This window comes from Plantactinospora sp. B5E13 (assembly GCF_039871775.1).
In the GTDB taxonomy this organism is placed as follows: domain Bacteria; phylum Actinomycetota; class Actinomycetes; order Mycobacteriales; family Micromonosporaceae; genus Plantactinospora.
In genome coordinates, this window is the sequence record NZ_JBDPLT010000051.1 from 1 (window position 1) to 56,295 (window position 56,295).

The following is a 56,295-nucleotide window of genomic DNA, read 5'->3' on the forward strand; positions in this document are numbered from 1 at the left end:
CAAACAACACCGCGCCGTGGCCACCCGCTACGACAAACTCGCCGTGCGCTACGAAGCCACCGCCACCATCAGCATGATCGACACCTGGCTTCGGAGACTCGAACGGCACTTATGACACACGGCCTAGGGTCGGTCGACTGTGGTCGGACGATCAAGGCGAGCGCGTGGGGTGGCGTGGCGTACCACTCGTGGCGATGGGACGTACCGCTCGTGGCGGTCCGGTCGCGGGCGGCGAGGGCCGGCACGTGCACGGTCGGCGGCGTCGGCCCACCAGTTCCGATCATGGTCAATAATGTGAGCCGGATCACAACGACGGCAGGCTGGTCCAGGTAAGGTCTGGACATTCGTAAACCCCTTTCGAAGGGTGCCGCCAGATGTTCAGATTCCCCCCACAAGGGCCGCGGCGACTCCGGATCGTCGGGCTCGGCGCGCTCGCTCTCCTGGTGGCGAGCACGGCCGTAGCCCCGGCAAGCAGCGCCAGTCCGGAATCGTCCACAACGGAGCAGGCCGGTACGGCCACGGCCGGTCCGCCCGGTGTGGACGAGATCTCCAGCAGCTCGAACCTGCGGCAGATCGCCAACGTCCCCAAGCCGGGTCCGTTCAACACCCAGGCCGCGCTCAACTCCGACCTGGCCTTCCAGGACCGGTACGTCTTCGCGGGCAACTACGACGGTTTTGTCATCTACGACGTCAAGAACCCGGCACGACCGTCCATTGTGTCCCAGGTGCTCTGCCCCGGGTCGCAGAACGACATCACCGTCTACGGTGACCTGCTGTTCCTCTCCACCGACTCGCCGCGCAGCGACGACTCGTGCAGCAGCACGAGCGTGCCGAGCAGCCAGACGGTGTGGGAGGGCATCAAGATCTTCGACATCAAGAACAAGAAGGCGCCCCGGTACATCAAGTCGGTCCAGACCGCGTGCGGCTCGCACACCCACACCCTGGTGCCCGGTAAGGACCGGAAGGCGGTCTACCTCTACGTCTCGTCGTACGGGCCGTCCAGCACCTACGCCGGGTGCCCGACGCCGCACGACTCGATCTCGATCATCAAGGTGCCGGTGAAGAAGCCGACCCAGGCCGCCGTGGTGGCCGTGCCGGACCTCTTCGCCGCCGACAACGGTGGTAACCCGGGTGGCAACGGCAGCTCGACCACGAGCGGCTGCCACGACATCACCGTCTTCGCGAGCAAGGACCTGGCCGCCGGCGCCTGCATGGGTGACGGCATCCTGATGGACATCCGCGACCGTGAGAAGCCGCGGGTGATCAACCGGGTCCGGGACACCACGAACTTCGCGTTCTGGCACTCGGCTACCTTCAACAACGCCGGCACCAAGGTGGTCTTCACCGACGAACTCGGCGGCGGCAGCGGCGCGACCTGCGTCGAGTCGGTGGAGCCGACCCGGGGCGCGGACGCCATCTACGACATCACCGGTCGCGGGGACGGGCGCGAGCTGGTCTTCCGGAGCTACTTCAAGATTCCGCGACTGAACACCTCGCTGGAGAACTGCGTCGCCCACAACGGCTCGCTGATCCCGGTGCTGGGTCGGGACATCATGGTCCAGGCGTGGTACCAGGGCGGTATCTCGGTGTGGGACTTCACCAACTCCGCCCGTCCGGTGGAACTCGGTTACTGGGAGCGGGGCCCGCTCTCCGAGACCGAGCGGATCATCGGCGGCTCGTGGTCGGCGTACTGGTACAACGGCCACATCTACTCCAACGACATCCAGAAGGGTCTGGACGTCCTGGAGGTACGGGACTGGCGGCTGTGGAGCGCGCAGCTGACCAAGTTCAAGGAGTTCAACCCGCAGACCCAGCCCACCTACCTGGGTGGCCGGTAGGCGCCAGGCACGACGGAACGGCCCGGTTCCCGCTCGCGGGGGCCGGGCCGCTCCGCGTCCGGGGCCGGCCCGCCCGCGTGGTACCTTGCCCGACCGGTGAGGGGAGGACGGTTGGACGAGGGGATCTACGTCGGCAACGCGGCCAAGGACGGCGCCGGGAACGGCGGCTGGTTGCTCGGCCACTTCATGCCGGCCGGGGTGGACGTGCGGCACAGCACCGACGTCGAGGTGAAGTGGGGGATGCACCCGGCCGGCGACACCCGGGCGGAGTGGGTCACCGGCGAGCGGCGAACGGCGCTGCTGGTGCTGGTCTCCGGCCGGTTCCGGATGGAGTTCCGGGGGCGCGGGGTCACCCTCGCCGAGCCCGGTGACTACGTCGTCTGGGGGCCGGGCATCGACCACTCGTGGTACGCGCCGGAGGAGGCGGTGGTGCTCACCGTCCGGTGGCCGTCGGTCCCCGGTTACCGGGTCGCGGCCGACTGACCCCGCACCGCCGTCCCGGGCCGACCAGGGCCGGTCCCCGGCGTGTCCCGCGCGGAGTCCCGGAACGCCGGGGCGCACTGGGTCGACGAGGAGTGTCACGTCGGCCCCGGTCGGCGTGGCGCGGTCGGTCAGCCGAGGGTGCAGCCGACCGTCGGTGCCGGGTTGCTGCCGGTCCAGCTGCCGATGAAACCGAAGGTGGTCGACCCGCCGCCGCCCAGCGCCCCGTTCCAGCCCACGTTGCGGGCGGTGGCGACGGTGCCGCTCTGGCTGACTTCGGCGTTCCACGCCTGGCTGACCCGCTGTCCGGCGGGGAAGGAGAGCTGCGCGGTCCAGGATCGACTCGCCGAGGTGCCGTTGTTCCGGACGCTGACCTCACCCTGGAAGCCGCCCTGCCACTGGCCGGTGGTCCGGTAGGTGGCGACACAGGCACCGCCGGCCGGCGGTGTACTCGGCGCCGCCGTCGGGGTGACGGGCGGCGTGGGCGGGGTGCCGGTGGGTGTGGTCGGTACGACGGTCGGCGGCGGGGTCGGCGTGACCCCGTCCAGTACGGCGGTCAGCGCCGGGTACCACCGGTCGGACACCTTCTGGTCGCCGGCGGCGTTGGGATGGACGCCGTCGTAGGTGTCGCTGCCGGTGCTGAAGCCGGTCCACTGGTCGACCACCACCATCGGCGACTGGGCGGTGGTCTTCGACGACGCCCAGCCGCCGATGGCGTTGTTCAACGCGACAACCCGCTGGCCACACTCGGCGCAGGTGGCCGGGGCCATCGGGATTATCTTCGCGACCAGGATCCGCATACCCGGGTTGCTGACCCGCATCTGGTCGACGAGTTTGCCGTACGCGGCCAGGATGGTGGCCGGTGCCCGGTTGCTCCAGACGTCGTTGGTGCCGAAGTGCATCAGGACGACGTCCGGGCGGGTCGTCGACAGCCAGGCCGGCAACTGGTTCTGGTCGGCCACGGTGGTGACCAGGGCGCCGCCGTGCCCTTCGTTGTCACCGTCGTACGGCTGTCCGCAGCCCTGCGGGCCGAGGGTGCCGACGAAGTCGATGTTGGTGTACCCGGTGTTCTGCAACCGGTTCCAGAGGATGGCGCGCCAGCAGCCGGGCGATCCGGTGATCGAGTCGCCGAGCGGCATGACCCGGACCGGGGCGGGGGCGGCCGGTAGCGCCGGTCCGGTGGGGACGATCGTGCCGAGGGCGACGACGAGCGCGGCCAGGGCGGCGCCGAGCAGGGGCCTGCGGAGCATGGTGATCTCCTGTCACGGTGATGGGGTGGTACGTGACGGCCCGGTGCTCCCGGTGGATATTGAAGCAGGTCACGGTAGGTCAACTCAACCGGTCAAGTTTCCGGCGCGCTGCCGGTGTGGTGTCGGCCGTTACGCTGCTGGTGAACCGGTCTTGACGGTGCGCTGCCGGCGCCGAGGATGAGGTGATGACGGACGGTGGCACCGTGCGACGACTCGACCTCGGCTACTTCGTGCGACCGGCCGAGGAGGTCGGCGGGCCACATCCCCGGGTCGAGCCGGTCTACGGCTACCTGGTCCGTCGGCCCGAGGGTCTGATCCTCTTCGACACCGGTATCGGTGCGGCCGATCCGGAGACGGAGGCGCACTACCGGCCACGGCGGCGTGCGCTGGTCGCCGCGCTCGCCGCCGCCGGAGTACGCCCGGAGGACGTCTCGCTGGTCGTCAACTGCCACCTGCACTTCGACCACTGTGGCGGGAACCGTTCGCTGGGCGGCCGTCCGATCGTCGTACAGCGGGCCGAGTTGGCCGCCGCCCGGGCGCCCGGGCACACCGTCGCCGAACTGGTCGACTTTCCCGGCGCCCGGTACGAGGAGCTCGACGGCGAGGCCGAGCTCTGGCCCGGGGTCCTGGTGATTCCCACCGCCGGGCACACCGTCGGGCACCAGTCCCTGTCCGTGCGGCAGCCGGACGGCACGGTGATCCTGGCCGGTCAGGCCCGGGACTTCGCCTCCGGGTACGCCTCGGACGAGTTGGCGTTGCGGGCGTCCCGGGACGGGGTGGCCGCCCCGTTGCCGCCGGTGCCGCGGTGGCTGGCCCGGCTGGTCGACCTCGACCCGGCCCGGGTGCTGTTCGCCCACGACGGCGCCGTCTGGGAGCCGTCGTAGGTGTACCGCGGCGGGACCGGGCTTCCCCGGTCAGCGGCCGGCAGCCCGGGGGCAGCTGCTGCCCGCGTAGCGGAAGAGGGAATCGGTGACGTCCTCGCGGATCGACCGGCGCCGGGTCAGCGTGTACGTGTCGACCACGGGTTCGGCGGCCAGCGGGTCCGGCCGGACCGGACAGGCGTCGAGGTGGTCGAGCAGCCACACCTGTTCACCGCTCGGACCGGTGCCGGTGACGAAGGAGAGGGTCAGTGCCGTGGTGCCGGTGAACCGCGGCGGTGGGGTCGACTCGAGCGTGGGACGGGTCAGACAGGCCGGCGTGGTGTCGACCACCCGTGCCGTGACGACGACGCGTCCGCCCGGCTCGACGGTCGTCCGGACCGACCGGGGTTGCGCGACGACCTCGAGGCGCTGCCAGTCGTCCCAGAAGTTGCCGGTCGGGCGGGGTGTCGCCGGTGGTGGCGGGCCGGTCGGCAGCAGCACCTGGCAGCGTCGGGCGTTGCGGTGCAGTTCGTCGAGGCCGGCGCTGTGGACGTCGTCGCGGTGCAGCGCACCGAGGTACGGCGTGACGTCACTCGGGGTCCGGGCGTCCAGCAACGTGAGGAGCCGGTCCAGATAGGCGTTCAGGAGTTCCGGGCCCGGGTCCACCTCGGCCGCCGCGATCGACAGCAGGTGGCGCAGGCCGACGGGGCAGGTGCTGGCGAGGGACGGGGTGTTGGTGACGAGGGCGGCGGCCCGGACGGGATCGGTGCAGACCTCGGCGAAGACGGCCCGGTCCCGCGCCTCCTGTTCGGCGTCCAGCGACTCGGCGCGATGGTCGATGTACCAGGTCGCGACCGAGGCGAGGGTGACGAGCGCGGCGCCGAGCACGGCGCCGACCGGTTGCCTGCGTCGTCTCGCGGTCCAGGTGGGCCTCGCCGCGCTCTCCGCCTCGGCGGCGGGTTCGTGGTTGTCGTCCGTCCGTTCCTCCACCACCGGCACCTCCTGGTCGCCCGGGCCTCACAGTAGCCAGGCGCGACAAGATCCACGGCGGCTGACCGGAGCGGTATCGCGCCAACGGGTGCGGGATCGTCGGGGAGCGGCTTGTGGAAAAACCTACAAAGCAGATAGGTTTTATGGGCTATCATCGTGACCGACCTTGGTACCGGCTCCCGAGGACGTACCCATGATCTCCGGAATCTCCGATCCGCTCGCCGTCGCCCGCCGGTTCGCCGCGGACGCCGGCGGCCTGACCGGCTGGCCGGTGCCCCTGCGTCTTGATCCGGCACGGCGTTGGTACCACCGGCTCGCCCACGCGGACGACCACGAGGTGTGGCTGCTCACCTGGCTGCCCGGCCAGCAGACCGAGCTGCACGACCACGGCGGGTCGGCCGGCGCCTTCCTGGTCGCCGCCGGCTCTCTCACCGAGGAGATTGTGGACCGTGGCCGGTTGCGTCCGAGGGAACTCGGTGCCGGCGCCGGCCGTCGGTTCGGCCCGCACCACGTGCACCGGGTGGCGAACCACACGGACCGACCGGCGGTGAGCGTGCACGTCTACCGCCCGGCACTGCTCCGGATGACCAGTTACCGGCTGGAGGGTGGCGAGCTGCGGGCGGTCGAGGTGGCCGAGGCGGGGGTCGCCTGGTGAACGGCGGCGGCGCCGTGCGTCGGGGTCATTCGGCCGGCCCGGGCGGAGCAGGGCCGGCGACACGCCGGACAGGACGGGAAGGACCGTACGAGTGGAACTGAGCAACCTCCGCGACGAGGCCGGATGCTGTCGTCGCACGACGGCTCCGGTGGGCTCCCGGAGCATCGACGAGATCCTCGCCGCCGCGCGCCGACGGCTACGGCGGCTCGATCCGGAGCAGGCGCACCTGGCCGCCCGGGCCGGTGCCGTCCTGGTGGACATCCGTCCCGCCGCCCAGCGGGCCGCCACCGGAACCATTCCCGGCGCGTTGATCGTCGACCGCAACGTACTGGAGTGGCGGTTCGATCCACGCAGCACCAGTCGTCTGCCCGTCGCCCACCGGTACGACCTACCGGTCATCGTCTACTGCCAGGAGGGTTACACGTCCGCACTGGCCGCCGCCGCGCTGCAGGACCTCGGCCTGCACCGGGCGACCGACGTCGTCGGCGGCTTCGTCGCCTGGCGGGTGGCCGGTCTGCCGGCCTTCGGGCCGGTCGACCTCTTCGCCCAGCCGACCATCTCCGTGCCGGCCACCGCCCGGCACGCCTTCACCTGAACCCGCGCCACCGCGCGGGACGAGACGGGCCGCAGTCCATAGAGGAGTTCTCCATGTCGGTCGTCGCCATCCATCCGCGCACCCCCTCCCCGGGAGGACCGGGTCGTCCCACGACCCGTCGTCGGTCGGTTCTGCCGGACGCCGCGACCCTCCGGCTCACCCTGGAGGTCCCGTTGGCCGGCGAGCGGCTGCCGGCACAGCTCGCCATCCTGCTCGAACTGGCCCGAGACCTCGCCGACCAGGGCGGCACGCTGGCGGTGACCGGCGTCGCCGACCACTCTCCGGTCACCGACCTTCCGGCCCGTACCGCCGGGTCGGACCGGCCGGGCGACGTCGCGGACCGGCCCGCCGACGACGTAACCGATCCCACCCGGCCCGCCGTCGGCGCCGCCGACCAGGGGAGGTCCACGACCGACGGCGCGGCCGACAGCGGCGCCGCCGGTCCCGAACCGTTGCGGGTGCTCACCGGTCCACGGACCGTACTGCGTGGTGGGCTGTCCCTGCCGTTGACCCGACTCGAGTACGACCTGCTGCTCTTCCTGGCCCGGCATCCGCGTCGGGTCTTCACCCGGACCCAGTTGCTGGCCAGCGTCTGGGGTTACCAGCACGCCGTGGCCCGCACGGTGGACGTGCACGTCCGTCGGTTGCGAGCCAAGGTGGGCGAGCTGACGCCGTTGGTCACCACGGTGCACGGGGTGGGCTACCGGCTCGCCGACGACGCCCGGGTCCGGGTCGAGGATCCGGAGTGAGCGATCGGGCGGCCCGGTGTTGAGTCCCGGCTGAGCCGCGCCCGGCGGCGGTCAGCCCAGCCAGGCGGCGATCCCGACGAGCGAGACGGCCCCGGCCACGGTGGAGAGCACCACCACGTCCCGGGCCAGTGAGCGGGCCTGCCGGTAGTGGGTGGCGAAGACGAAGACGTTCTGCGCGGTTGGCAGCGCCGAGGTCACCACCGCCGCGAGCAGGGCCGGCCCGGTCAGGTGCAGGACGAACCGGGCCAGCACGTACGCCAGCGCCGGCTGCACCAGCACCTTCAGGGCGACGGCCAGGTACCGCGCTCCGGCGTCGGCGGCGGCCAGCGGCCGGCTGCCCGGCAGTGACATGCCGAGTGCGAGCAGCGCCAACGGCACCGCCGCCGAGCCGACGAGTTCGAACGGGCGGAGCACCTCGGCCGGCGGCGTCCACCCCGAGACGGCGACGGCCAGGCCGGCCGCGCAGCCCAGCATGATCGGGTTCCGGGTCGGCAGCAGGACCAGCCGACGCAGTGAGGGCCGCCGGTGGGCCGTCGTGAGGTCCAGCACGGCCAGCGCGAGCGGGGCCGCGACCAGCACCTGGAAGATCAGGACCGGGGCGACGAACGAGACGTCGCCCAGCACGTACGCGGCGACCGGGATGCCGAGGTTGGCGGCGTTGACGTACGACGCGCAGAGGGCGCCGACCACCGCCTCCCCGGTGCCCCGGTGCCAGACGTACCGGGCGACGAGCAGGTAGATCGCGGCCACGAGCACGGTGCTCAGCACGAACGCGGCCAGCGCGGGCGTGACCATGTCGGCCACTGTGGACCGGGCGAGGGTGCTGAACAGCAGGGCCGGGGTGGCGATCAGAAACACCAGCCGGGCGACCACCGTGGTGCCCTCGGTACCGAGCAGGGCGTACCGGCCGACGAGATAACCGACCAGGGTGACCGTCCAGATCACCGCGAACCCCGCCAGCACACCCCGCACCCCGACCATCCTGCCCGGTGCACGGTGATCGACAAGATCTGGTACTAAGAGCAAGCAAGTGATTCCGTTGAGTTTGTCGATTGTCACAGTCAAGCAACGCCGTGTCCCCTTGACCCTCGCCCTGGTGCCCGGAAGCATCGACCAGGCGGCGTTTCGGGCCGCGGGGGGAAACACCCGGAGCAGCCAAGGAGAAGCATGTCGGTCAGCCCCACCTCGTCCCGCGCCGGATGGCAGCTCAGCCAACCGGCCGGACCCGGCAGACCGCCTGGCGCGTCACGACGTCCGGGTCCCGCCTCGCCGACGCTCACGGTGACACTCTCCATCCCGCTCAACGGTGGTGAGGAGTCGCTGACCGCCCCGGCCCGCCGGCTGCTCGAAGCCGCCCGGGAACTCGTCGAGCGGGGCGAGGCGACGGTCAGCGGCGTCGTACCCGCCGTGGTGGAACGACGTGCCGAGCCGGCACCGGCCCCGCCGGCCGCCCCGCCGCCACCGGAGTCGACCCCACGCAGCCTGCGTATCCTCGCCGCCTCCCGGTCCGTCCTGCTGGACGGCGATCCGCTGCCGTTGACCCGTCTCGAGTTCGACCTGCTGATGCACCTGGTCGACAACCCACGCCGGGTCTTCACCCGGCTCCAGCTGCTGGCGGCGGTCTGGGGATACGAGCACACCGGTCTGCGTACCGTCGACGTGCACATCCGACGGCTCCGGGGCAAGGTCGGCACCGACCTGCCCCTGATCACCACCGTGTACGGCGTGGGCTACCGGCTCGCCGACGACGCCGTGGTGACCATCGACCGCAACGGCTGAGCCGGCCGGACCCGGGTCTCACCACCCGCCAGCGCCCTCCTGACCCGGTAGGCCGGCGTCCCGGGCCAGCAGCGCCGCCTGGACCCGGTTCGCGCAGTCCAGTTTGGTGAGGATCCGACTCACGTACGTCTTGATGCTCGCCTCGCTCATCCGCAACCGCCGGCCCACGTCGGCGTTGGAGAGCCCCTCCGCCACCAGCCGCAGCACGTCGACCTCCCGTGGGCTCAGCGCCGCCAGCCGTTCGGTGGCGTGCCGGCGACGGGTGACCGCGACCGGGGAGACCAGGCCGACCAACAGCCGGGTCACCCCGGGGGAGAGGTAGACGTCGCCGTCGTACGCGGCCCGGACCGCCCGGATCAGTTCGTCGGGCGTACAGGTCTTCAGCACAAAACCGGCGACCCGGTGCTGGACCGCCCGCAGCACGTTCGGTTCGGCGCCGAACGAGGTCAGCAGCACGACGCGCAGCCCGGGGAGCCGACGGTCGAGTTCCTCCATCGCCGCCAGACCGTCCAGCGCCGGCATCCTGATGTCGAGCAGCGCCACGTCCGGACGGCGCCGGAGTGCCTCCTCGACCGCCGTCCGACCGTCCGCGGCCTCGGCGACCACCTCGATGTCACCGGTCGACTCCAGCACGGTCCGGATGCCGGTCCGGATCAGCGGCTCGTCGTCGGCGAGCAGGACCCGGACCATCTCAGCGGCCTCCCAACAGCAGACTCGCCGGCAGCAGCAGGAACATCAGGACGGCGACGGCGACACCCAGTCCGACCGGCCGGCCGGGTACGGTCAGCGCCGACTCCGCCTCGTCGAGCACCACGGGGCCGCTCGGCAGCATCGCGGCGAGGCGCCACCGGTCCCCGGAGCGGCCGTGTTCGACCAACCCGCCGACCGACGCCAGCCGTTCGCCGAGCCCGGTGAGGCCGTGTCCAGTCTGCCCGTGTCCAATGAGCCTCTGTCCAGTGGGCTCGTGTCCGGTCAGCTCGTGTCCGGTCAGCTCGTGTCCGGTCGACGGCAGGGCACCGGGAGCCGATGGCCGGTCGTCGGGCTCCGGGAGACCGGGACCGAGCGGGTTGACCAGGTCCACCAGCAGGGCGTCCGGCTCCCACTGCAGGCGTACTGTCACCGGTTGTCCCGGGGCGTGCTTGGCGGCGTTCGTGAGTCCCTCCTGCACCACCCGGTACGCCGCCTGCCCGGCGGTCCGGGACAGCGGCCGGGCCGGCCCTGAACGGGACAGCGTCACCGGGACACCGGCGCCGCGGAAGTCCGTCACCAGGGCGTCGACCGCCTCGAGGCCGGGGTCCCGCCCGGCGTCGGGCCGGCCGCCCCGCAACGCGCCGACCAGGTCGTACAGGTCGTCGGTGGCCTGCCGGACGGCGCCCGCCAGGCCCCGCACGGTGTCCCGCAGCGGCGGCGGCAGTGCCGAGACCTCCAGCGCCGCCGCCTGGACGGACACCAGGCTGAGCCGGTGTCCGAGCGAGTCGTGCATGTCCCGGGCGATCCGCAGCCGCTCGCGCAGCTGCTCCTGCTCGGCGAGGAGCTCCCGCTCCCGGCGGAGCTGCCGGTTGTGCCGCTGGAGCGTCGACACCAGCTGTTCCTGCTGGCTGAGGTACCGGCCGGTCAGCACCGGCAACGCCACGAAGACGAGGTACGTGACGACCAGCGGGCCGCCCGCCTCCGGCCAGGGCCCGGGTGCCGAGCCGAGCTGGCTGGCCAGGGCGACGACGGTGCCGCACCCCAGCAGGCCACCGTCGCGACGGGACAGACCGGCCCGCCCGACCTGGTAGGCGGCCCAGCTCAGCAGCACGTACGAGGTGCCGGTCAGGGCGTTCAGCAGCAGCGCGCCGGCGAAGGCGGCCAGCGGCCAGCGCTGCCGCAGCGCGATCACCAGCCCGACGGCCAGCAGGTAGCCGGGCACCACCGCCGGTGGGAGGTCGGGGTGCCCGGCGACCAGGAGCACCGTCTCCGCGACGAGCACGGCGGCGGCGAGGAGATGGCGGACCATGCCCTGCAGGTTACGTCCGGTACGACCCCGGCCGGTCCGGTCCGGAGTCCACTTCCGATGTGGGGTCGGCGACTTTCGGGGACTGTTCCCGCCCCGGTCGACGCCTAGCCTGGCGGCCGTGATCGAGGTACGCGAGTTGCACAAACGCTACGGGCGGGTGGTCGCGGTCGACCGGCTCTCCTGCACGGTCCGACCCGGCCGGGTCACCGGCTTCCTCGGACCGAACGGGGCCGGCAAGTCGACGACGATGCGGATGCTGCTCGGGCTCGACCATCCGAGCGGGGGCGAGGCGCTGATCGACGGGCGCCCGTACCGCCGGGAGGTCGCGCCGTTGCGTCGGGTGGGCGCCCTGCTGGAGTCGGGCGCGGCACATCCGGGCCGCAGCGCCTACCACCACCTGCTCTGGCTGGCCCGGAGCAACCGGATTCCACGCTCCCGGATAACCGAGGTGCTGGAACTGGTCGGGCTGGCGGCGGTGGCGGGGCGCCGGGTCGGCGGGTTCTCCCTCGGCATGCGGCAACGGTTGGGCATCGCCGCCGCGCTGCTCGGGGACCCTCCGGTGCTGCTCTTCGACGAACCGGTCAACGGGCTCGATCCCGAGGGCATCCGGTGGATCCGTGACCTGATGCGGGGACTGGCGGCGGAGGGTCGGACGGTGCTGGTCTCCAGCCATCTGATGAGCGAGATGGCGCTCACCGCCGACCACCTCGTGGTGATCGACCGGGGACGGCTGCTCGCCGACACCGGGACGCGGGCGTTCGTCGAGGCCAACTCCGTCGGGTACGTCCAGGTGCGGACCCCGGAGCCGGAGCGGCTGCGGGCCGTGTTGACCGGCGCCGGAATCGAGACCCGGACCGGACCGGACGGCGCGGTCCACGCGTACGGCGTGTCGGCGCCCCGGGTCGGTGAGCTGGTCGCGGCGCACCAGCTCACCGTGCACGAGATCGGTGCGCGGTCGGCGTCCTTGGAGGAGGCGTTCATGCGGCTTGTCGAGGAGGCGACGGCACGCCGCCGGACGGAGAGGGAATCCGGATGAGCGGGACGGGGAGAAACGTGGGGACGAGCGGGACGGGGATGAGTACCGGAACGGTTGACCGGGCCGACCCGGCATTGGCGGAGCCGGCCCGGTGGCGCCTGGTCGGCCCGCTGCGCGCGGTGGTCGCCGCCGAACTGACCAAGATCGTGACCCTGCGCTCGACCGTCTGGACCCTGGTCCCGGCGTTTGTGGTCACCGTCGGGATCAGCGCACTGGTCGCGCTCAGCTTCCGGACGAGTCTGCCCCGCCAGCCGGCCGACCGGCAGGCGGCCTTCGACCCGCTGTTCGCCACCTTCTACGGGGTCACCCTCGGACAGTTGGCCGTGGTGGTCTTCGGAGTCCTGGTGGTCGGCGCCGAGTACCGCTCCGGGACGATCCGGGCCAGCCTGCTCGCGGTTCCCAGGCGCGGACTCTGGTACGCCGGCAAGGTGCTCGCGGCGGCCCTGCCGCTCGCGGTGGTCGGACTGGTGACCGCCCTGGCCAGCTTCGCCGTCGCCCAGCCGGTGCTCGGCCCGTACGCCGTCCCGCCCGGCACCGACGAAGTGTCGGCGGCGGTCGTCGGGGCCTGGCTGCACCTCACCCTGCTCGGCCTCTTCGCCCTCGGTGTGGCGGCCCTGCTGCGCAGTTCGGTGTGGGCGCTGGCGGTGCTGCTGCCGGTCCTCCTGCTCGGCTCGCAGGGGTTGGGCAACATCCCGGGGCTGCGGACGGTCACCCAGTACCTGCCGGACCAGACAACCTGGGTGATCATGCATTTGGCCGGGCCCCAGGACGACCCCCGCTGGCTGCGCGACTACGGGCCGTGGACCGGGGTGGGCCTGCTCGCCCTCTGGACCGCGGCGGCGCTGCTCGGCGGCTACCTGACCCTGCGCAGGCGCGACGCCTGACGGCGTCGGTTGGGCGCCGCCGGCGGTCCGGCGGGGGCTCCCGGGCGAGCCCTCGGGCCGAAGCGGCAGGATGATCGGGTGCGGGTCCGACCGATCACTCCCGAACTGCTCGTCAGCGAACTGGCCGAGCGGATGGCCGGCGGGCCGGCCGACCATCCGCTCCGGGTCGCCGTCGACGGACCGCCGGCCGCCGAGCCGGACCGACTCGCCGACGCGCTGGTCGACCCGCTGCGGGTCCGGGGCCGTCCGGCGGTCCGCGTCGACACCCGAGACTTCCTGCGGCCTGCGTCGTTGCGCTACGAGCAGGGCCGGACCAACCCCGACGCCTACTACCTGGGCTGGCTCGACGAGGCGGGCCTGCGACGCGAGGTGCTCGACCCCGCCGGTCCGGCCGGCTCGGGCCGGATCCTGCCGTCGCTGTGGAATCCGGAGACCGACCGGGCCACCCGCGCCGACTACCGGCCACTTCCGCGCAACGGTGTGGTCCTGGTCAGCGGTGCCCTGCTGCTCGGTGGCGGCCTGCCGTTCGACCTGACCATCCACCTGGTGCTGTCGACCGGCGCGCTCGCCCGGCGTACCCCGGCGGAGTGGCACTGGACGCTGCCCGCCCTCGCCCGGTACGCCGAGGAGGTCGCCCCGGCCACCTTCGCCGACGTGCTGGTCCGGATGGACGACCCGCGCCACCCGGCGGTGGTGGACGCCCTGCACGGGTGACGCCGGGAGACGGCTGGTTTGCCGCGTACGGCGGTGGGGTATTCGCGCTGCTCGTGACGGACCGCACCGGACAATCCCGTCCAGGAGGGCGGATCCGTCGCCCCGACGGAAAGGCAGGCAGCGCATGCTCGTCAACGAGGCAGTCGGCACCGGTCGCTCGGCGGCGGACATCGACCAGATCCGTCGGGCCCTGAAGAGCCGCTACGACGAGCTGACCGTCGAATACGACGAGGCGATGGCGCAGAGCCAGGTGCTCCGCCTGGTCGAGATCGGTGACACCGCCGGTGACGACCAGGCAGACAGTGGTACGAAAACCGCCGAGCGGGACACCGCCCAGTCGCTGCTGCGGGCGATCCTCGACCGGCGGGCGCAGTTCGAACACGCGTTGCACCGGCTGGACGAGGGAACGTACGGCTGGTGTGAGGGATGTGGGACGTCGATTCCGGTCGAGCGGCTGGAGATCTTCCCGGCGGCGACCACCTGCGTCTCCTGCAAGCAGAGCCGGGAACGTCGGGCGGCCTGACCCGGAGGCGGCGGGACCCGGTCGGGCACGTCGCCGGTCGATGACGGGACGGGTGTACGGAGGCGATGGGCGGGATCAAGGTCGGCACCGCGTCGTGGACGGACCGGACCCTGCTGGAGTCGGGTTGGTATCCGCCCGCCGCGGACACCCCCGAACGGCGTCTCGCCCACTACGCCAGCCGCTTCCCGCTGGTCGAGGTGGACGCCACCTACTACGCCCCGCCGGCGGAGCGGACCGCCCAGCTCTGGGCGTCCCGGACCCCGGCCGGCTTCACCTTCAACGTGAAGGCGTTCAGCCTGCTCACCGGACATCCGACCCGGGTCTCCGCGTTGTACAGGGACCTCCGGCCGGAGACGGAGAAACGGAACGTCTACCCCGGCGACCTGGACGCGCAGACGTACGAGGAGGTCTGGACCCGGTTCCTGACCGCGCTGGAGCCACTGGCCCACGCCGGCAAGTTGGGCGCCCTGCTCTTCCAGTTCCCGCCCTGGTTCACCATCCGGCGGGACAACAAGCAGTACCTGCTCGAGGTGCGGGAACGCTGCGCGCCGATGCGGGCCGTCTTCGAGTTCCGGCACGCCTCCTGGTTCGACGGCGACAACGAGGCGGAGACGCTCGACTTCCTGCGCCGACACCGGCTGCCGTACGTCTGTGTGGACATGCCGCAGGGGCACCGGTCGTCGGTGCCGCCGGTGCTGGCCGTGACCGCGGAACTCGCCGTGGTCCGGTTCCACGGACACAGTACGAAGTGGAACAGCAGGGACATCTACCAACGGTTCGGCTACCGCTACTCGGAACGGGAACTGGCCGACTGGGCGCCGAAACTGCGCGAACTGGCCGGTCGGGCCGAGCAGACGCACGTGCTCCTGAACAACTGCTACCGCGACTACGCCCAGCGCAACGCCGAGCAGTTGACCGACCTGCTGGCCGGGTGAGCCAGCCGTCGCGACGGCGACGGCCCCTCCGGATTCACCCGCGCCGGGTGAACGGAACTCACCCGGCGGCAGGCGAGCATGGTGGCGGTGTGGAGCAGAGGCGACCCGGGACGGGAGCCCGGACGCCTGGTCACGGGCAGCGTGCCGGCTGACGCAACGTCGTCGCCGGTCGCCAGACGGGACGGGGGATCAGTCGTGCCGAACAATACGTACTCGGCCTTCGAGTCGTCGATAGACAAGACCAACATCATCCTGAAGGAGATCGAGCAGGCGTACGGATGGCCGAAGGAGCGCCGCAACCAGTCGTACGCCGCGCTCCGTACGGTCCTGCACCTGCTGCGCGACCGGCTGCCGGTGCAGGAGAGCGTGCACTTCGCCGCCCAGTTGCCGGTGCTGGTCCGCGGGATCTACTTCGAGGGCTGGGATCCGAGCGTGGTGCCGATCAAGTTGAACCGCGAGGAGTTCCTCTACGAGGTGCGGGCCGGCTTCCCGTTCGACGTCCAGGGCGGTCCGGCGACCGTCGTGGACACCGTGTTGAACGCGCTGCGCCGGCACGTCACCGACGGCGAGTGGGAGGACGTCCGGTCGAGCATGCCGAAGGACCTGACGACGATCCTGCCGTGAGCCGGAGTGCCGGGCGGACGCCGCCCGGTACCCGGGTACGCTGAGCCGCCACGATCCGGAACCGACAATGTCGTCGGTCCCGGGCCGTGGTGTCCGGCCGTCGGAGTACTGCCACCCTGAGGCGCCGACGAGGATCATTTCGGCCTCAGTATGCCGCCCCGGACCGGCCGTCGCCGGGTCGCCGCCGGCAGACCCGATCCGTCCCGCCGTCGGTGGTGCCGGACCCGTCGCCGGCACCACCGGACCGGGGTTACCGCAGCGTCACCCCGGGGGCGAGCCGCCGCTCCAGGCCCACCCGGCGCTCCGGGCCGACCAGCCGGACCCCGACGGTGTGCCGGTGGTCGTCGCTGGAGGCGGAGAGGCGGAACTCCAGGTCACCCGGTTCGACGACCCGGTGACCATGCCGGCCGGTGAACGAGGTGAGATCGGCGTGTACCGCGAAGTCGACCCGGCGGGTCTGGCCGGGGGCGAGGGGGACCCGGGCGTACCCGATCAGCCGGACCACCGGTCGGGTCACCTGGGCGACCGGGTCGTGCAGGTAGAGCTGGACCACCTCGGTGCCGTCGCGGTCGCCGGTGTTGCACACGGTGACCGAGACGGTGACCGTACCGTCGGTCGGTACCTCGACCGGGTGGTCGGCCGCCGGCACCGCACCGTCCACCCGGACCTCCGGCCAGACGAACTCGGTGTACGACAGTCCGTGCCCGAACGGGAAGAGCGGCGTCGGGTCCACACTGCTGACCTCGGTACGCCGACCCAGCGCCGGGGTCAGGTAGGTGGCCGGCTGTCCGGCCGGGCCGTGCGGCACACTCACCGGCAGCCGACCGGAGGGCGCGACCCGGCCGCTGAGTACCCGGGCGACCGCCGGGCCGCCCTCCTCGCCGGGGAAGAAGGCCTGGACGATCGCGGCCAGCCGGTCCGCCCACCCGCCGAGCGCGTACGGCCGGCCGGCCAGCAGGACCAGTACCACCGGGGTACCCGTGTCGAGCAGCGCCTCCAGCAGGTCCGCCTGCGCCCCGGGCAGTTGCAGGTCGGCGGCGTCCGAGCCCTCGCCCGAGGTGCCGTTGCCGAACAGACCGGCCCGGTCGCCGAGGACCGCGACACAGACGTCGGCGTCCCGGGCCGCCGCGACCGCCGCGGCGAGGTCGTCGGCCACCCCGGTGCCCTCGATCGGCGCGCCGAACGCGTGCCTGATCGGGGTGTCCGGCAGTTCGTCGCGGAGCGCCGCCAGCAGGGTCGGGATCTCGACCCCGTCCGGCAACTCCGGGTGCTGGCTGCCCACGTGGCTCGGGAAGGTGTAGCAGCCGAGCATGCCGGTGACGCTGTCGGCCAGCGGCCCGACCAGGGCGATCCGGGCTTCCGGTCGCAGGGGCAGCGTGCCGGAGTTGGCCAGCAGCACCACCGACTCCTCGGCCAGTTCCCGGGCCAGCGCCCGGTGGCTCGGCGGGTCGAGGTCGATGCCGGAGTCAACGGCGGCGGGGCCGCCGCCGTTGACCCGCTCGGCGGTGGTCAGCGCGGCCGGCAGCGGCGACCAGTCGGCGTCGAGCAGGCCGAGTTCACACTTCTGTCGGAGCACCCGGGCCGCGGCCCGGTCGACCAGGGCCTCGGGAACCGTGCCGGCGCGGACCGCGGCGACCAGCGGGGCGCCGTAGCAGTGCGCGGCGGGCAGTTCGACGTCGACCCCGGCGGCGAGGGCGAGCGCGCCGGCCTCGGCGAGGTCGGCGGCGACGCTGTGCAGCCGCTGCAGGAAGCTGATGCCGAAGTAGTCGGCGACGACCGTGCCGGTGAAGCCCAGGTCGTCCCGGAGCAGTCGGGTCAGCAGTTCCGGGTCGGCCGCCGGCGGAACCCCGTCGATCTCGGTGTACGCGTGCATCACGGAGCCGGCGCCGCCGTCCCGCAGCGCCATCTCGAACGGGGGCAGCAGCACGTCGGCGAGTTCCCGGGGGCCGACCGCGACCGGTGCGAAGTTGCGACCGGCGCGGGACGCGGAGTATCCGACGAAGTGCTTGAGCGTGGCGATCACCCCGGTCGACTGCAGGCCGCGGACGTACGCGGTGCCGATGGTGGCCACCAGGTACGGGTCCTCGCCGATCGACTCCTCGGTCCGTCCCCAGCGGGGATCCCGGATCACGTCGAGCACCGGCGCCAGCCCCTGGTGTACGCCGACCCGGCGCATCGACGTACCGATCTGGGCCGCCATCCGTTCGACGAGTGCGGGGTCGAACGTGGCGCCCCAGGCGAGCGGGGTGGGGTAGACGGTCGCCTTCCACGTCATGAACCCGGTGAGGCACTCCTCGTGGGCGACCGCGGGGATGCCGAACCGGTTGGCGGCGGTGATCTCCTCCTGCATCCGGGCCAGCGCCCGGGCGCCGTCGACGGGATCCACCGGCGCGGTGCCGAACGCCCGGGTGAGCTGTCCGAGGCCGGCGCCGATGAGGTCGCGCCAGTCGGGCGCCTCGTTGACCATCTCGTGCTGGTGCGGGGCCAGGTCGTCGCCGGTCGAGTTGCCGCCGACCCAGACGCCGTACAGCTGCGCTACCTTCTCCTCCAGCGAGAGTCGGGCGAGCAGGTCCTCGACCCGCCGGTCGACCGGCAGGCCCGGGTCCTGCCAGACCGGCGGGGGGTCGGCCAGCGGCGCGGCGGCCGGCATCCCGGTCGGCGGGGGTGGGACCGCCGGGACGTGCACAGCTGGGGAGCCGTCTGCCGGGATGGGCGCGGCGACGGTGAGCTGTCCATCATGGGGACGCCCGTCCGGTGCCGTGGTGACCTCGAGCCGACCGACCTCGTTGGGTGTCCGACGGGTATCGGCGGCGTTGCGGTTGCTGCTCACGAGCAGCCTCCTGTCGCTTGTTGCTGGGCCTGTTCCAGAGCCGGCGCACGTCGGTGTGACTGGTGTGGTGGTCTCGCGCGCGTACTTCCGACATGTTTCCGGAAAGTCCGGCCCGCGTCGAGAGGGTAGTGCGACCGAAAGTAGCTCGCAAGTTTCCTCGAGACATAGGTATTGACCGTTCTGTCGTCGAGTCGTAGCGTGCGCCGCATCACGATGAATTATCGGACCGGCGCCGAAAACTTGCGGGTGGTTCGGTTCCGTCCAGGAGTGACGGTTCGCCGGCCCCTGGTAGGAGATGTCTGCCGGGGGTGACCCGAAGGGACGGTGGGGCATGCCAGGGCCGGGGAACAGCACCGTATCCCACCGGTGCGACCCGCCGAGGGTGATCATCATCTCGGTCGCGTTGGTCTGAACACGCCCCGCGGTGGGGGGAGCGGTCGTGCTCGGCCACCGGGCCCGGATGCCGGGCGGAGAGACGGGCGGGGGACCGCCGAGGACGCGGGCGGGTCGGCCGGGCGGGGGCCGGCCCGCCCGCCCTCGGTGGAGGGGACCACTCGTCATATCCGTGATACATTCATGTCCATCTTTCTATCGGTGATGGTCGGCGCCGGCGGACCGGGCTGACCGGTCTGGAGGTGTGGCATGCGGAGCCGCCTTCTCGTCGCGGGAGCGGCCCTGGTCATCGGGTTGAGCGGGGGCGGCCTCGCGGTCGCCGCGACCGCGCCCCAGGCCGGCGACGTGTCGGTGTCGGCCGCCGGTGAATTCGACTTCAGTCGTCCGGAGACCGTCGCCACCAACCTGAACACCCCCTGGGGTCTCGCCTTCCTGCCCGACGGCAGCGCGCTGGTCGCCGAACGCAACAGCGCCCGGGTGCTGCGGCTGCGGCCCGGACAGAGTCCGCAGCAGGTCACCACCATCTCCGGCGTCTCGGCCGGTGGTGAGGCCGGATTGCTGGGGTTGGCCGTCTCGCCGACGTTCGCCCAGGACAACTACGTCTACGCGTACTTCACCTCGAGCAGCGACAACCGGATCGTCCGGTTCCGGCTCGACACGCCGCAGACCCAGACGCCGATCCTCACCGGACTGGCCCGGGCGAACTTCCACGACGGCGGCCGGATCGCCTTCGGCCCGGACGGCATGCTCTACGCCGGGGTCGGTGACGCCGGCCAGACCGCCAACTCGCAGAACCCGCAGAGCCGCAACGGCAAGATCCTGCGGATGCGACCGGACGGCGGTGTACCCGCCGACAACCCGACGGCCGGCTCGCTGGTCTACAGCCTCGGCCACCGCAACGTCCAGGGGCTCGCCTGGGACGCCCAGGGCAGGCTCTACGCCAGCGAGTTCGGGCAGAACACCTGGGACGAGGTCAACCAGATCGTGCCCGGTGGCAACTACGGCTGGCCGACCGTGGAGGGCCGAGGCAACGATCCACGCTTCCGGGACCCGATCGTCACGTGGACGACCGCCGAGGCGTCGCCGAGCGGCGCCACCATCGACGGCAACGTCCTGTTCGTCGCCGCGCTGCGGGGAGCCCGGCTCTGGACGGTGCCGCTGACCGGCAACGGCGGCGCCGGCGCCCCGGTCGCCCAACTGGTCAACACCTACGGCCGGCTCCGTACGGTCGAGCGGGCGCCCGACGGCTCGCTCTGGGTGACGACCAGTAACCGGGACGGCCGGGGTACGCCGGCCACCACCGACGACCGGGTGCTGCGGTTCCCGCCGGTCGGCGTCAACCCGACGAACCCGCCGACCACGCCGCCGACCAACCCGCCCACCACGCCACCCACCAACCCGCCCACCACGCCGCCGACGAGCGGGCCGACGAACCCGCCCACCACGCCGCCGACGCAGGGACCGGGCGGCTGCTCGGCCACCGTCTCGCTGAACCAGTGGAACGGCGGCTTCGTCGCCACGGTACGGGTGACCGCCGGCTCGTCCGGCACGAACGGCTGGTCGGTGGGGATGACCCTGCCGTCCGGTGCCACGGTCACCAACGCCTGGAACACCCAACGCAGTGGTAACAGCGGCGCGGTCACGTTCACCAACGTGAGCTACAACGGCCGGATCGCCGCCGGACAGTCCACCGAGTTCGGTTTCCAGGGCACCGGCACCGGCAGCGGCATGACCCCGACCTGCACGGCCAGCTGACCGCCCCGAACCCGCCCCGGACCGCGACGGGTCCGGGGCGGGACGCCGCTGGTCAGGTCCCGCCCCGGACTGCGACGAGTTCGGGGCGGGACTGCCGGATCGGGGTCAGCGTGGTGGCGGTGGCGATGCCCAGGCAGAGCAGACCGGCGACGAGGCAGACCGGGGTCGTACCGTAGCGGGCCACCGCGGCGGTGAGCACGGCGGCGCCGAGCGGGCCCAGCGCCGAGTGCAGGGTCCAGAACGCGGAGGTCACCCGGCCGAGCAGCCGCTCCGGGGTGACCTGCTGACGCAGCGACACCGAACAGATGCCGGCGGTCGCGGTGCCGAACGTGTACACGGTGACCAGCGCCGCCAGAGCCGGGACGGTGCCGGTCAGACCCACCCCGGCGACAGCCAGCCCGGCCATCGCGTACGCGCCGATCCAGCAGACCCCGAAACCGAGCCGGCGGCGGATTCGGGCGACCAGCAGCGCCGCGACGACGGTGCCGCCGGCCGCTCCGGCGAAGACGGCGCCGACCGCCGCGTCGGTGCGGCCCAGGTCGTGCTTCACGTGGTAGATGAAGACGTCGGTCAGACCGATGGTCAGGAAGGTCAGGAACGACAGCGCCACGGTCAGCGCCCGCAGCGTCGGATGGCGCCAGAGGAACCGGACCCCGACCAGCAGATCCGACCACCGGGCGGCCCGCTCGGTGGGGTCTGCCGCACCGGTGTCCGGTGACGTCCGGCCGGCGTCCACCCGGTGCTCCGGACCGACCGGCCGGGCGGCGGGGGGCCGGAACCGCACGAAGCGGAGCCCCAGCGCCGAGCAGCCGAAGGTGCCGGCGTTGACCGCGATCGCGGCGGCCGGGCCGATCGCCGCGGAGAGCGCACCGGCCAGGAGCGGTCCGGCGATGCCGGCCGCGGCGTAGCTCGCGTAGAGGTGGCCGTTCGCCCGGGTGATCTGCCCCGGGGCGACCAGCGCCGGCACGGCGCTGACGTAGCCGACCTGGAAGAGCATGCCGACCGCCGCCCCGACCGGCGCCACCAGGTAGAGCAGCCAGACCTGCGGCGACCAGAGCCAGACCAGCGGGATCAGCCCGTAGCCGAGCGCGCGGGCGAGGTCGCAACCGATCAGCAGCCGCCTCCGGTCGACCCGGTCGACCAGGAACCCGGCGAGCATGCCGGCGAGCACCGACGCGGCGCCACCCAGACCGGTCAGCAGCCCCATCTGGGCGACCGAGCCGGTCGCGTGCAACACCAGCAGCGGTACGGCGATCAGCGAGAACGAGTTCCCGAGCGCGGCGAGGGTCTGCCCGGAGAGGAAGAGTGGAAAGTCCCGTCCGCGCCACAGCGCCCGCCCGTCCGGCGGCTCCGGCGGATCGGGCGGCCCTGCTGGGACGGGCGGCGGCTCCGGCGGATCGGGCGGTCCCGGTGGCGCGTCGGCCCGTGCCCCGGTCACCCCGTGCGGGAGCCGGCACTGCCGGAGCCCCGCTGCGCGCCGACCCGGCCGCCGGTGCCGGGGGAGGCCTCCCGTAGGCCACGTACGGCGAGCCGGTCCGCGCGCTCGTTCTCCGGATGCCCGGCGTGTCCCTTCACCCAGTGCCAGCGCACGTCGTGCCGGCCGGCCGCTGCCTCGAGTCGCTGCCACAGGTCGGCGTTCTTCACCGGCTGCTTCGCCGCGGTCCGCCAGCCGTTGCGTTTCCAGTTCGGCAGCCACCGGGTGATGCCGTCCCGCAGGTAGGTGCTGTCGGTGTGCAGGCGTACCGTCACCGGGCGGGTGAGGCTCTCCAACGCCTGGATCGCCGCCATCATCTCCATCCGGTTGTTGGTGGTGGCTGTCGGCTCGCCGCCGTGGATCTCCTTCTCCCGGGTGCCGTACCGCAGCACCGCGCCCCACCCGCCCGGGCCGGGATTGCCACTGCAGGCGCCGTCGGTGTAGATGTCGACCACCGGGGGGATTGACTGCTCCGTCACCCGGGCAACATACCCGCCGTACCCGGTCTCCGGCCCGGGGCGGGGGACGGCGCGCCCAGGCCGACGGCCGGACGGCGTCGCCGGGTTGACGGCGGTGTGCCGGCGTTGTCGGTTTGCGCAGCGGCTTCCAAACGGCCGGCGGGCCGGATTCGGACCTCGGCGGCGCGGGGTAAGGCGTCGATCATTTTTGTTGATCGATCAACCTCGCATCGATCGTCGCCGAGCAGAGAGGGACACGATGGCTCTCACCCGCCGGGGTTTCCTGGAGGCATCCGCCGCCACCGCGATTGGCGCACTGCGGCTGTCGACCGAATCCGCGTCACCGCCGGGCTTCCCGGCCGACATCCCGGTCCACCGCGAGGTCTACCGCAACTGGGCCGGCGAGATCCAGGTGACCGGGGCCTGGACCTGCGTACCGCGGTCGCCCGCCGACCTGGTCACCGTGGCCAACTGGGCCTACCGGAACGGCTGGACGGTACGCGCCCGCGGCTACCGGCACACCTGGTCACCGTTGACCGTGCCGAACGGCGACCCGGACATCGACCGCACCCTCCTGGTCGACACCACCCGCCACCTCACCGCGATGACGGTGCTCTCCACCACACCGGGCGCGGCGGCGGTCCGGGCGCAGACCGGCGTCACCATGGAGGCGTTCCTCGGCTACTGCGAGGAGCACGGACTCGGGGTGACCAACACCCCCGCGCCGGGCGAACTGAGCCTCGGCGGGGTGCTCGCGATCAACGGGCACGGCACCTCGGTGCCGGCCGACGGCGAGACCCGGGCGCCCGGCCACGGCTACGGCTCGCTGAGCAACCTCATCCTCTCCCTCACCGCCGTGGTCTGGGACGCCTCGGCCGGCGGCTACGTACTGCGGACCTTCGACCGCGCCGAGCCGGACTGCGCGGCCTTCCTGACCCATCTCGGCCGGGCCCTCGTCACCGAGGTGACGCTGCGGGTCGGGGCGAACCAGAACCTGCGCTGCGTCAGCAGCGTCGACATCCCGGCCAGCGAACTGTTCGCCCCGCCGGGCAGCGGAGCCCGTCGTACCCTGGCCAGCTTCGTCGCGGCCGCCGGACGAGTCGAGGCGATCTGGTTCGCCTTCACCGAGCACCCCTGGCTGAAGGTCTGGAGCGTCGCCCCGACCCGGCCGCTCACCTCCCGGCCGGTGGCGACGCCGTACAACTACCCCTTCTCCGACAACGTGCCGCGGCCGGTCGCCGAACTGGCCGAGCAGCTGATCGGCGGGGCCTGGTGGCTGGCGCCGACGTTCGGCCAACTGCAGTACACCACCGCCGTCACCGGGCTGACCGCCACGCTCGGCCACGACCTGTGGGGGCCGTCGAAGAACCTGCTGCTCTACGTCAAGCCGACCACCCTGCGGGAGCACGCCAACGGTTACGCCGTGCACACCACCCGGGCGTCGCTGCAGCGGGTGGTCAGCGAGTTCGCCCAGTTCTACCAGCGGCAGCTCGCCGCGTACCAGGCCCGGGGCGAGTACCCGGTCACCGGACAGGTGGAGATCCGGGTCGCGGGGGTGGACCGGGCCGAGGACGCCGGCGTCCCCGGGGCACGGCCGCCGGCGCTCTCCGCGGTCCGGCCCCGACCGGACCATCCCGAGTGGGACACCGTCGTCTGGTTCGACGTGCTCAGCTTCCCCACCGCGCCGCGGCTGCACGCCTTCTACCGGGAGATGGAGGACTTCTTCTTCACCACCTACACCGGGTCGTACGCCTTCTGTCGGGCGGAGTGGTCGAAGGGCTGGGGCTACACCGACGGGGCGGCCTGGGCGGACCCGACGATGCTGACCGGGACCGTCCCCGACTCCTACCGCCAGGGGCCCGACCCGACCTGGGAGTGGGCCCTGGACACCCTCGACCGGTACGACCCGCACCGACTCTTCAGCAACGCCTTCCTCGACGTCCTGCTGCCCGAATCGACCTGACCGCCGTCGGCACCGGCGGCCGCTGCGCCCTGCGCGAACGGGCCGGCCGCCGGTGTTCCACCGTGGGTGAATGGGGGATCGGAATCGTGAACCACGGGAGGACCAGATGCGAGCGGCGTACGACGAGATCGCGGACTGGTACGCGAACGAGTTCCTCGACCGCCAGGCGGCGGCCGGTGATCCGCTGGAGATCGTCCCCACCCTGCGTCGGCTGCTCGGGCCCGGCGACGGCCGGTGTCTGGAGATCGGCTGCGGCACCGGTGTGTACGCCGCATCCGTCCGCGCGCTCGGCCGTACCCCGTTCGGGGTCGACATCTCCGCCGGCATGCTTCGGCACGCGACCGGTCGGCTGCCGGTCGTCCGGGCCGACGCCGCTGGCCTGCCGTTCCCCGACGGGTCGTTCCCGGCGGTCGTCGCGGTGATGGTGCATACCGACATGCCGGACTATCCGACGGTGCTGAGCGAGGTGGCCCGGGTCCTCGTCCCCGGCGGCGTGTTCGTCCACATCGGAGTACATCCGTGCTTCTGCGGTGCGTTCGCCGACCGGGCCGACCCGGCCGCGGTGGTCATCCGGCCGGGCTACCTCGACCGCGGCTGGAGCACGGAGTCCTGGACCGACCAGGGCATCCGCGACAAGGTCGGCGCCGAGCACCGGCCACTGCCCGAACTGCTGCACGGACTCCTCGACGTCGGGCTGGTACCCGACCGGTTCGCCGAGGGCGGCCGTCCGACCCCGACCATGTTCGCGGTCCGGGCCCGGCGGGCGGGCTGAGCCGCCCGGGGCGACCGCCCGCCGACCATCGAGGACGGACCGCGCCGCGCGATGGCGTCGGCACCGACGTCGCCGGCGACCGCGTCCGCCGTCGAGCGGCTCGTCCGGGCGGCCGGTCACTCCACCGGGAGCAGCCGCAGCGCCAGCTCCGGACACATCCGGACCGCCTTGCGGGCACCCGACTCCAGCCAGGTCGGCACCGGGGAGGAGGGGAACGCCGGGAAACCGTTCGCGTCGAGCCGGATGAACTCCGGCGCGACGTGGGCGCAGAGCCCGTGCCCGTCACAGCGGGACCAGTCCACCACCAGCTTCGACGTCGGGTTGTCGGGGGCGGACGGCAGACCCAGCACCCCCTTGACCCGCTTGCCACAGCCGCCCCGGGTGGCGTGCGCCTCCAGATCCTCGAGGAAGACCTCCAGGGCCGAGGTGGCGAACCGGGACGTACCGTCCGGGTGGCTGCAGGCGCCCCGACCGCGGACCGCGCTGGCTGCGGCCCGGACCGCCTCGGCCGAGGCGCTGCCGCCGACGATCTGGTCCATCGTCCGGGCCAGGTCCGGCAGGCCGAGCCGGCACGGTCCACACTGGCCGGCCGACTCACCGGCGAGGTACTGCACCACCTGGGCGGCCTCGCCGAGCGGGCAGACGTCGTTGCCGATCGGCATGATGATCCCGGCGCCGAGGCTGCCGCCGGCCTTGCTGAAACCGGCCCGGGAGACCTCGGCGGTGGCCGCCGCCTCCGCCGTCATCCAGTTGCCGTGGTAGCCGCCGGTCAGCACCCCCGGCCCCTCCGGCGCCTCGCAGAGTTCCAGCACGTCGCGCAGCGGGATTCCGGTCGGGCACTCCACCACCGCCGGACGGCCGGCGGCCCCGGTCACGGTGAGCAACACGGTGCCGGGCTCGTCCGGGGTGCCGACCGTGCCGTACTCGTACGGTCCGAGGCGCGCCGCCACCGCGAGCTGGGCGTACGTCTCCGCGTTGGAGAGCAGGGTCGGCAGCCCGCCCACCCCGGTCTCGCTGGCCCGCTGCTTGCGTCCGGGCGGGATGTGCGCCTCGCCGTTGATCCCGCGTACCAGCGCACCGCCCTCACCGGAGATGAACCGGTGCGGCACGGTGACGATCCCGGTCCGGACCGGCATCCGGCGCTCGGCCAGCGCGGCGGTCAGCGAGGCCTCGCCGATGCCGTCGTCCGCGACACCGATCACGATCTCGTCGGCGTCCAACGCGTACGCGGCGATCGCGGCACCGTCCAGGATCAGGTGCGGCGCGCGGGTGAGCAGCGCCTTGTCCTTCCAGGCCCCCGGCTCACCCTCGGTCGCGTTCACCACCACGACGGTGGGCAGGTCCTGCCGGTCCGCGGACTCCAGTACCGCCTTGACCTTGCGTCCGAACGGGAAACCGGCACCGCCCTTGCCCTTGAGTTCGATGCCCTCGACCAGCCGGATCAGACCCTTCGCGGAGAGGGGGTTCACCGCGCCGTGCACCATCTCGTGGGCGGTGAGGTCCAGCCGACCGAACTCGTCGAATCCGGCGGTCAGCCGGGGCTCGCCGAAGCAGGCGACCGGGGGTACGGCGGTCAAACTCATCTCGTCACACCTTCGGTTCGTTACGGGAGGGCTCGCGGATGCGACCCGCGCTCAGCGGGCGTCACCCTTCAGGCTGGTCCAGTACGCCCCTTCCTCGGCCGCCTCGTCGGACTTGCGACGTCGGGAGGATCGGCTGGTCGCGGCGCTGCCCCGGCGGGCCCGCCGGGCGGCGAGGTTGACCAGCGTCGGGGTGTCGAGTTCCTCGTCGTCCTCGTCGCGCCGGGCCACCAGGTTGGGTTCGTACCGGGCGGCCCGGCCCCAGCCGAGGGTGCTCTCCTCGGCGTCGGTCTCGTCGCGTCCCCGGCTGTGCCGTCCGCCGCGCTCCTCGCCCGGTTCGTCGTCCGGGTCCCGCCGCCGGCGGCCGGCCCGTGGCGCCCCGCTCGTCGGCGCCTCGTCGTCCGGGTCCCGCCAGGGTCGCCGTCCGGTCCCGCCCGGGTCGGTCCCGGTCAGGTCGACCGCCGCCATCGACCCGGTGTCGTGCCGGCTGCTGCGCGGCGGTTCGTCGTCAGAGGACAGCCGACGGTAGCGGGAGTCGCCGATGCCCCGCGCCGGCCGGTCCGCGGCGTTGTCGGATCCGCGTCCGGGCCGGTCCCAGGGCTCGTCGGCGTCGTCGCCGGTCCAACGGCGCGGGCTGTCCCAGGGCAGTTCCGGCTCGGCGGCGGTGTCCCGACGACCCGGTCCGGCGAGCGCCTCCCGGTCCAGCGGCACCTCCGGCACGGTAAACCGGTCGGCGCCACGGCGCGACGAGTCCGTGGTGTCGAACTCGCCGGCCCGGGCCCAGGAGTTGATACCCGGCTCCGTGCCGTCCCCGCGCAGGTCGTCGAGGCTGCGGCGGCGCCGGCCGGCCGACGGCTCCCGGTCAGCCTGGGGCTCCCGGTCGGCCGCGCCGCCGCGCCGGTCGTCCCGTTCGGCGGAGGCGGTCCGCTCGCTCCACCGTCCGGCGCCGGTGTCCCGCAGGTCGTCACGGTCCGCGGTACCGGAGCGTCGGTTCCCCCGGTCCGCCGAACCACCGCGCCGGCCGTCCCGGTCGGCCGCGTTCTGTCGGCTGGCCCGGATCTCGTCGGCGGTCCGGCGACGGGCCGGCGCCGCCGTACCGGCCCGGCCCCCGGCAGCCGGCTTCGCCGGCCGGCCGACCGGTGCCATCGACCCGGTGGTCTGGGAGGCCTCACGCTTGCGCCCGAGGCTGACCGAGAGCCGCAGCAGCAGGAGGACAACCACCATGGCCACGCAGAGCAGGTAGCTGGCGGTGACCCAGGTGGCCGCCGTCCGGCCGGCCTCCAGGCCGTGCACCAGGGCGATCGGCCAGGCGGCGTACGCCACGCTGTGCAGGGCCCGCCACATCCACGGCTTGCCGATTCCGGCGAACCGGGCCCGGATCAGGCCGGTCCAGAGCACACCCACCATCATCAGCCCGGCGACGGTGCCCAGTCCGACGTAGACGTTCGCACCCCCGACAAACGGCAGGAACGCGTTGGACGCGCTGACGTGACCGGCGGAAATCTTGGTCAGGACGTGCAGCACCAGCCCGATGACCGCGATGATGCCGAGCGCCCGGTGCGCCGACTGCAGCAGCACCCGGTGCCGGATCAGCAGCACGATCCGGTCGGTCGCGACCAGCCCGACCATCACCGTCAGACTCAGCGAGACCAGGGTGACCGGTCCGGCGAAGAAGACGACAAAAACGAACATGTACGCGTCGATGATGTTGCCGAACGGGCTCAGCATCGCCGCCGCCCAGACGGCGGTCAGCGCGGAGACGACCAGCAGCGCGACCGCCGACCTCGGGCGGGGCGCGGTAGCCCGGCTGGTGAAGCTCTTCGGGATGCTGGCTCGCTGAAGCTGTCTCGTCCCGGCCATCCGCTCCTCGATCTTCCACCTCGGCGCCCACGTCACGGCTCACCCTGGCCGGCCGTGTCGTCGTCGACGGGCGACCGTGCCGCTCGACCCGACCGGACCACGTCGGCCGGTCTGTCGGGCCGCTGTCGTACCGCGGCCCGACCCACCTCAAGTACGTGGAAACCGGTCAGACGGATGAGTCAGTGCCGATTATGTTTCACGATCGGTGGCGGTGGTTGTCCCGGGGTGGGATCTGGCGTCAGCCGGTGAAGAGCTTCGCCGCGGTGATGACCGTCTGTACCACGCCGTAGCCGAGCAGAATCGCGACCAGTAGCCAGGAGATCCAGAGTCGACCGGTCTGGCCGGACGGGTCAGGGCTCATCGGGTGGTGCTCCTCTCGATGTCGGGGTCGCCGGCCGGCGCGGCGGGGTCCGGGGCGACCGGCTCGTGGAAGCGTTCCGGGACCGGTCGGACCAGCAGGTTGGCCACGAAACCGACGGCCAGTACGCCGACCATGGTGAACAGCGCCGGCCGGTACGCGTCGGCGGTGAGGGTGCCGGGCCGGCCCTGGGCGTCGAGGAAGCCGTTGATGATCAGGGGGCCGGCGATCCCGGCGGCGGACCACGCGGTCAGCAGCCGGCCGTGGATGGCGCCGACCTGGAAGGTGCCGAACATGTCCCGTAGATAGGCGGGGACGGTGGCGAAACCGCCGCCGTAGAAGGACAGGATGACGCAGGCGAGCAGGACGAACAGGGCGGTGGCGGTGGAGCCGACCAGGGCGAGCAGGGTGTAGAGCACCATGCCCACCCCGAGGTACACCACGTAGATGGGCTTGCGGCCGATCACGTCCGACGTCGACGACCAGACGAACCGACCGGCCATGTTGAACAGCGACAGCAGTCCGACGAAGCCGCCGGCCGCGGCGATGCTGACCGTGGAGGTCCCGCCGTCGCGGAAGAAGTCCTGGATCATCGGGCTGGCCTGTTCGAGGATCCCGATGCCGGCGGTGACGTTGCAGAACAGCACGATCCAGAGCAGCCAGAAGGTACGGGTCCGGATCGCGTTCGAGGCCGAGACACTGGCCGTGGTCACCAGCGGCCGGGCCGCCACGCTCGCCGGGTCGAAGCCGGCCGGTCGCCAGCCGGGTGCCGGTACCCGGACGTTGACCACACCGAACATCATGATCGCGAAGTAGCCGAGACCGAGCGTGACGAAGAGCCCGACCAGGGCGCCCCCGGAGGCGACCGAGGCGGCGTTGGCCGGGTCGTAGTCGGGGTCGTACAGCGACAGCAGTTGCCGGGACAGCGGACTGGCCAACATCGCGCCGCCGCCGAAGCCCATGATGGCGAGCCCGGTGGCGAGGCCGGGACGGTCCGGGAACCACTTGATCAGGGTGGAGACCGGGGAGATGTAGCCGATGCCGAGACCGATGCCGCCGAGGAAGCCGTACCCGAGGTAGACCAGCCAGAGTTGACGGGTCGCGATGCCGAGGGCACCGACCAGGAAGCCGGTGGCCCAGAAGCAGGCGGAGACGAACATCGCCTTGCGCGGGCCGTGGGCCTCGACCCAGGTGCCACCGAGCGCGGCGGAGAGTCCGAGCATCACGATCGCGATGCTGAACACCACCCCGATCGCGGTCTGACTGGTGTCGAAGTGGCTGATCAGGGAGTTCTTGTAGACGCTTGTGGCATACGCCTGACCGATGCACAGGTGTACCGAGAGCGCCGCCGGCGGGATCAGCCAGCGGCTGTATCCCGGGCGGGCGACGGTGTGCTGGTGGTCGAGTGCGGACAGCAGTGGCACGGTCGCACCTCGCTTTGCGGGTGAGGCGGGTGCAACGGTGCGGCGGCGCTCGCCGGGGTGGCGGGGGGCGCATCGTCGGTTCCGCCGGATTCAGTGGCTTGTCGCCGGAACCTAGTCGCCCCCGAACCGGCTAAGTGATCTTCAGAACCGGGTTGATCGCCGGGCGGTCGATCAGCTGAGCCGAACGGTCTCATCCGGACCGTCGTACTCAAGGCGTACCAGTGACGACGGCCCGGTCAGGACGCCGGGTGACGGGCCGGGCACCGCGGAGGCACGCCGGTGCCGGGTCGACGTGTCCGGGCCGGTCGCCCGGTCCGGCACCCGCTGCCGACCCCGGCACCGGCGCTCAGTCCGGTAGCCGCAGCGACGCCACCTGGTAGCCGGTCCCGTCGGCCTGGACCAGGAGCAGTCGACCGTCCGCCGAACTGGCCAACGCGACCGGGCCGGCGGGCGTCGCCCGGTGCAGCCGTACCGGGTGGCCGTTCGCGCAGTCGTCGAGCGGGCAGACCCAGAAGACCACCCGGCCGGGTGGGTCCGGCGCCGCCGGGCCGACCCGTACCGTGGCCGGGCCGAACCGTATCTCGCCGGCGGACCGCTCCGTCGGATCCGCGACCGGCCCGATCAGCGCCCGGCCGTCGGTCGTGACCACGAGGCCCGGCCAGCCGGAAACCGGGGCGGGCCACAGGCGGTGCTCGGCACAGCGCGGCTCGGCGCACCGCCACAGCCGTGGAGTTCCCCGCGTCTCGTCCAGCAGCACCGGAGCCCCGTCCGGGGCGACGGCCACCCCGACCCCGCCGGGTGTGCCAGGGACGCCGGGGACTGTGGCGGATCCGCTGCGGTCGACGCCCGGCCCGGCCGGGACCGGCAGGTCGTCGAGGAGGCCCCCGGGGGCCAGTTGACGCGACCGGGGTTCGCCGCAGCGCGGCGACTCGCAGGTGCCGAGCCAGGTGCCGCCGTCCGGAGCCCGGTAACCGACGACCGGACGTCCGGCGGTGTCGACGCTGAGCACCAGCGGCGGGCGGAACCTCGGACCGTCGGTGGGGACGACAATCCGGTCGCCGCCGGGTACCCGGCCGAACAGCACCTCCGCCCGGCTGCCGCAACCGGCGTCGGCACACGGGTACCCGGCGAGTTCGTCCTGCCCGGCACCGCCGTCAAGGATCGCGGCGACCGTCGGTGCGCCGGTCGGCCCGACGGCCACCGCCAGGTGCGCCGGTTGCGGTCCGGCGCCGGGCCAGGCGTACGACGACGGTGACTCGTCGCAGCGGCCCGTGCGGGTACACCGGAACAACCGCAGTCGGGTGTCGGCCGACGGTCCCCGGCCGGGGTCGGCGGTGGCGTACCAGACCGTGCCGTCGGGGGTGACGGTCGCCGCCCGGACCCCGCCGGCCGCCATGACCGTACTGTCGGTGTGGGTCCGTGCCGAGTGGCAGCCGGCGTCGGCGCAGTCGACGATGCCGGCGCTGTCGACCAGCACGGGTGGGGCGCCGGTGGGCAGGCCGACCGCGAGCAGCAGCCCCGGCGGTGCCAGGTGACCGGTTCGGACGGCCGGTACCTGATACGGGTTCACCACCGTGACCACCACCGCCAGCCCGGCCGGGGCCAGCAGCGCGACGACGAGCCCGAGCCGGCCGAGGCGGTGGGTGGACCGGCCGGCCGACTCGGACGCCGACGGCACGGCGGTGTGCCGGACCAGCTCGATCCGCTCCGGGCCGAGATATCCCACCGCGAGGGTGGCAGCCTGGACCGGCACGACGACGGCCAGGACGAGGGTGTACAGCAGGGCGGGCAGACCGGCGGCGACCGGGGTGGCCGCGACGGCGGCCAGACCGCCGGTCACGGCGTCGGCCAGGGCGGCGGTGCCGACCAGGGCCAGGACCGGCAGCAGACCGGCGCCGACCAGCACCCCCAGCGAGGTCCGCCACGGCCGGCCCCGACTGGCGGCGAGCGCACGGTCGACCGCCGGCCCCGTGCCGAGGCCGTCGAGCCCGATCGCGGACAGCGTCAGCGCGACCCGGCACAGGGCGAGCAGGCCGGCGAGGAGGGCGGCGCCGAGCAGCACGACCGCCAGGCGCGGCGGAAGGATCCGGAGCAGCGGACCGACGACCACCACCAGGCCGGCACCGCCGAGTACCACGCACAGACCCAGCAGGCTGGCCGTCCCGGCCCCGGCCCGCCCCCACCGGCCCCACATCCGCCGAGCCGGCGGCTCGGCGACGAGGGCCGCTTGCCCGGCGACCATCGCGACACACCAGCCGACCAGCGCGACCAGCAACGCGGCGAGGGTCGCCGGCAGGTGGTGCCGGCCGCCGCCGTCCAGCAGCGGCACGCCGTCGACGATCGCGGACCGGTCGCCGCCGGCGACCGTCCACAGGGCCGGCACCACCAGGCAGACCGGGACGAGGGCCGGCACCGTCGCCCGGAACAGCCGACCCAGGTGCCCGGCGGCCAACCGGTACGCCGTACCGACGAACCAACGGACGCCCGGCGTCGGCGGGGGTGGGGGTGGGGGTGGCATCACGGGCACACCGTACGCGACCGTCGCACCTGGTCATCGTCTCCGGAACCGCCCACCGGCTCGGCGTCGCGGCGCGGCTACCCGGGGTGGCCGCCGGTCAACGCGGCGGTGATCCGGGGCAGGACGCTGCCGATCGGTTCCCGGACCACCGCGTCGGCGAGACCGTCGTACGGCGTCGGGTCCCGGTTGACGATCACCAGCCGGGCGCCTGCCATCGCCCCGACCAGACACAGTGACGCGGCCGGTTCGACGGTCAGCGAACTGCCCACCGCCAGCAACAGCTGGGCCGCCTCGGCGATCCGGCTCGCCTGCCCGAGCGTCGCCGGGTCGAGGTCCTCGCCGAACAGCACCACGGCGAGTTTGAGGATCCCGCCGCAGTCCGGGCAGCGGGGATCCTCGTCGCCGTCCGCGACCCGGGCCAGGGTTCCAGCCGTCGGGGTGCACTTCGCGGTCATGTCCGACGGCACGAAGGTGGCCGCGCCGAAGTTCCTGCGCCGTGTGGCACGCAAGCTGCGCCGGTTGCAGCAGGCCCTCTCGCGCAAGCAGAAGGGCTCGGCCAACCGCAGGAAAGCCGTCAAGAAGGTCGCTCGCGCGCACGTGCGGGTGGCCGACACCCGGCGCGACTGGCAGCACAAGGTCTCGACGCAGATCATCCGCGAGAACCAAGCGGTGTACGTCGAGGACCTGTGTGTGACCGGTCTGGGCCGGCCCCGGCTGGCGAAGTCCGTGCACGATGCGGGCTGGGCCACCTTTACCGCCATGTTGGAGTACAAGGCCGCCCGGTACGGGCGCACCTTCGGCCGGGTGGACAGGTTCTTCCCGTCCACCCGCATGTGCTCCGACTGCGGACGCATCAACGAGAAGATGGCGCTCAACGTCCGGTCGTGGGACTGCCCGTGCGGAGCGGCCCACGACCGGGACGTCAACGCCGCCAGGAACGTCAGGGCCGCTGGACAGGCGGACCTCAACGCCCGTGGAGCGTACGTAAGACCGGCATCCGTGCCGGCGGCGCGCAGGGAAGCGGGAACCCACCCGGACGCCGCGCGGTCCACACACAGCGTGGAGGGAATCTCCGTCCTTCAGGCCGGAGAGGATGTCAATACGAGGTCAACGTGCTGGCCGCGGTCCGGCTGACCCGCGCCTACCTGCCCGGCATGATGGCGCGGGGCTGGGGACGCGTGCAGTACATCGCGAGTGACTCGGCGGTGGTGATCCCGGCCGAGATGATCCACTACGGTGTCTCCAAGACGGCACTGCTCGGCGTCTCACGCGGTTTCGCCAAGGCCGCGGCCGGCACCGGGGTCACGGTCAACGCGGTGATCGCCGGCCCCACCCACACCGGCGGCGTGGAGGACTTCGTCTACCAGTTGGTGGACCGGAGCCTACCGTGGCCGGAGGCGCAGCGAGAGTTCATGCGGTTGCACCGGCCGCAGTCGCTGATCCAGCGGCTGATCGAACCCGACGAGATCGCGAACCTGGTCACGTACCTGGCCTCCCCGCTCGCCTCGGCTACCACCGGCGCGGCGGTCCGGGTCGACGGCGGGTACGTCGACACGATCGTGCCGTAGCGCGGCCGCGTCACGGTCGGGCCGCCGCGCCGACCTCGCCCGGTGGCCGGCAAACGGGGCGAAAGGCCGGACCGCTGGCCCGATCTGTCGCAGTCTTGCCGGGTGAGAGCAAGTACCAAGGCGGCGCTGGAACGCGACCCGGAGGGCTCGCGCCGGGTCTCCCTGCTCGAACTCTTCTTCGACCTGGTCTACGTCGTCGCGCTCTCTCTGATCTCCCGGCATCTGGTGGAGAACCTGACCTGGCTCGGGGTCCTTCAGACCGCGGTGCTGCTCGCCGCCCTCTGGTGGGTCTGGTCGATCACCGCGTTCCTCACCGACCTCTACGACCCGCAACAGGTCTCGATCCAACTGCTGATGCTCAGTGCCATGCTGGGCAGCCTGCTGCTGGCGGCGACCGTGCCGCACGCGTTCGGTTCGGGTGCCATCGTCTTCGCGTGCGCGTACGTCGGTATCCACCTCAGTCGCGGGCTGTTCCTGATTCCCACGTTGCGCGGCCAGGAGGTGCAGAAGCGGGCGCTGCGGATCTTCTTCTGGTTCAGTGTCTCGGCCGTGCCCTGGGTCATCGGCGGCCTGGTGACCGGGGAGGTCGCCCGGGCGGCCTGGTGGGCCGGCGCGCTGACCATCGACTACGTCGCGTTCAGCCTGGGTTATCCGACGCCGGGACTCGGTCCGCTGCCACAGGCGCAGTACCGGGTCACCGCGGAGCACCTGGCCGAGCGGTACCAGCAGTTCTTCATGATCGCGCTGGGTGACGCGATCCTGGTCAGCGGATTCACCTACAGCGAGGTGCGCGCCGGCCCGGCCTCCTCCGGCGCGTTCCTGGTGGCGTTCCTCAGCACCGTGCTGCTGTGGCGGATCTACACCCACCGCGCCGGCGAGGTGCTGCCCCTGGCCATCGAGTCGGTCGTCGAGACCCGACGGTTCTTCCGGGTGGCGCCCTACACCCACCTGGTGATGGTCACCGGAGTTGTCATCAAGGCGGCGGCCTTCAAACTCATGATCGCGGATCCGCTCGACGACGCCGGTTGGCCGATGGTCGGGCTGCTGCTCGGTGGGCCCGCGCTCTTCCTGGTCGGCCGGTCCCGCTTCGAGTACGAGGTCTTCGGCCGGGTCTCGCCGTCCCGGGTGGTCGCGGCGCTGGTCCTGATCGTGATCTCACCGGTGATGCTCCTGCTGCCCGTCCTGGCGATCGCCGGTGTCGGCTGCCTGGTGCTGGCCGGGATGGCGCTGGCCGACACCCTGCGCAGCTGGGGTAAACGCCCGGAACCCCCGAAGCCGGCCCTGTGACCCGCTCACCGGCCAACCCGGGCGCTGCCGGCACACCTGCTTCGTCGGGTGTGCCGGCAGCGGTTCCGGGTAGGCGAGCCGAACAGTGGCACGGCAGAGTGGAGCCGCCAGATGAACCTGTCCCATCTTCCGCTGCGCGTCACGATCGGCGCGTACGTCCTGAATTCCGGTCTGTCGAAGCTGAGCCTGGAGGGCGAGGCGGCGGCGAGCGTGCACGGGATGGCCGTCGGCGCGATGCCGCCGGTCAGACGGTTCTCGGCGGAGACGTTCGCGCGGCTGCTCGCCGGTACCGAGATCGCTCTCGGCGCCGCGTTGCTGCTGCCGGTGGTTCCCGGCGCACTCGTCGGCGCGGGCCTGGCCGGGTTCGGCGGGGCCCTGTTGCGCCTGTACTGGGCGACCCCGGGCATGCACGAGCCGGGTGATCCGCGGCCCACGCAGCAGGGCGCCGGGCTGGCGAAGGACTCCTGGCTGGTCGGTGCCGGCCTGACCCTGCTCCTCGACGACCTGTTCGGGCGGGCCGCCAGCAAACGTCGGATGCTCGGCCGGCACCTCGGCGGTACGCGTCGCGGCTGACCGCCCGCCCACCGGTGCCGTCGCGCCGTCCCGGGTCCGCCGGGCCGGTCACGGGTTTGCCCGGACCGGTCCCGGGTAGGCCATCGGACCAGGGGTCGCGGTGCGGACCGGCCGCCCGTCACGGGCACCGGCCGGCGTGACCCGAACGCACCGAACCGGGGAGGGGACGACGTCATGGCTGGGATCAACCTGCGCAGCGTCGCCTTCAACGACCACGACCGGCTGCCGGACCGGTTCTCCCGGGCCGGCGGCAACATATCGCCACCGCTGGAGTGGGGCGACGTACCCGAGTCGGCCACCGAACTGATCCTCCTCGTCGAGGACCGGGACGCCGGGCGGACGCCGTTCCTGCACTGGCTGGTGACCGGGATCGAGGCGGACTCCGGTGGCGTCGCCGAGGGCGAGACACCGCCCGGCGGCCGGGCCTGGGTCAACGGCTTCGGCACCGCCGGCTGGGGCGGACCGCATCCACCGGTGAACGACGACCCGCACCGCTACTTCTTCCGGCTCTACGCCGTGAACCAGCCGTTGGAGCTGCCCGCCGCGCCGCAGGTGCCGGACGTGCACGCCGCGATCGGCGCGCTGGAACTGGCCAGCGGCAACATGGTCGGCACCTTCGCCCGCTGACACCGGGCGGAAAATCGGCGGCCGTCCCGGCAGCGCCGGTGGTTGGATGCCGCCATGCGGCTTCCCTCCGGCTGGTCGGTGCGCCGGCCGACGCTCGACGACGTACCGGCGATCCTCGCCGTGGTGCACGCCAGCGACATCGCGGCGGTCGGCCACCCCGACTTCAGCGCCGACGACGTCCGGGAGGCACTCACCGCGCCGGGATCGGACCCGACCCGGGACTCCTGGCTCGCGGTGGCACCGGACGGCAAGGTGGTCGGCTGGTCGTACCTGGAGGACGCGGTCACCGGCATCCGGGAGAGCGTCACCGTCTACGTCCACCCGGAGCGGGGTGTCGCCGCCGAACGGCCGTTGCTGGCCCGCCAACTCGCCCGGTCCGCGCGACGCGCGGCGGAGTCCGGCGCCGACCGGACGACGGTCCGCGCCATGGCCGTCCCCACCGAGTCGCGGTGGATCGCCACGCTGCGGGCCGCCGGATTCGGCTTTGTCAAACGGTACGCCCGGATGCGCCGGTCACTCGCCGGGCTGAGCGCCGTGCCGCCGTCCCCGCCGGCCGGGGTGACGATCCGTCCGGTGCGTGCCGCCGACGAGGCCGAGCTGCGGACCTTCCACCGGATCCTGGACACCGCGTTCCGGGACACCGACGACCACCAGCCGACCAGCTACGAGCAGTGGCGCGCGCGGGTGGCGGCGCTGCCGAGCGTTTCCTGGGACGAGTGGCTGCTGGCCGTCGTGGACGGTGAACCGGCGGGGGCGCTGCGGTCCGCCGACCAGAACCTCGATCAGAACGAGGGCTGGGTGAAGGCGCTGGCGGTGCTGCGGCCGTACCGTCGCCGGGGGGTGGGCGCCGCCCTGCTCGGACACGCCTTCGCCCGCTACGCCGGCAAGGGACGCGAGTACGCGGGCCTCGGGGTGGACCTCACCAACCCGAACCAGCCGGTCCGGCTCTACCACTCGGCCGGCCTGACCACCCGGTACGAGGTCGACACCTTCGAACGGACCGTCGAGGCGGCCTCAGGCGTCGACGAGGTCGTCGGCGAGGGCGAGCCGGTCCAGTGACAGCAGGTGGTAGTCGTACCAGTCGACCTGGACGGTGCCGTCGGCGGCGTAACAGCCGATCAGCCGCCCGGTGAAACCACCGGCGACCTCGGTGGAGAGGTACCGGCCGTCGAGTTCGGCGAGTGTGACGAACTCGCCGTCCGGCGCCTCGAAGCCGAGCCGTACCACGTCCGGCTCCTGCCGGGGGTGGTCCATGCCGGGGCCGGACGCCCAGGTCTCGACACGGAGCACCACCGGGCCGGAGACCGGCCGGCCGGCGAGCCGCTGCGCGAGGGGCCCGATCCGGGCCCGTACGCACACCTCGCCGTCGCCCACCTCGACCGCGTAGTGGTGCTGCTCGTCGAGGCGTACCGCCAGTCCGCCCCGGCCCCGCCCGGCGTCGACGAGGGCGCGGACCCGGACGTCGTGCTGGTCCTGCCGGCGCCCGACGAAGGTCACGCCCGGGTCGTCGAGGGATCCGCCCCGGGCCCGCAGGGTCAGCCAGCCGGGGCGTTCGACCAGGGAGACGTCCTCCGGCGGTCGGGACCGGATGGAGATCCACCGTGGGTGCAGCCCGCCGGTGTCGAAGTCGTCGCGGGCCGGCGCGGCGGGCACCGGCGCCGGCGGCAGGTCCGGAGCGCGCATCACCGGGGTCACCGGGCCGACCACGGGCCAGCCGTCGGACCAGGTCACCGGGGCGAGGAAGGTCTCCCGGCCGAGGACGTGCCAGCCGGGGGTGCCGCCGCGCGGGCGTACCCCGAGGAAGACCAGCCACCACGAGCCGTCACCGGCCCGGACCAGGTCGCCGTGTCCGGTGTTCTGGATCGGGTGGTCGGTGCTGCGGTGGCTGAGGATGGGGTTGGCCGGGCACGGCTCGAACGGCCCGTCCGGGGCCGGGCCCCGGGCCACCGAGATGCCGTGCCCGCGTTCGGTGCCGCCCTCGGCGATCAGCAGATACCAGGTGTCGCCGACCCGGTAGAGGTGCGGCGCTTCCGGATACTGGGCGCCCGGTGTGCCGGACCAGAGCCGCTTCGGTGGGCTGAGCACCGCGCCGGAGACCGGGTCGATCCGCCGCTGGTCGACCCCGGCGGTGGTGCACCAGCAGTTGCCGTCCTCGTCCCAGGCCAGGTCCGGATCGATGCCGGTGACGTCCGGCAGGGGGACGGGTTCCGACCAGGGCCCCGCCGGATCCTCGGCGGTGACCAGCAGGGTCCCGCCGCGCGGGACGTTGGAGGTGATCAGCCAGAACCGGCCGTCGTGGTGCCGCAGGGTCGGCGCGTAGACGCCGCCGGAGGAGGGGGTGCCGGGCGGCAGCCGCAACTGGCTCGGCCGGTCGAGCACGTTGCCGAGCTGGGTCCAGGAGACCAGGTCCCGGCTGTGGAAGATCGGCACTCCCGGGAAGTACTCGAAGCTGGAGCAGGCCAGGTAGTAGTCGTCGCCGACCCGGCACACGCTCGGATCCGGGTGGCAGCCGGGGATGACCGGGTTGGCGAAGGTCCGCATCGGTTCGTCGAGCGGCCCGGACGGGCTACCGGTCGCCCCGGCGACCGTGGTCGCCGGTCGGTCGGCCCCGCCCGGTGACGGAGCGGCGGGCGGGGCGTGAGCCCCGGCCTTCGTCCGGAGCGGTGCCGAGCGTCGTCCTCGTGGCAGGGCGGGTCACCGTCATAACCGATCCCTCCGGCGAAAAGTTTCCGGAATAATTCCGTAACTGGATCGGAACGCTATGGCCCGTTGTGCGGACAGTCAACCCCGGAAGCTGGGGCAAAATACGGAGAAGGCACGGTGGGGACGCCGGTGCACCCTCGAAAGTGTTTCGGTCGTACCCTGAAGCCTCAACGAAGGAGCTGCCTCGTGACGGTCGACGAAGGACGAAGGATCACCATCACCGCCATCGCCCAGGAGGCGGGTGTGTCGGTGCCCACCGTCTCCCGGGTGCTCAACGGCCGCAACGACGTCGCACCACAAACCCGGGAGCGGGTGGAGGAACTGCTGCGCCGGCACGGCTACCGGCGCCGGGCCACCCGACCGCGGGCCGGGGCCAGCCTCGTCGACCTGATCTTCAACGACCTGGACAGCCCGTGGGCGGTGGAGATCATCCGGGGCGTGGAGGACGTGGCACACGCCGCCGGGGTCGGCACCGTCGTCTCGGCGATCCACCGCCGCTCCACCTCGACCCGGCAGTGGCTGCAGAACCTTCGTACCCGAGCCACCGACGGCGTCATCCTGGTCGCCAGCGACCTCGCCCCGCCGGTGCACGCCGAACTGCGTCGGCTGAACGTGCCGATGGTGCTGGTCGACCCGGCGGGCGTGCCGAGCCTGGACATCCCGACCATCGGCGCGACGAACTGGGCCGGCGGGCTGCGGGCCACCGAGCACCTGCTGTCGCTGGGGCACCGGCGGATCGGCTTCATCGCCGGTCCGCCCCGGCTGCTGTGCAGCCGCGCCCGCCTCGACGGCTACCGGGCCGCGCTGGACGCCGCCGGCATCCCGCTGCGGGACGAGTTGATCGTGCCCGGCGACTTCTACCACGAGTCCGGCTTCTCCGGCGGCAGCGCGCTGCTGGACCTCGACGAACCACCGACCGCGATCTTCGCCTCCAGCGACCAGATGGCGTTCGGGGCGTACGAGGCGGTGCGCCGTCGTGCCCTCCGGGTGCCGGACGACGTCAGCGTGGTCGGCTTCGACGACCTGCCGGAGGCGCGGTGGGCCTCGCCTCCACTCACCACGGTGCGCCAGCCGCTCGCCGAGATGGGCATCCTGGCCGCCCGGACGGTGCTCCGGCTGGCCCAGGGAGAGTCGCTGGACACCCCGCGCGTGGAACTCTCCACCGACCTGGTGGTCCGGGACAGTTCGGCGCCGTACCCGCGACGCTGACCGTACCGGCCGCCGCGCCGTCGATCCTGGGCCGCGCCGCCCGCCTCCTGCGCCGCGACGGGATTACCGGGAGCCTTCCGGTAGGTCCCGCCGGCTCGTGGGCGGGTCGGGGCGGCGCCGGTGTCCCGGGGCGGGCCGGCGGTCCCTGGTTTCGGACCGGCCGGTGTTCCCTGCTGACTCGCCACCGATCCTGCCCGATTGACGGGGCGGGCCGGTTTGCCGGGTTAGAGGCGATCCGGCGCTGGGTACCCGCTAGCGACGCCCTGCCACCCGTCGGGGCGCGCGACGGCGAGGGAGTACCGATGAGACTCGACGACGACGACATCCGCAGCACCGCCGGCGGTGGCGGCGAGGGTCCGGCCGACGGTGGCGCGACCCCCGGCCAGCACGACGGTGGCGCGGACGGCAGTGCCGAGGGTCCGGCCGACGGTGGTGCCACCCCCGGCCAGCACGACGGTGGCGCGGACGGCAGTGCCGAGGGTCCGGCCGACGGTGGTGCCACCCCCGGCCAGCACGACGGTGGCGCCGACGGCGCCGCCCGGTAGGCCCGCGGCAGCACGATGCGCGAGAAACCGACCATGGGTGTGGCGCCGCCCACCCGGCGGACCGCACCGGCCCTGGGGCGCTGTGTGGCGGTCGAGCCGGCGAAGTTCGCCGCCGCCCACTGGGGACGGGTTCCGCTGCTCTCCCGGGCCACCGAACTGCCGAACCCGGCGGGTTTCACCGACCTGCTCAGTCCCGCCGACGCCGACGAACTACTCAGCCGGCGCGGGCTGCGTGCCCCGTTCCTGCGGGTGGCCCGTAACGGCGAGGTGCTGCCGACCGGGCGCTACACCGGCGGCGGCGGGGCGGGCGCCGAGATCGCCGACCAGGTACTCGACGAACGGGTCCTCGCCCTCTACGCCGACGGTGCCACCCTGGTGCTCCAGGGACTGCACCGCACCTGGCCGGCGCTGATCGACTTCACCCGTGAACTGAGCCTCACCCTGGGGCAGCCGCTACAGGTCAACGCCTACCTGACCCCACCTGGCAACCAGGGCTTCGCCACCCACTACGACACCCACGACGTCTTCGTACTCCAGGTCGACGGGCACAAGCACTGGCGGATCCACGAGCCGGTGCTGCCCGACCCGCTGGAACGGCAGCCCTGGGGCGGGCGGGCCGACGAGGTGTCGGCGGTCGCCGACGGGCCACCCGCGCTGGACGTGGTGCTGGCCCCCGGCGACGCGTTCTACCTGCCCCGGGGCTGGCTGCACAGTGCCGCGGCCCGGGACGAGGCGAGCCTGCACCTCACCGTCGGGGTGCGGGCACTGACCCGGTACGCGGTCGTGGAGGCGCTGCTCGACCTGGCCGCCGAGGACCGCCGGCTCCGCGCCGGGCTGCCCCTCGGCGTGGACGTCGCCGATGTCAACCAGCTCGAACCGGAACTGACCGAGACCGTCGAGGCACTGCGGGACTGGCTGCTGCGGGCCGATCCGGCGGCCGTCGCGGAACGGTTGCGGCGCCGGGCCTGGCCGGCCGCCCGACCGGCGCCGATCCGACCGCTTGCCCAGGCCGCCGCGATCGCCCGGCTCGACGCCGACACCCGGCTGACACCCCGGCCGGGACTGCGCTGGCAGCTGCGGCCCGAGCCCGCCGACGGCGACGGCGACAGCCCGGGCCGGGTGGGCCTGCTGCTGTTCGACCGTGCCGTCAGCTTCCCGGCGCAGTGCGCGCTCGCCCTCCGGGCGTTCCTCGCTGGCGGCGTGACCCGGGTTGGCGATCTGCCCGGGCTGGACGACGACGCCGACCGGATCGTGCTGGCCCGCCGGCTGCTCCGCGAAGCCGTCGCCGTCGAGGTCTAGGAAGGGGGCCTTCCCGTCGCCGGGGCGGTAGCCCGGTGCTGTGGAAGGGCCCTTCCGCACCCCCTTGGGGTGGGATCACCGGAGCAGCCCGAAGAGCGCGCCGGTGGTGACCAGGCCGGCGACGACCACCACCAGTCCGGCCCGCAGATCCAGTCCGGCGTGCCGCCGCTCGGCGAGGACCTTGGCCGGCAACAGCCCGACCACCGGCCCGAGCAGGGCGACCAGCAGACTCAGGACCGGCATCGCGACCGCGAGGTCTCCGCCGTACCGGAGACCGACCGCGCGGGCGGCCAACCCGAGGGCGTACGCGGCGGCCGAGCCGAGGACCCCGAACAGGGCCAGCAACGGCCGGGTCGTGCCCGGCAGCTCGCCCGGCGTACGGGCCCGTTCGAGCAGTTCACGGGCGCCGTCGAGCAGCGCCTCGGTGTCACCGACCGCCCCGGCCCGGGGCAGCGGCGGTTCGCCCAGGCGCCGGTTGGCCGCGCCCAGGTGCCCGCGCAGGGTGCTCCAGAGATGCAGCACCTCGGCCTCGGTGGCGTCGACCTCCTCCTGGGCCGCCGCCACCTCCGCCTCGGCCCGCCGTACCGCCTGCTCCGCGTCCCGTACCGCGCGTTCGGCGGCGCGGCACTGGCGCGCGTACCAGGCGTCCGCCTCGGCCCGCTCGGCGTTGGCCCGGCCGGTCACCTCGGCCAGTTGCCGGATGGCCCGGGCGTACGACTCGACGGGTTCCGGTTCGTCGGTCATCGGGACGGTCCATACGGGATGATCACCTGGCCGGTACGGTGCACCGCCCGGTCGAAGAACAGGCCACGCCAGGGCCGGGGATACCAGTCGGGGCCGCTGCCCGCCGCAGGGTAGAGGGAGGTGCCCAGTTCCGCCCCCTGCACGTCCAGGGCGATCCAGGCGCCGATCTGGTCGGTACGCGACGCCGGCCCGCCGAGGTCGGCCCGCATCCGGGCCACCCCGCGCCACCAGGCGAAGGTGTGGGTACGTCGCTCGGGGCCGTTGTGCAGGATGTGTCGCAGGTGCTCCAGTCCGGTTCGCCCGCCGAGGCTGCCACCGAGTTGCCCGGCCGCCGCGTCGACCGCGTAGAGGAGCAGGTAGTGCGGTTCGCCAGGGGCGCTGCCCCGGCCGAGCCCGTTCGCTGTCTCGGCCATCAGCTCCGTGATGTCCTCCTCGTCGTACCAGGCGGCGTCGTCGCCCAGCGCCTCGTAGAGCGAGCGGGCCGCGGTGTCGGCGTCCGGGTCCAGGCAGGCGATGGAGAACCGGGCGGTACCGGGCCGGTGTTGGCGGCGCAGCGAGCGGGCCGCCGCCTCCAGCACCGCGCAGGCCTCGTCCACGCCGGTGCCGAGCACCGCCAGGTTGCGTCCCGGGGCCCGGGGCAGCCGCATCCCGGCCGATCTCGCCTGCACGTCGATGATCTCGCCGAGCAGGGCGACCGGCCCTCGGGCGCCGCCCGGGGCCCGCTCGACACCGGCGTCGGTGCCGGCCTCCCGGGTGGCATCGCCGGCGGTGCGGGATTCCCGGCCGGCGGTGCCGACCCGCTCCGTCCCGGGCGGCCGGAGGGCGACGAAGTCGGGTGCCTCGTCCAGCCGGGGGATCGCGTCACCGTCGAAGAGCCGGGCCGGGGCGGCGTCCGGGGGCCGCATCCGCCACAGCCGGTGCTGCAGGTCGCTCCAGGTGCCCCAGTCACTCGCGGCCGGAATCCGGGCCACCTGGTTGCCCTCCGGCATGCCGGACTCGGCGTTGACCACGGCGTGGTGCCGGGGCAGGGTCTGCGCGACGTCGTTGCGTTCGGCCAGGATCCGCAGCGCCTTGGGCAGCGCGATCCGGAGGGTGAACTGGGCGACCAGGGCCGGGCGGCCCCAGAGCGCCTCGATGCCCCGGACATCCTGCGAGGCGAGGACCAGGTGGATGCCCTGGGACCGGCCGCGCCGGGCCAGGTCCTCCAACAGGTCGGCGGACTCCCGGGCGACCGCGTCCCGGCCGGCGAGCAACATCTGGAACTCGTCGACCACGGCGACGATCCGAGGCCAGCGTCCCTGCGGGTCGACGCTGCGAAGTTCGGAGAGCTTGGTGACCTCGTGCCGTTTTGCGGCGTCGGCCCGTCGGCGCAGTTCCTCGGCGAGGAAGCGTAGCAGGGCGAGCCCGAACTCGCGGTCGGTGTTGACGTTGATGCCCACCAGCCGCATGTGCGGCAGCCAGCTCGGGTCGCGCCGACCCTGGGCGAACCGGGCGAACGACACCCCCTCCTTGAAGTCGAGCAGGTAGAACTCCAGCTCGGCGGGGGAGTAGCGGGCGGCGAGCGCACCGATCCAGGCGAAGATCAGATTGGTCTTGCCGGTGCCGGACGGGCCGCCGATCAGGGCGTGCGGCGGGTAGTCCCCGAGGGTCAGCAGCACCGGTCGACCCTGCGGGCCGTCGCCGATCGGCGCGGTCAGCCCGTGCGACGAGTCCTCCCGCCACATCTCGTCCACCGGCGGCAGCAGGTCGGTGAAGGGGGTCGGTGGGGGACCGGCGTTGACCCGGGTGGCGACCTCCCGGCTGGTCTCGGTGACGAGGGTGGCCGGCGGTGCGGGATCGAGGCGTACCGGCAGGTCGGGACAGGAGTCCAGGCGGGCCTCGGCGTCGGTCACCACCACCCGGCAGACGGTCGGTTCGGCGGGCAGCGCGATGCCCCGTACCACCAGGTGCACGCCACAGGCGGCACCGGTCCGGACCACCCGGTCCAGCTGTCCCCGCTCGTGCCGGGACAGTTCCTCGCCGCCGAGCAGCACCGCCACCCGCCACGGTTCGGGGCGCCGACCGGTTGCCGCGGCCAGCTCCCGCAGCGACCGGTACTCGCCGGCGAGGACGGTCTCGTTGATCCGGCGGATCTGGTCGACGAGGTCGTCGAGGAGTCGGGCCAGGCCGCCGGGACCGACGAAGGTCAGCAGGCCGGCGGTGGAGAGCGGGGCGAATCCGGCGAGTCCGCCACCGAGGTGTTCCGGGTCGTAGCCGATCAGCCGGACCGCTCCGGGGGCGGCCCGGCCGAGGGCACGCAGCAGCAGGGTGGCGACGACGTCGTCGCAGCCGGCCCGGTCCGTACCGGACAGCTGTACGTGGCCGGTGTCGAGCAGCGGCACCAGCGCCGGAACCGTCGGGCTGCCGGGCAGGCGGATCGTGCCGATCCGCAGTGGTCCGGGTGGCTCGCCCCGGGTCACCGGTGTCGGCCGCCAGTCCGGCCAGTCCGTGCTGGCGGCACCCGGCGCCTCCCGGGCCGCCGCCGTACCGGCGCGGTTGGCGAGGCGGTCGATCTGGGCGGCGTACCGGTCGGCGAGGTCGGCGACCCGGCGGTCGCGTTCGGTACCGACCCGGTCCGGCACCCGGGCCGCTGCCTCCCGGACCCGCCGGAGCCGCTGCGCGGCGGCGTCCAGTTCGGTCCGGGCCGTGCCGAGTCGGGTCCGGGACGAGCCCAGGGCGTGCGACAACATGGTGCGGACCCGGGTGACGAGCTGGGTCCGGAGGTCAGGCATGGGTGTCCCGGGGTGCGCGGGCGGTGACCGGGCGCTGGTCGACGCCGAGCCGCTGCATGAGCAGCCCGGTGACGATTCCGGCGGCGACCGCCGGATCGGCGGGGTGTGGCTGCTCCACCGGATTCTTCGGCGGTGGCATCCGGCAGACCCGGCTGAGCAACGTCTCCAGCACGGCGGGTGGCAGGTTGGGCAGCAGGTCGGTGACCCGGCTGCCGACCTCCCGGCGTAGCCGGGGCAGGTCGGCAGCCCGGGGTGGGTGACCGAGCAGTGTGGTGGCCAGGTCCCGGAGCACCGGCGGCGCGACCGAGGCGAGGCCGAGCCCGACGTTGGCCTCGACCGCGCGCAGTTCGGTCTGCAGCCGGCCCCGGTCGCCGGAGCGGACACCGGTGGTCACCCGGCGCAGCAACTCCTCCGCGTCGGTGATCTCCCGGTCCGGTTCGACCGCCGGGGCGTCCCGGCGGTCGAACAGCTCGGCGACCCGCACCGCCCACCACCGTCCGGCGGGTCCGGCGGCGACACGGCGGGGCGCGGCCAAGGGCTCGGCGGCCGGTGGGCCGGGACGCTCACCGGCGGGGCCCGGCGGCCGGGCGGCCGGGGTGCCGTCCCGGCCGAGACCGATCGCCGCCAGGTAGGTGGCGAGTTGGTCCTGGGCCAGTCGGAGGGCGTGGCCGGCAGTCTCCGCGTGTTCGGTGGCGGCGGAGAGTTCCGGTACGCCGAGCGGGTCGACAGATTCCTGCCGGACCCAGCGCAGCCGTTCGGAGGCGAGCGTGAGCCGGTCGAGCGCCTCCACCACCAGGGCGATCGGCAGGTCGTCGGAGGCGGCCCGGACCTGGGCGCCGAGGTCGGAGATGATGGACATCCGGATCAGAGGGTCGAGACGTAGAGCTGGGCCTGTTCCACCGCGGCGAGGGTCGCGGCGAGACATTCCTCCAGCTCCTGGGCGGCCTGGGAGAGCGATGCCTGGGCGGCGTCGACAGTGCTGTGTCCACTGCCCTCCAACGCGCCGGCCAGGGTCTGTTGTGCCTCGGCCAGTTTCTCGCTGGCGGCCTGGACCGCGGCCTGGCCGTCGCCGATCTGTTGGAGCGCGGCATCGATGGCTGCCTTCAACTCGGCGACGCTCGCCACGGCGAAACCTCCTGGGGGCGGGGAGGGCTCTTATTAGAGCTTATCCCTCGGACCGGTCGGTGGCCCCCTGGGCGTTTGCTGCCCGGGTGTCCGGTCCACCGGGGGCGGCCAAGATCGGGTGCAGCTCAGGCGAGCTGCTACTTTCTGTGGTCGAATGACTACCGAGTCGGATCTCCGACAGTTTGGGTGGTCGGGCTACGTCAACGCAGCCACCGCGGGCCGCGTACCTCGGCACCGAGCGCGGCCACCCGGGACCGCAACTCCCGGTCCGCGGTGACCACCACACACCTCCGCCCGGTGCCCTCGGCGCCGACCAGGGCCACGATCGTGTCGTCCCCGGACCCGTCGGCGGCGACCACCCGGACCTCGTCGATGCCCGGCACCCGACGGGACACCCCCTCGACCACCAGCACCACCTCCACCGGAGGAGCCAGTCCCGGCAGGCCCAGCCGGCCCACCGGCGCGAGCCGGTCCCGCAGCCCGGCGGTCGCCGCGGCCCGGTCACGCCACCAGCCGTCCGGAGTCGAGCCCACGACATTGGCGGCGTCCACGACCAGCAACGACCCGGGTTCCATCGGCCCAGCCTGCCACCATCCGTCGGCACGGCCGGCAGCGACCCGGCGGCACGCCGGACCACCCCGGCCCGCGGCCCGGAAGCACGGCCGGCGCGAGGGCCCGACGGGGACGAACAGACGACCGATAGGCGGCGTTTGTCGGGCCTTCCGCCGGGTAGGCCAGGTGGCGCCAGTGTCCGTGCCCGCGAGGGACGCGCCCATGAGGGGGACGAAGATGACTCAGGGACCCGGCGACTTCGGTGCCGACCCGTGGGACGAGTTCCTGGCCCGGTACTTCGGGCGGGGGGAGAGCCGGCGGCAGGGGCAACGGGTGGACATCACCCGGCTGATGACCGCGGACGCCCGGGAGATGCTCGCCGACGCGGCCCGGCGGGCCGCGCAGGCCGACAGCAGCGACCTGGACACCGACCATCTGCTCTGGGCGGCGCTGCAGCGGGAACCCCTACGTGACCTGCTCAGCCGGGCCGGCGCGGACCCGGAGGCGCTGCAGGGCGCGCTCGGCGGCGAACGGCGGGTGGAGCGCCCCGCGCGGCACGGCCAGGTCCCCTCGAACATGTCGCTCACCCCGGCCGCGAAACGGGCACTGCTCGACGCCCACCAGCTCTCCCGGGCGATGGGCGCCTCGTACATCGGTCCCGAACACATCCTGATGGCCCTGCCGCTGAACCCGGAGTCCCCGGCCGGTCGGATGCTCGCCGCCGGTCGGATCCAGCCGCAGTCGCTGCAGGCGGCCAGCGCCAACGCGGGCGGCAACGCCGGGCCGCCCGACCGGGGCACCCCCACCCTCGACCAGTACGGCCAGGACCTCACCGACCTCGCCCGGGCGAACGAGGTCGACCCGGTGATCGGCCGGGCCGACGAGATCGAACAGGCGGTGGAGATCCTGTCCCGGCGGACCAAGAACAACCCGGTCCTGATCGGCGAGGCCGGGGTGGGCAAGACCGCCATCGTCGAGGGCCTCGCCGAGCGGATCGCCGACGGTGACGTGCCACAGACGCTGCTCGGCAAGCGGGTGGTCCAGTTGGACCTCGCCGGTCTGGTCGCCGGGACCCGCTACCGGGGCGACTTCGAGGAGCGGCTGAAGAAGGTGATCGACGAGATCCGGGCGCACGGCGACGAGCTGATCGTCTTCCTCGACGAGCTGCACACGCTGGTCGGTGCCGGCGGCTCCGGCGCCGAGGGCGGGATGGACGCCAGCAACATGCTGAAACCGGCGCTGGCCCGGGGCGACATGCGGGTGATCGGGGCGACCACGCTCAACGAGTACCGGCGCTACATCGAGAAGGACGCCGCGCTCGCCCGGCGCTTCCAGCCGGTGCTCGTCCCGGAGCCCACCATCGACGACACCACCGAGATCCTGCGCGGGCTGCGGGACCGTTACGAGGCCCACCACCAGGTCCGGTTCACCGACGAGGCACTGGTGGCGGCGGCCGAGCTCTCCGACCGGTACATCACCGACCGGTTCCTGCCCGACAAGGCGATCGACCTGCTCGACCAGGCCGGCGCCCGGGTACGGCTGCGGACCCGTACGCCGGCCGGCGACGTACGGGAGCTGGAGCGGGAACTGGAGGAGGTGAAGCGGGACAAGGACCAGGCCGTCGCCGACGAGCAGTACGAACGCGCCTCCGAACTGCGTGACCGTTGCCAGGAGTTGAAGGAACGGCTGGAGGCGGCCCGGGGAAACGGCGACCGGTCGAGGGTGCCCGAGGTGGGTCCACAGGAGATCGCCGAGGTGGTCTCCCGGGCCACCGGGATCCCGGTCAGCCAACTCACCGAGGAGGAGCGGGACCGGCTGCTGCGCCTGGAGGGGCACCTGCACGAGCGGGTGGTCGGCCAGGACGACGCGGTGAGCGCGGTCGCCGAGGCGGTCCGCCGGTCGCGGACCGGCCTGGCCGACCCGGACCGGCCGATGGGCAGTTTCCTGTTCCTCGGCCCGACCGGGGTCGGCAAGACGGAACTGGCCCGGGCCCTGGCCGAGGCGCTCTTCGGCGAGCAGGACCGGATGGTCCGGCTGGACATGAGCGAGTTCCAGGAACGGCACACGGTGAGCCGGCTGGTCGGCGCCCCGCCCGGCTACGTCGGGTACGAGGAGGCGGGTCAGCTGACCGAGGCGGTACGCCGGCGCCCGTACGCCGTGGTGCTGCTCGACGAGATCGAGAAGGCCCACCCGGACGTCTTCAACATCCTGCTGCAGGTCCTCGACGACGGTCGGCTCACCGACAGTCAGGGGCGGACGGTCAACTTCCGGAACACCGTACTGATCATGACCAGCAACCTGGGTTCGGAACTGATCACCGGCACCCAACGCAGCGTCGGGTTCGGCGGCGGCGCCGAGGGCGGGGAGGACCAGGAGAACACCGAGCTGCGGGAACGGCTGATGCGTCGCCTCCAGGAGCAGTTCCGACCGGAGTTCCTGAACCGGATCGACGAGGTGATCATCTTCCGTCGGCTGGAGAACGAGCAGCTGCGGCAGATCACCGAACTGCTGCTGGACGAGACCCGGCGGCGGCTGCACGCCCAGGACATCCTCGTCGACTTCACCACCGAGGGGGTGGACTGGATCGCCGAGCACGGCTACGAGCCGCAGTTCGGGGCCCGGCCACTACGCCGGACCATCCAGCGAGAGGTCGACAACCGGCTCTCCCGGATGCTGCTCGACGGCACGCTCGTGCCGGGACAGCGGGTCACCGTGGACGCCCGCGACGACCAGCTGACCTTCGAGGTGTCCGAGGGGAAACGCTCCGGTGGGCGCAGCCCGGCGGCCCTCTCCGCGGGCCGGTGAGCGGCGGTGCGCGCCGCCCCCGAGCACGCCGGACGTGCCGCCCCGGCGTGCCCGCCGAAGTCGAGTGGAGGAGAACAGCGTGAGCCAGCCCGAGGAGAACCGCGAGAAGAGTCCGAAGACCGACGCCGTGCTGCGACCGCCGACCTCAGGTCCCGAGTCGCCCCGGCCGCGGCCGCCCAGGGCGGCGCGGACCAGGGCGGAGGAGGAACCTGCGCCGGAGACGACCGAGGCGACGGAGGAGGCCTGAGATGGTACGACAGCAGCGGGTCGAACCGGAGGTGGAGCAGCTGTGGAACGACTTCCACAGCTGCGTCAACGTCACCTCGGAGCAGTTGCGCAGCTGGCTGTTGACCCAGGGCTCGGGTGAGGAGGCGTTCGGCGCCGACCCGGATCTGGGGCTTCCCGAACCGGGTCGACACATTCTCGCCGTACTGCGCAAGCGCAAGGTCGACCTGACCGACGAGGACATCAGGACCATGCGGGAGACGGTCGCGGAGATCCAGGATCTGCTCGACACCCGCCCCGCCGCGGGGGTGACCGACGAGGGGTGGCGCCGTTCGCTCCTGGACCTGGGTCACGACCCGCTGATCGAGCGGTAGCCGGCCGAGGTCCGCCCGGCGGGAACCGGGCGGACGATCCTGCCGCGGTCACGCTCGGCGTGACCGCGGCAGGATCGTGTCCGGCGGGCACCGCCGCGCATCACTCCCCGCTGATGGTGGAGCCGTCGAGGCCGGCGACCTCCGCCGCTGTGGTCCGCTCGACCCGGATCGCCTCCTCCCGGGCCAACAGCGCGGCGTACTCGGCGACGTCCTCCGGGTTCGGCAGCTCCGGGACCCGGCGCAGGAAGGCTTCCACGTCCCGCGAGGCGGCGGTGTGGGCGGCGGCGATCCGGCGGGCGGTCTCCCGGTCGTCCTCGGGCGGCAGTAGATCGGTCATACCGGTACCGGTACCCGCTGTCGGCCGGTTCGCACCGCCGACCCGCGTACCCGTGCGCCGCCCGGCCCGGAACCGGGCGGCGCACGGTGGTCGGTGCCCCGCCGACCGGGGGTCGGGCCCGGACCGCCGGGGCGCTGGCCGTCGGCGTGCCGGGCCCGGATCGGGCGGGGCACCGTCAAGGTAGCCGTCCGGAAACTGGCGGGGTATATCCCGGCTGACTCATACCGCTCGCCAGGGCGGGCACGGCACGACTAGCATCCTGCGATCCGACGTCTTCCCCCGCGTCGATCGACCTCCCTCGTAGGAGCCCGCGTGCCCGTCCCTCGAACCGGTCACCGACCGGCGGTCCTGCTCGCCTACGCCGCGTTCGTTTTCGTCGGTGTGAGCGCCGGGGTCGGTGGCGTTCTGCTGCCGGCCCAGATCCTCGACTACCAGGTGGACAAGGCGGCCATCGGGACCACCTTCTTCACCTTCTCCGCCGGATTCCTGCTGGCCGGGATCACCACCGGAAGACTGATCGACCGCACCGGCGTCCGGATCGCGCTCGTGGTCGGCGGCGGCGCCTTCGTGGTGGCGGGCCTCTACACGGCCGTCCGACCGCCGTTCCTGGCGTTCGTCGCGGTGCAGGTGCTGGCCGGGTATGGCATCGGCGTACTGGAGTCGGTGCTCAACGCCTACCTCAGTGAGTTGCCGGGCGCGGCCACCCTGCTCAACCGCCTGCACGCGTTCTTCGGGGTGGGCGCGCTGGTCGGGCCGGCGTTGGCCGCGTGGATGCTGACCAGGCTGCCCTGGACGGCGGTGTGGCTGGTGCTCGCCCTGGCCTGCCTGCCACTGGTCGTCGGCTTCCTGACGGTCTACCCGGCCCGGTCGGCACCCGCCGACGCCGTCCCGGCCGCCGGCACGGACGTCCGCCCCGGTGACGACACCCGTCCGGACGGCCCGGGTGACGTGGCCGGCGCCCACACCCGTGCCGTGGAGGGGGCTGGCGGTGGCCTGCTGGGCGCGGCGCTGCGGCAGCCCGCGGTGCTGTTCGGCGCGCTCTTCCTCACCGTCTACGTCGGCCTCGAGGTGAGCGTCGGCAACTGGGCCTTCAGCTTCCTCGTGGATGGGCACCAGCAGACGGCCGTGCTCGCCGGATACACCGTCAGCGGCTACTGGTTGGGGCTGACCGTGGGCCGGTTCGTCATCAGCCCGGTCGCCACCCGGCTCGGGCTGACCCCGGTCGGCACCGTGCTCGGCTGCCTCGCCGGGGTCGCGGTGAGCGCCCTGCTGGCCTGGCTGGCGCCGACCGCCGCGCTGGCCAGCGTCGGGTTGGTGCTGCTGGGCTTCTTCCTCGGCCCGGCCTTCCCGACCGCGATGGCCCTGGTGCCCCGGTTGACCTCGGCCCGGCTGGTACCCACCGCGATCGGGGTGATGAACGGCGTCTCGGTGATCGGCGGGGCGGCGCTGCCCTGGCTCGCCGGAGTGATCGCCCAGCACGTCGGGGTCTGGACACTCCTGCCGTTCGTGCTGGCCCTGGCCCTCGTCCAACTGGCGATCTGGTGGCCGCTGACCCGTCGGATCAGCGCCGGTTGAGCCGGCCTGTGGCCACGTAGGACGGTGTCCGGAGGCGTCAGGCGCTGCCCGGCGGGGTCAGGCGGCGGCCAGGTCCTGCGGGCCGAAGGTGGGGTTGCGGGCCAGCCAGGCGAGGTAGTTGGGGTTGCGGGACAACGAGTCGCTGTACGCGGCGACGGCGTGTCCGAGTACCCGGTCGGCGACCGCGGCGGCCGGGGCCTCCGGGTGCCAGCCGAGCAGCAGCCGCCAGCGCAGCGGCGTGTTGGCCAGGGGACGGGTCACCAGGCCGGAGACCGGCCGGAACGTCGCCTGGGCCAGCGCGACCGCCTCACCCGCCTCGACCAGGTCGATGCAGCTGCGGATGTCGGTCTCGTAGATCTTGCGCGGGGTGAAACCGGCCCGGGCGCAGGCCGCCACGAAACAGCTCTCGAAGCAGCCGTCGCCGGGCGCCGCTGCCCAGCGCTGCTCACTGAGCGCGGCCAGGTGCACCTCGTCCTCGGCGGCCAACGGGTGCGCCTCGGGCAGCAGGACGAACACCGCGTCCACCGCCACGGCCCGCCAGGTCAGCCCGAACTCGGCGGACGGGGTCGCGTCACCGCAGACCCCGGAGAGCACGTAGTCGAGTCGGCCGCTGAGCACCATCTGGGCCAGCTCGTCGACCGACCAGGACGCGTGCGTGCTGATCTGCGCGTGCGGCTGGTCGGCGGCGAGCCGGTGCACCAGCCCACCGAGGATCGGGCTGTTCACCCCGCCGAACCGGAACCGGGTCATCGTCGTACCGGTGCCGGCGAGCCGGGCGGCCTCGTCCTGCAGCCCCTTCATCGCGGGCAGCAGCACCCGGGCCCGGGCCAGCACCAACTCGCCCAGCGCGGTCGGTCGGGCACCCCGCCGGTCCCGTTCGAAGAGCGGGCCGCCGAGCGTGCGCTCGATGCGCTGGAGCTGTGCGGTGAGGGCGGGCTGTGCCAACCCCAGGGTCGAGGCCGCCTTGGTCACGCTGCCCGTCTCCGCGATCGCGCAGACCACCTTGAGGTGCCGCAGCTCCAGGTTCATAGCGTGACGGTAGGACCCGGACGGGATTCTCGGGAAGACCTTTGGACAATGAAAGATCCCCCAAAGGAAATGCAAACTACGCCCGAACGGACACCTGAATCTGCCGAGCGGCCCAGAGCAGCCCTCGTTCGGTGATCATCCGGATCGGCGGAAGCGTCAGATCGTCGAGTTTGTGGCCGACGGTCGAGACGAAGACCCGGCCCGCGCCCCACTGCCGGGTCCAGACCGCGGGCACGGTGACGGTTCGCCGCCAGGGGCTGTCCGTTCCCTCCGGACCGTCCGCCGGCCCCGGCTGCGGCCCCGGCTCGAACGTCACGGTCGCCAGTACGTCGTTGAGCGGATCGGTCAGCACCCAGTACTTCTCGGTCTGCAGGGCCACCGTGCCGACACCCCGGACGATCGGGTGGTCGGCCCGGTCCGGCAGCACGGTCAGTTCGTGGTCGACGAACCCCGGTGGGTGGTGGACGAAGACCCCGCCGGTGAGTTGCTGGTAGGCGTTGTGGTGGAAGGCGGCGACGATGCCACCGTGCCAGCCGGCGAAGCCGGTTCCGGCCCGTACCGCCGAGGCCAGGCCGGCCGCCTGGGCGTCGGTGATGCTCCCCATCGACCAGCACTGCACCACCAGGTCGGCGGCGCCCATCCGGTCGGCGTCGGTGTAGACCGCGAGATCGTCGTGGACCTCGACGGAGAATCCCCGGTCGCGCAGGAACGGGATGAACAGGTCCGTCGCCGCCACCGGTACGTGGCCGTCCCAACCACCCCGTACCACCAGTGCGTCGCGCACCGTCACCACCGTCCACCCCGACTCCGGCCACCGCCGGACCGTCCGACCGTGGTCGGCCCCGCCCGGTTCCCCGGGCGGGGCCTTCGAAGGATCATGACATCCCGGACCGTCGGTACGTTCAGCCCCGGGCCGGCTCCTCGGGCAGGTCCTCGACGTACGTCGGTCGGCCGGTCACCACGTCCCGGACCTTGTCCACCACCCCGAGGGCCGGCTCGACGACCTTGTTCCACGGTGGGGTGTCCGGGGTGCCCGGGTGGGGGCGGGTCGGTGCGGCCTCCTCGGCGATCTCCACCCGGTTGCCCAGCCGGATCAGGTCCGTCTCGCTCGTCGACTCCCGCAGCGCCGGGAAGATCACCGTCCGGGCGGTCTCGGCGTGCCGACGCAGCCGGTGGGCGAGGTCGTCGGCGAGTTGGTCGAACCGGGTGTCGGCCGGGGTGACGTCGGAGAGCTCGGCCAGCGTACGCCGCAGTTCGGTGTCCGCCTCGAGCTCCCGGTCGGCCAGCGCCCCGCCGTCGGGCAGCACGCTGCGGACCGTCGGGTAGAGGTACTGCTCCTCTCCGGAGAGGTGCCGGGCCACCGTCGCGGTCAGCACCTCGGCGACCTGGCTGCGCCGCTCCGGTCCGGTGTCGTCGGTGAGCTCGGCGCAGAGCGCCGCGATCTGGTCGTGCTCCTCGGCGAGCAACTCGAGCATGCTCTGTCCGCCCGGCCGGTAGTTCTCGTCCTCCCCGGTCGGGGGCAGCGGGGGCAACGGCGCGCTCACGGTGGGCCTCCTCACGAAACTGGTCCAGGAACCGGTGCCACCGTATCGACCGGGGCTGTTGCCTGGACAGCCGGCAGGTACCCGAGCCTCGGGTCGGCGAAACCCGC

At 73.0% G+C, this 56,295-nt stretch carries 53 protein-coding genes; 29 read left to right on the top strand and 24 right to left on the bottom strand.

Annotated features, from left to right (window positions below):
- The first annotated feature begins 374 nt into the window (after positions 1–374).
- Both ABGB05_RS30765 and ABGB05_RS30770 read left to right on the top strand, forming a co-directional pair.
- Positions 375–1,838, top strand: coding sequence for a hypothetical protein (locus ABGB05_RS30765; protein ID WP_347657440.1), 1,464 nt, complete (start codon positions 375–377; stop codon positions 1,836–1,838).
- Between the two features lie 111 nt (positions 1,839–1,949).
- Positions 1,950–2,321 (top strand): signal peptidase I, encoded by a 372-nt coding sequence (locus ABGB05_RS30770; RefSeq protein ID WP_347657441.1) that lies wholly within the window; start codon positions 1,950–1,952, stop codon positions 2,319–2,321.
- Positions 2,322–2,449: 128 nt separating this feature from the next.
- On the opposite strand, the gene ABGB05_RS30775 is transcribed toward ABGB05_RS30770, so the two are convergent.
- A complete protein-coding gene (locus ABGB05_RS30775) occupies positions 2,450–3,568 on the bottom strand; it encodes a cellulose binding domain-containing protein (RefSeq protein ID WP_347657442.1) in 1,119 nt (372 codons plus the stop codon).
- 185 nt (positions 3,569–3,753) lie between these two features.
- Between ABGB05_RS30775 and ABGB05_RS30780 the strand changes: the two genes are divergently transcribed.
- Positions 3,754–4,452 (top strand): N-acyl homoserine lactonase family protein, encoded by a 699-nt coding sequence (locus ABGB05_RS30780; RefSeq protein ID WP_347657443.1) that lies wholly within the window; start codon positions 3,754–3,756, stop codon positions 4,450–4,452.
- A gap of 30 nt (positions 4,453–4,482) precedes the next feature.
- On the opposite strand, the gene ABGB05_RS30785 is transcribed toward ABGB05_RS30780, so the two are convergent.
- Positions 4,483–5,418, bottom strand: a complete 936-nt coding sequence (locus ABGB05_RS30785) for a hypothetical protein (protein ID WP_347657444.1) — start codon at positions 5,416–5,418, stop codon at positions 4,483–4,485.
- 193 nt (positions 5,419–5,611) lie between these two features.
- Here ABGB05_RS30785 and ABGB05_RS30790 point away from each other — a divergent pair, with 193 nt between their 5' ends.
- From ABGB05_RS30790 to ABGB05_RS30800, 3 genes are all read left to right on the top strand, one after another.
- Positions 5,612–6,073, top strand: coding sequence for a cysteine dioxygenase family protein (locus ABGB05_RS30790; RefSeq protein ID WP_347657445.1), 462 nt, complete (start codon positions 5,612–5,614; stop codon positions 6,071–6,073).
- A gap of 148 nt (positions 6,074–6,221) precedes the next feature.
- A complete protein-coding gene (locus ABGB05_RS30795; protein WP_347657494.1) occupies positions 6,222–6,668 on the top strand; it encodes a rhodanese-like domain-containing protein in 447 nt (148 codons plus the stop codon).
- 53 nt (positions 6,669–6,721) lie between these two features.
- Entirely contained in the window at positions 6,722–7,417 is a 696-nt protein-coding gene (locus ABGB05_RS30800) for a winged helix-turn-helix domain-containing protein (RefSeq protein ID WP_347657446.1), read from the top strand.
- Positions 7,418–7,468: 51 nt separating this feature from the next.
- Here the strand turns inward: ABGB05_RS30800 and ABGB05_RS30805 are convergent, their stop codons facing one another.
- Positions 7,469–8,389: an AEC family transporter gene (locus ABGB05_RS30805; protein ID WP_347657447.1), complete on the bottom strand. Its 921-nt coding sequence runs from the start codon at positions 8,387–8,389 to the stop codon at positions 7,469–7,471.
- A gap of 195 nt (positions 8,390–8,584) precedes the next feature.
- Between ABGB05_RS30805 and ABGB05_RS30810 the strand changes: the two genes are divergently transcribed.
- Positions 8,585–9,196, top strand: a complete 612-nt coding sequence (locus ABGB05_RS30810; protein ID WP_347657448.1) for a winged helix-turn-helix domain-containing protein — start codon at positions 8,585–8,587, stop codon at positions 9,194–9,196.
- An 18-nt stretch (positions 9,197–9,214) separates the two neighbouring features.
- Here the strand turns inward: ABGB05_RS30810 and ABGB05_RS30815 are convergent, their stop codons facing one another.
- Both ABGB05_RS30815 and ABGB05_RS30820 read right to left on the bottom strand, forming a co-directional pair.
- The gene (locus tag ABGB05_RS30815) at positions 9,215–9,886 is read right to left on the bottom strand and encodes a response regulator transcription factor (protein WP_347657449.1); all 672 of its coding nucleotides are present in this window, start codon (positions 9,884–9,886) and stop codon (positions 9,215–9,217) included.
- A gap of 1 nt (position 9,887) precedes the next feature.
- Positions 9,888–11,195 (bottom strand): histidine kinase, encoded by a 1,308-nt coding sequence (locus tag ABGB05_RS30820; RefSeq protein ID WP_347657450.1) that lies wholly within the window; start codon positions 11,193–11,195, stop codon positions 9,888–9,890.
- 118 nt (positions 11,196–11,313) lie between these two features.
- Here ABGB05_RS30820 and ABGB05_RS30825 point away from each other — a divergent pair, with 118 nt between their 5' ends.
- From ABGB05_RS30825 to ABGB05_RS30850, 6 genes are all read left to right on the top strand, one after another.
- A complete protein-coding gene (locus tag ABGB05_RS30825) occupies positions 11,314–12,231 on the top strand; it encodes an ATP-binding cassette domain-containing protein (protein ID WP_347657451.1) in 918 nt (305 codons plus the stop codon).
- A 38-nt stretch (positions 12,232–12,269) separates the two neighbouring features.
- A complete protein-coding gene (locus ABGB05_RS30830; protein WP_347657452.1) occupies positions 12,270–13,115 on the top strand; it encodes an ABC transporter permease subunit in 846 nt (281 codons plus the stop codon).
- Between the two features lie 78 nt (positions 13,116–13,193).
- The gene (locus ABGB05_RS30835; protein WP_347657453.1) at positions 13,194–13,829 is read left to right on the top strand and encodes a uridine kinase; all 636 of its coding nucleotides are present in this window, start codon (positions 13,194–13,196) and stop codon (positions 13,827–13,829) included.
- 124 nt (positions 13,830–13,953) lie between these two features.
- Complete coding sequence (locus ABGB05_RS30840) at positions 13,954–14,352, top strand: TraR/DksA C4-type zinc finger protein (protein ID WP_347657454.1); 399 nt, start codon at positions 13,954–13,956, stop codon at positions 14,350–14,352.
- A 65-nt stretch (positions 14,353–14,417) separates the two neighbouring features.
- Complete coding sequence (locus ABGB05_RS30845; RefSeq protein WP_347657455.1) at positions 14,418–15,287, top strand: DUF72 domain-containing protein; 870 nt, start codon at positions 14,418–14,420, stop codon at positions 15,285–15,287.
- Positions 15,288–15,482: 195 nt separating this feature from the next.
- Positions 15,483–15,911, top strand: a complete 429-nt coding sequence (locus ABGB05_RS30850) for a DUF2267 domain-containing protein (RefSeq protein ID WP_347657456.1) — start codon at positions 15,483–15,485, stop codon at positions 15,909–15,911.
- Positions 15,912–16,161: 250 nt separating this feature from the next.
- On the opposite strand, the gene ABGB05_RS30855 is transcribed toward ABGB05_RS30850, so the two are convergent.
- Positions 16,162–18,741, bottom strand: a complete 2,580-nt coding sequence (locus ABGB05_RS30855; RefSeq protein WP_347657457.1) for a glycoside hydrolase family 3 N-terminal domain-containing protein — start codon at positions 18,739–18,741, stop codon at positions 16,162–16,164.
- A gap of 642 nt (positions 18,742–19,383) precedes the next feature.
- On the opposite strand from ABGB05_RS30855, the gene ABGB05_RS30860 reads away from it, so the two are divergent.
- Complete coding sequence (locus ABGB05_RS30860) at positions 19,384–20,889, top strand: PQQ-dependent sugar dehydrogenase (RefSeq protein WP_347657458.1); 1,506 nt, start codon at positions 19,384–19,386, stop codon at positions 20,887–20,889.
- Positions 20,890–20,941: 52 nt separating this feature from the next.
- Here ABGB05_RS30860 and ABGB05_RS30865 read toward each other — a convergent pair whose 3' ends face one another.
- Positions 20,942–22,327, bottom strand: coding sequence for an MFS transporter (locus ABGB05_RS30865; protein WP_347657459.1), 1,386 nt, complete (start codon positions 22,325–22,327; stop codon positions 20,942–20,944).
- Entirely contained in the window at positions 22,324–22,842 is a 519-nt protein-coding gene (rnhA, locus tag ABGB05_RS30870) for a ribonuclease HI (protein WP_347657460.1), read from the bottom strand. The genes ABGB05_RS30865 and rnhA overlap by 4 nt, the downstream gene beginning before the upstream one ends.
- Positions 22,843–23,080: 238 nt before the next feature.
- Here rnhA and ABGB05_RS30875 point away from each other — a divergent pair, with 238 nt between their 5' ends.
- A complete protein-coding gene (locus tag ABGB05_RS30875; protein WP_347657461.1) occupies positions 23,081–24,784 on the top strand; it encodes a cholesterol oxidase substrate-binding domain-containing protein in 1,704 nt (567 codons plus the stop codon).
- A gap of 106 nt (positions 24,785–24,890) precedes the next feature.
- Positions 24,891–25,556, top strand: a complete 666-nt coding sequence (locus tag ABGB05_RS30880; RefSeq protein WP_347657462.1) for a class I SAM-dependent methyltransferase — start codon at positions 24,891–24,893, stop codon at positions 25,554–25,556.
- A 116-nt stretch (positions 25,557–25,672) separates the two neighbouring features.
- Here the strand turns inward: ABGB05_RS30880 and ABGB05_RS30885 are convergent, their stop codons facing one another.
- The 6 genes from ABGB05_RS30885 to ABGB05_RS30910 all read right to left on the bottom strand — a co-directional run bounded on the left by ABGB05_RS30885 (position 25,673) and on the right by ABGB05_RS30910 (position 33,751).
- Positions 25,673–27,139, bottom strand: a complete 1,467-nt coding sequence (locus ABGB05_RS30885) for an NADH-ubiquinone oxidoreductase-F iron-sulfur binding region domain-containing protein (RefSeq protein WP_347657463.1) — start codon at positions 27,137–27,139, stop codon at positions 25,673–25,675.
- A 51-nt stretch (positions 27,140–27,190) separates the two neighbouring features.
- Positions 27,191–29,032, bottom strand: coding sequence for a hypothetical protein (locus ABGB05_RS30890; protein ID WP_347657464.1), 1,842 nt, complete (start codon positions 29,030–29,032; stop codon positions 27,191–27,193).
- A 202-nt stretch (positions 29,033–29,234) separates the two neighbouring features.
- Positions 29,235–29,357: a hypothetical protein gene (locus ABGB05_RS30895; RefSeq protein WP_347657465.1), complete on the bottom strand. Its 123-nt coding sequence runs from the start codon at positions 29,355–29,357 to the stop codon at positions 29,235–29,237.
- Positions 29,354–30,772 (bottom strand): OFA family MFS transporter, encoded by a 1,419-nt coding sequence (locus ABGB05_RS30900; protein WP_347657495.1) that lies wholly within the window; start codon positions 30,770–30,772, stop codon positions 29,354–29,356. The genes ABGB05_RS30895 and ABGB05_RS30900 overlap by 4 nt, the downstream gene beginning before the upstream one ends.
- A gap of 352 nt (positions 30,773–31,124) precedes the next feature.
- Positions 31,125–33,299 carry a hypothetical protein gene (locus ABGB05_RS30905; protein ID WP_347657466.1) on the bottom strand — a complete coding sequence of 725 codons (2,175 nt, stop codon included), beginning with the start codon at positions 33,297–33,299 and terminating at the stop codon, positions 31,125–31,127.
- A gap of 74 nt (positions 33,300–33,373) precedes the next feature.
- Positions 33,374–33,751: a Sir2 family NAD-dependent protein deacetylase gene (locus tag ABGB05_RS30910; RefSeq protein ID WP_347657467.1), complete on the bottom strand. Its 378-nt coding sequence runs from the start codon at positions 33,749–33,751 to the stop codon at positions 33,374–33,376.
- On the opposite strand from ABGB05_RS30910, the gene ABGB05_RS30915 reads away from it, so the two are divergent.
- The 6 genes from ABGB05_RS30915 (at position 33,750) to ABGB05_RS30940 (ending at position 38,410) form a co-directional block, all read left to right on the top strand.
- A complete protein-coding gene (locus ABGB05_RS30915) occupies positions 33,750–34,430 on the top strand; it encodes a transposase (RefSeq protein ID WP_347657468.1) in 681 nt (226 codons plus the stop codon). The genes ABGB05_RS30910 and ABGB05_RS30915 overlap by 2 nt on opposite strands.
- Entirely contained in the window at positions 34,409–34,864 is a 456-nt protein-coding gene (locus tag ABGB05_RS30920) for an SDR family oxidoreductase (RefSeq protein ID WP_347657469.1), read from the top strand. The genes ABGB05_RS30915 and ABGB05_RS30920 overlap by 22 nt, the downstream gene beginning before the upstream one ends.
- 102 nt (positions 34,865–34,966) lie before the next feature.
- Positions 34,967–36,151, top strand: a complete 1,185-nt coding sequence (locus tag ABGB05_RS30925; protein WP_347657470.1) for a low temperature requirement protein A — start codon at positions 34,967–34,969, stop codon at positions 36,149–36,151.
- Positions 36,152–36,262: 111 nt separating this feature from the next.
- Entirely contained in the window at positions 36,263–36,724 is a 462-nt protein-coding gene (locus tag ABGB05_RS30930) for a hypothetical protein (protein WP_347657471.1), read from the top strand.
- A 174-nt stretch (positions 36,725–36,898) separates the two neighbouring features.
- Complete coding sequence (locus tag ABGB05_RS30935; RefSeq protein ID WP_347657472.1) at positions 36,899–37,351, top strand: YbhB/YbcL family Raf kinase inhibitor-like protein; 453 nt, start codon at positions 36,899–36,901, stop codon at positions 37,349–37,351.
- Positions 37,352–37,405: 54 nt separating this feature from the next.
- Complete coding sequence (locus tag ABGB05_RS30940; protein WP_347657473.1) at positions 37,406–38,410, top strand: GNAT family N-acetyltransferase; 1,005 nt, start codon at positions 37,406–37,408, stop codon at positions 38,408–38,410.
- Here ABGB05_RS30940 and ABGB05_RS30945 read toward each other — a convergent pair.
- Positions 38,366–39,892 carry a glycoside hydrolase family 43 protein gene (locus ABGB05_RS30945; protein ID WP_347657474.1) on the bottom strand — a complete coding sequence of 509 codons (1,527 nt, stop codon included), beginning with the start codon at positions 39,890–39,892 and terminating at the stop codon, positions 38,366–38,368. The two genes, ABGB05_RS30940 and ABGB05_RS30945, sit on opposite strands and share 45 nt — an antisense overlap.
- 348 nt (positions 39,893–40,240) lie before the next feature.
- On the opposite strand from ABGB05_RS30945, the gene ABGB05_RS30950 reads away from it, so the two are divergent.
- From ABGB05_RS30950 to ABGB05_RS30960, 3 genes are all read left to right on the top strand, one after another.
- Positions 40,241–41,263, top strand: coding sequence for a LacI family DNA-binding transcriptional regulator (locus ABGB05_RS30950; protein ID WP_347657475.1), 1,023 nt, complete (start codon positions 40,241–40,243; stop codon positions 41,261–41,263).
- 302 nt (positions 41,264–41,565) lie between these two features.
- On the top strand, positions 41,566–41,808 hold the full coding sequence (locus tag ABGB05_RS30955) for a hypothetical protein (RefSeq protein WP_347657476.1): 243 nt from the start codon (positions 41,566–41,568) through the stop codon (positions 41,806–41,808).
- Positions 41,809–41,823: 15 nt separating this feature from the next.
- A complete protein-coding gene (locus ABGB05_RS30960; RefSeq protein WP_347657477.1) occupies positions 41,824–43,107 on the top strand; it encodes a cupin domain-containing protein in 1,284 nt (427 codons plus the stop codon).
- A gap of 75 nt (positions 43,108–43,182) precedes the next feature.
- On the opposite strand, the gene ABGB05_RS30965 is transcribed toward ABGB05_RS30960, so the two are convergent.
- The 5 genes from ABGB05_RS30965 to ABGB05_RS30985 all read right to left on the bottom strand — a co-directional run bounded on the left by ABGB05_RS30965 (position 43,183) and on the right by ABGB05_RS30985 (position 48,322).
- Entirely contained in the window at positions 43,183–43,851 is a 669-nt protein-coding gene (locus ABGB05_RS30965) for a hypothetical protein (RefSeq protein ID WP_347657478.1), read from the bottom strand.
- Positions 43,848–46,622, bottom strand: coding sequence for an FtsK/SpoIIIE domain-containing protein (locus ABGB05_RS30970; RefSeq protein ID WP_347657479.1), 2,775 nt, complete (start codon positions 46,620–46,622; stop codon positions 43,848–43,850). Before ABGB05_RS30970 ends, ABGB05_RS30965 begins: the two co-directional genes overlap by 4 nt.
- On the bottom strand, positions 46,615–47,481 hold the full coding sequence (locus ABGB05_RS30975) for a hypothetical protein (protein WP_347657480.1): 867 nt from the start codon (positions 47,479–47,481) through the stop codon (positions 46,615–46,617). The genes ABGB05_RS30970 and ABGB05_RS30975 overlap by 8 nt, the downstream gene beginning before the upstream one ends.
- Positions 47,482–47,486: 5 nt before the next feature.
- On the bottom strand, positions 47,487–47,747 hold the full coding sequence (locus ABGB05_RS30980; RefSeq protein ID WP_331215004.1) for a hypothetical protein: 261 nt from the start codon (positions 47,745–47,747) through the stop codon (positions 47,487–47,489).
- Positions 47,748–47,947: 200 nt separating this feature from the next.
- A complete protein-coding gene (locus tag ABGB05_RS30985) occupies positions 47,948–48,322 on the bottom strand; it encodes a hypothetical protein (RefSeq protein WP_347657481.1) in 375 nt (124 codons plus the stop codon).
- 214 nt (positions 48,323–48,536) lie between these two features.
- On the opposite strand from ABGB05_RS30985, the gene ABGB05_RS30990 reads away from it, so the two are divergent.
- From ABGB05_RS30990 to ABGB05_RS31000, 3 genes are all read left to right on the top strand, one after another.
- On the top strand, positions 48,537–51,104 hold the full coding sequence (locus ABGB05_RS30990) for an ATP-dependent Clp protease ATP-binding subunit (protein ID WP_347657482.1): 2,568 nt from the start codon (positions 48,537–48,539) through the stop codon (positions 51,102–51,104).
- A 79-nt stretch (positions 51,105–51,183) separates the two neighbouring features.
- Positions 51,184–51,351, top strand: a complete 168-nt coding sequence (locus ABGB05_RS30995) for a hypothetical protein (protein WP_347657483.1) — start codon at positions 51,184–51,186, stop codon at positions 51,349–51,351.
- Between the two features lies 1 nt (position 51,352).
- Positions 51,353–51,703 carry a DUF3140 domain-containing protein gene (locus ABGB05_RS31000; RefSeq protein WP_347657484.1) on the top strand — a complete coding sequence of 117 codons (351 nt, stop codon included), beginning with the start codon at positions 51,353–51,355 and terminating at the stop codon, positions 51,701–51,703.
- Positions 51,704–51,803: 100 nt separating this feature from the next.
- On the opposite strand, the gene ABGB05_RS31005 is transcribed toward ABGB05_RS31000, so the two are convergent.
- Positions 51,804–52,040: a hypothetical protein gene (locus ABGB05_RS31005; RefSeq protein WP_347657485.1), complete on the bottom strand. Its 237-nt coding sequence runs from the start codon at positions 52,038–52,040 to the stop codon at positions 51,804–51,806.
- Positions 52,041–52,352: 312 nt separating this feature from the next.
- Between ABGB05_RS31005 and ABGB05_RS31010 the strand changes: the two genes are divergently transcribed.
- Positions 52,353–53,615, top strand: a complete 1,263-nt coding sequence (locus tag ABGB05_RS31010) for an MFS transporter (protein ID WP_347657486.1) — start codon at positions 52,353–52,355, stop codon at positions 53,613–53,615.
- A 57-nt stretch (positions 53,616–53,672) separates the two neighbouring features.
- Here ABGB05_RS31010 and ABGB05_RS31015 read toward each other — a convergent pair whose 3' ends face one another.
- The 3 genes from ABGB05_RS31015 to ABGB05_RS31025 all read right to left on the bottom strand — a co-directional run bounded on the left by ABGB05_RS31015 (position 53,673) and on the right by ABGB05_RS31025 (position 56,188).
- Positions 53,673–54,644, bottom strand: coding sequence for a LysR family transcriptional regulator (locus ABGB05_RS31015; protein WP_347657487.1), 972 nt, complete (start codon positions 54,642–54,644; stop codon positions 53,673–53,675).
- A gap of 76 nt (positions 54,645–54,720) precedes the next feature.
- Complete coding sequence (locus ABGB05_RS31020) at positions 54,721–55,428, bottom strand: ThuA domain-containing protein (RefSeq protein WP_347657488.1); 708 nt, start codon at positions 55,426–55,428, stop codon at positions 54,721–54,723.
- A gap of 118 nt (positions 55,429–55,546) precedes the next feature.
- Positions 55,547–56,188: a hemerythrin domain-containing protein gene (locus tag ABGB05_RS31025; protein ID WP_347657489.1), complete on the bottom strand. Its 642-nt coding sequence runs from the start codon at positions 56,186–56,188 to the stop codon at positions 55,547–55,549.
- Positions 56,189–56,295 lie beyond the last annotated feature (107 nt).

What these genes read in the sequence shown, in the direction of transcription:
- ABGB05_RS30815 (WP_347657449.1), bottom strand. Translation starts at nt 9,886, where the DNA reads ATGGTCCGGGTCCTGCTCGCCGACGACGAGCCGCTGATCCGGACCGGC.
- ABGB05_RS30840 (WP_347657454.1), top strand. Translation starts at nt 13,954, where the DNA reads ATGCTCGTCAACGAGGCAGTCGGCACCGGTCGCTCGGCGGCGGACATC.
- ABGB05_RS30955 (WP_347657476.1), top strand. Translation starts at nt 41,566, where the DNA reads ATGAGACTCGACGACGACGACATCCGCAGCACCGCCGGCGGTGGCGGC.
- ABGB05_RS30780 (WP_347657443.1), top strand. Translation starts at nt 3,754, where the DNA reads ATGACGGACGGTGGCACCGTGCGACGACTCGACCTCGGCTACTTCGTG.
- ABGB05_RS30895 (WP_347657465.1), bottom strand. Translation starts at nt 29,357, where the DNA reads ATGAGCCCTGACCCGTCCGGCCAGACCGGTCGACTCTGGATCTCCTGG.
- ABGB05_RS30945 (WP_347657474.1), bottom strand. Translation starts at nt 39,892, where the DNA reads ATGCGGACCTTCGCCAACCCGGTCATCCCCGGCTGCCACCCGGATCCG.
- ABGB05_RS30940 (WP_347657473.1), top strand. Translation starts at nt 37,406, where the DNA reads ATGCGGCTTCCCTCCGGCTGGTCGGTGCGCCGGCCGACGCTCGACGAC.
- ABGB05_RS30875 (WP_347657461.1), top strand. Translation starts at nt 23,081, where the DNA reads ATGGCTCTCACCCGCCGGGGTTTCCTGGAGGCATCCGCCGCCACCGCG.
- ABGB05_RS30975 (WP_347657480.1), bottom strand. Translation starts at nt 47,481, where the DNA reads ATGTCCATCATCTCCGACCTCGGCGCCCAGGTCCGGGCCGCCTCCGAC.
- ABGB05_RS30885 (WP_347657463.1), bottom strand. Translation starts at nt 27,139, where the DNA reads ATGAGTTTGACCGCCGTACCCCCGGTCGCCTGCTTCGGCGAGCCCCGG.
- ABGB05_RS30910 (WP_347657467.1), bottom strand. Translation starts at nt 33,751, where the DNA reads ATGACCGCGAAGTGCACCCCGACGGCTGGAACCCTGGCCCGGGTCGCG.
- ABGB05_RS30810 (WP_347657448.1), top strand. Translation starts at nt 8,585, where the DNA reads ATGTCGGTCAGCCCCACCTCGTCCCGCGCCGGATGGCAGCTCAGCCAA.
- ABGB05_RS30790 (WP_347657445.1), top strand. Translation starts at nt 5,612, where the DNA reads ATGATCTCCGGAATCTCCGATCCGCTCGCCGTCGCCCGCCGGTTCGCC.
- ABGB05_RS30965 (WP_347657478.1), bottom strand. Translation starts at nt 43,851, where the DNA reads ATGACCGACGAACCGGAACCCGTCGAGTCGTACGCCCGGGCCATCCGG.
- ABGB05_RS30800 (WP_347657446.1), top strand. Translation starts at nt 6,722, where the DNA reads ATGTCGGTCGTCGCCATCCATCCGCGCACCCCCTCCCCGGGAGGACCG.
- ABGB05_RS30990 (WP_347657482.1), top strand. Translation starts at nt 48,537, where the DNA reads ATGACTCAGGGACCCGGCGACTTCGGTGCCGACCCGTGGGACGAGTTC.
- ABGB05_RS31005 (WP_347657485.1), bottom strand. Translation starts at nt 52,040, where the DNA reads ATGACCGATCTACTGCCGCCCGAGGACGACCGGGAGACCGCCCGCCGG.
- ABGB05_RS30775 (WP_347657442.1), bottom strand. Translation starts at nt 3,568, where the DNA reads ATGCTCCGCAGGCCCCTGCTCGGCGCCGCCCTGGCCGCGCTCGTCGTC.
- ABGB05_RS30845 (WP_347657455.1), top strand. Translation starts at nt 14,418, where the DNA reads ATGGGCGGGATCAAGGTCGGCACCGCGTCGTGGACGGACCGGACCCTG.
- ABGB05_RS30765 (WP_347657440.1), top strand. Translation starts at nt 375, where the DNA reads ATGTTCAGATTCCCCCCACAAGGGCCGCGGCGACTCCGGATCGTCGGG.
- ABGB05_RS30860 (WP_347657458.1), top strand. Translation starts at nt 19,384, where the DNA reads ATGCGGAGCCGCCTTCTCGTCGCGGGAGCGGCCCTGGTCATCGGGTTG.
- ABGB05_RS30880 (WP_347657462.1), top strand. Translation starts at nt 24,891, where the DNA reads ATGCGAGCGGCGTACGACGAGATCGCGGACTGGTACGCGAACGAGTTC.
- ABGB05_RS30960 (WP_347657477.1), top strand. Translation starts at nt 41,824, where the DNA reads ATGCGCGAGAAACCGACCATGGGTGTGGCGCCGCCCACCCGGCGGACC.
- ABGB05_RS31015 (WP_347657487.1), bottom strand. Translation starts at nt 54,644, where the DNA reads ATGAACCTGGAGCTGCGGCACCTCAAGGTGGTCTGCGCGATCGCGGAG.
- ABGB05_RS31000 (WP_347657484.1), top strand. Translation starts at nt 51,353, where the DNA reads ATGGTACGACAGCAGCGGGTCGAACCGGAGGTGGAGCAGCTGTGGAAC.
- ABGB05_RS30985 (WP_347657481.1), bottom strand. Translation starts at nt 48,322, where the DNA reads ATGGAACCCGGGTCGTTGCTGGTCGTGGACGCCGCCAATGTCGTGGGC.
- ABGB05_RS30930 (WP_347657471.1), top strand. Translation starts at nt 36,263, where the DNA reads ATGAACCTGTCCCATCTTCCGCTGCGCGTCACGATCGGCGCGTACGTC.
- ABGB05_RS30935 (WP_347657472.1), top strand. Translation starts at nt 36,899, where the DNA reads ATGGCTGGGATCAACCTGCGCAGCGTCGCCTTCAACGACCACGACCGG.
- ABGB05_RS30830 (WP_347657452.1), top strand. Translation starts at nt 12,270, where the DNA reads ATGAGTACCGGAACGGTTGACCGGGCCGACCCGGCATTGGCGGAGCCG.
- ABGB05_RS30970 (WP_347657479.1), bottom strand. Translation starts at nt 46,622, where the DNA reads ATGCCTGACCTCCGGACCCAGCTCGTCACCCGGGTCCGCACCATGTTG.
- ABGB05_RS30820 (WP_347657450.1), bottom strand. Translation starts at nt 11,195, where the DNA reads ATGGTCCGCCATCTCCTCGCCGCCGCCGTGCTCGTCGCGGAGACGGTG.
- ABGB05_RS30915 (WP_347657468.1), top strand. Translation starts at nt 33,750, where the DNA reads ATGTCCGACGGCACGAAGGTGGCCGCGCCGAAGTTCCTGCGCCGTGTG.